54 protein-coding genes, 1 tRNA gene and 2 riboswitches are annotated in these 51,997 nt (G+C 48.5%); of the genes, 22 read left to right on the forward strand and 33 right to left on the reverse strand.

What is annotated here, in order from left to right; all coding sequences use genetic code 11:
* Positions 1–197: 197 nt before the first annotated feature.
* From EKM89_RS09120 to EKM89_RS09135, 4 genes are all read right to left on the reverse strand, one after another.
* Positions 198–467 carry a hypothetical protein gene (locus EKM89_RS09120; protein WP_125687845.1) on the reverse strand — a complete coding sequence of 90 codons (270 nt, stop codon included), beginning with the start codon at positions 465–467 and terminating at the stop codon, positions 198–200.
* 146 nt (positions 468–613) lie between these two features.
* Entirely contained in the window at positions 614–1,531 is a 918-nt protein-coding gene (locus tag EKM89_RS09125) for a sce7725 family protein (protein WP_125687847.1), read from the reverse strand.
* Positions 1,528–2,220 carry a hypothetical protein gene (locus EKM89_RS09130; RefSeq protein ID WP_125687849.1) on the reverse strand — a complete coding sequence of 231 codons (693 nt, stop codon included), beginning with the start codon at positions 2,218–2,220 and terminating at the stop codon, positions 1,528–1,530. Before EKM89_RS09130 ends, EKM89_RS09125 begins: the two co-directional genes overlap by 4 nt.
* On the reverse strand, positions 2,217–4,580 hold the full coding sequence (locus EKM89_RS09135) for an ATP-dependent DNA helicase (RefSeq protein ID WP_125687941.1): 2,364 nt from the start codon (positions 4,578–4,580) through the stop codon (positions 2,217–2,219). Before EKM89_RS09135 ends, EKM89_RS09130 begins: the two co-directional genes overlap by 4 nt.
* A 409-nt stretch (positions 4,581–4,989) precedes the next feature.
* On the opposite strand from EKM89_RS09135, the gene EKM89_RS09140 reads away from it, so the two are divergent.
* Positions 4,990–5,253, forward strand: coding sequence for an HPr family phosphocarrier protein (locus tag EKM89_RS09140; RefSeq protein ID WP_125687851.1), 264 nt, complete (start codon positions 4,990–4,992; stop codon positions 5,251–5,253).
* A gap of 87 nt (positions 5,254–5,340) precedes the next feature.
* Here EKM89_RS09140 and EKM89_RS09145 read toward each other — a convergent pair whose 3' ends face one another.
* A complete protein-coding gene (locus tag EKM89_RS09145; protein WP_125687852.1) occupies positions 5,341–5,700 on the reverse strand; it encodes a hypothetical protein in 360 nt (119 codons plus the stop codon).
* Positions 5,693–5,992 carry an AbrB/MazE/SpoVT family DNA-binding domain-containing protein gene (locus EKM89_RS09150; RefSeq protein ID WP_225421862.1) on the reverse strand — a complete coding sequence of 100 codons (300 nt, stop codon included), beginning with the start codon at positions 5,990–5,992 and terminating at the stop codon, positions 5,693–5,695. The genes EKM89_RS09145 and EKM89_RS09150 overlap by 8 nt, the downstream gene beginning before the upstream one ends.
* 817 nt (positions 5,993–6,809) lie before the next feature.
* Here EKM89_RS09150 and EKM89_RS09155 point away from each other — a divergent pair.
* On the forward strand, positions 6,810–7,013 hold the full coding sequence (locus tag EKM89_RS09155) for a hypothetical protein (protein ID WP_125687854.1): 204 nt from the start codon (positions 6,810–6,812) through the stop codon (positions 7,011–7,013).
* Positions 7,014–7,156: 143 nt separating this feature from the next.
* Here the strand turns inward: EKM89_RS09155 and EKM89_RS09160 are convergent, their stop codons facing one another.
* Positions 7,157–7,507, reverse strand: a complete 351-nt coding sequence (locus EKM89_RS09160) for a hypothetical protein (protein WP_125687856.1) — start codon at positions 7,505–7,507, stop codon at positions 7,157–7,159.
* Positions 7,508–7,788: 281 nt separating this feature from the next.
* Here EKM89_RS09160 and EKM89_RS09165 point away from each other — a divergent pair, with 281 nt between their 5' ends.
* The 4 genes from EKM89_RS09165 to pstB all read left to right on the forward strand — a co-directional run bounded on the left by EKM89_RS09165 (position 7,789) and on the right by pstB (position 11,411).
* The gene (locus EKM89_RS09165; protein ID WP_125687858.1) at positions 7,789–8,682 is read left to right on the forward strand and encodes a phosphate ABC transporter substrate-binding protein PstS family protein; all 894 of its coding nucleotides are present in this window, start codon (positions 7,789–7,791) and stop codon (positions 8,680–8,682) included.
* Positions 8,683–8,863: 181 nt separating this feature from the next.
* The gene (pstC, locus tag EKM89_RS09170) at positions 8,864–9,718 is read left to right on the forward strand and encodes a phosphate ABC transporter permease subunit PstC (protein WP_318530998.1); all 855 of its coding nucleotides are present in this window, start codon (positions 8,864–8,866) and stop codon (positions 9,716–9,718) included.
* Positions 9,708–10,595, forward strand: coding sequence for a phosphate ABC transporter permease PstA (gene pstA / locus EKM89_RS09175; protein ID WP_125687862.1), 888 nt, complete (start codon positions 9,708–9,710; stop codon positions 10,593–10,595). The genes pstC and pstA overlap by 11 nt, the downstream gene beginning before the upstream one ends.
* A gap of 12 nt (positions 10,596–10,607) precedes the next feature.
* Entirely contained in the window at positions 10,608–11,411 is an 804-nt protein-coding gene (gene pstB, locus EKM89_RS09180) for a phosphate ABC transporter ATP-binding protein PstB (RefSeq protein WP_125687864.1), read from the forward strand.
* Between the two features lie 348 nt (positions 11,412–11,759).
* Here the strand turns inward: pstB and EKM89_RS09185 are convergent, their stop codons facing one another.
* Genes EKM89_RS09185 through EKM89_RS09200 form a run of 4 tightly spaced genes read right to left on the reverse strand, consistent with a single transcriptional unit; the run spans position 11,760 to position 15,541 of the window.
* Positions 11,760–12,830 carry an ABC transporter substrate-binding protein gene (locus EKM89_RS09185; RefSeq protein WP_125687866.1) on the reverse strand — a complete coding sequence of 357 codons (1,071 nt, stop codon included), beginning with the start codon at positions 12,828–12,830 and terminating at the stop codon, positions 11,760–11,762.
* Entirely contained in the window at positions 12,827–13,630 is an 804-nt protein-coding gene (locus EKM89_RS09190; protein ID WP_125687868.1) for an ABC transporter permease, read from the reverse strand. The genes EKM89_RS09185 and EKM89_RS09190 overlap by 4 nt, the downstream gene beginning before the upstream one ends.
* Entirely contained in the window at positions 13,627–14,451 is an 825-nt protein-coding gene (locus EKM89_RS09195) for an ABC transporter permease (RefSeq protein ID WP_125687870.1), read from the reverse strand. The genes EKM89_RS09190 and EKM89_RS09195 overlap by 4 nt, the downstream gene beginning before the upstream one ends.
* Positions 14,429–15,541, reverse strand: a complete 1,113-nt coding sequence (locus tag EKM89_RS09200) for an ABC transporter ATP-binding protein (protein WP_125687872.1) — start codon at positions 15,539–15,541, stop codon at positions 14,429–14,431. Before EKM89_RS09200 ends, EKM89_RS09195 begins: the two co-directional genes overlap by 23 nt.
* 835 nt (positions 15,542–16,376) lie before the next feature.
* Here EKM89_RS09200 and EKM89_RS09205 point away from each other — a divergent pair.
* Positions 16,377–16,706, forward strand: coding sequence for an ASCH domain-containing protein (locus EKM89_RS09205; protein ID WP_164510561.1), 330 nt, complete (start codon positions 16,377–16,379; stop codon positions 16,704–16,706).
* A gap of 58 nt (positions 16,707–16,764) precedes the next feature.
* Here the strand turns inward: EKM89_RS09205 and EKM89_RS09210 are convergent, their stop codons facing one another.
* The 9 genes from EKM89_RS09210 to EKM89_RS14090 form a co-directional block, all read right to left on the reverse strand.
* On the reverse strand, positions 16,765–17,487 hold the full coding sequence (locus tag EKM89_RS09210; RefSeq protein WP_125687874.1) for an MIP/aquaporin family protein: 723 nt from the start codon (positions 17,485–17,487) through the stop codon (positions 16,765–16,767).
* 220 nt (positions 17,488–17,707) lie between these two features.
* Positions 17,708–18,127: a GNAT family N-acetyltransferase gene (locus EKM89_RS09215; protein ID WP_125687876.1), complete on the reverse strand. Its 420-nt coding sequence runs from the start codon at positions 18,125–18,127 to the stop codon at positions 17,708–17,710.
* A gap of 507 nt (positions 18,128–18,634) precedes the next feature.
* Positions 18,635–18,823, reverse strand: a complete 189-nt coding sequence (locus EKM89_RS09220; RefSeq protein WP_125687878.1) for an NUDIX domain-containing protein — start codon at positions 18,821–18,823, stop codon at positions 18,635–18,637.
* A 288-nt stretch (positions 18,824–19,111) separates the two neighbouring features.
* Positions 19,112–19,456 carry a hypothetical protein gene (locus EKM89_RS09225; RefSeq protein WP_125687880.1) on the reverse strand — a complete coding sequence of 115 codons (345 nt, stop codon included), beginning with the start codon at positions 19,454–19,456 and terminating at the stop codon, positions 19,112–19,114.
* A 598-nt stretch (positions 19,457–20,054) separates the two neighbouring features.
* Positions 20,055–20,127 (reverse strand) — tRNA-Ala (locus tag EKM89_RS09230).
* Between the two features lie 60 nt (positions 20,128–20,187).
* Positions 20,188–21,408, reverse strand: coding sequence for an ABC transporter permease (locus EKM89_RS09235; protein ID WP_125687882.1), 1,221 nt, complete (start codon positions 21,406–21,408; stop codon positions 20,188–20,190).
* Positions 21,401–22,297 (reverse strand): ABC transporter ATP-binding protein, encoded by an 897-nt coding sequence (locus EKM89_RS09240; protein ID WP_125687884.1) that lies wholly within the window; start codon positions 22,295–22,297, stop codon positions 21,401–21,403. The genes EKM89_RS09235 and EKM89_RS09240 overlap by 8 nt, the downstream gene beginning before the upstream one ends.
* Before the next feature lie 296 nt (positions 22,298–22,593).
* The gene (locus EKM89_RS09245; RefSeq protein WP_125687947.1) at positions 22,594–23,910 is read right to left on the reverse strand and encodes a nucleobase:cation symporter-2 family protein; all 1,317 of its coding nucleotides are present in this window, start codon (positions 23,908–23,910) and stop codon (positions 22,594–22,596) included.
* Between the two features lie 187 nt (positions 23,911–24,097).
* A riboswitch (purine riboswitch) is annotated at positions 24,098–24,196 on the reverse strand.
* 52 nt (positions 24,197–24,248) lie between these two features.
* Entirely contained in the window at positions 24,249–24,404 is a 156-nt protein-coding gene (locus tag EKM89_RS14090; RefSeq protein WP_164510562.1) for a hypothetical protein, read from the reverse strand.
* 447 nt (positions 24,405–24,851) lie between these two features.
* On the opposite strand from EKM89_RS14090, the gene EKM89_RS09250 reads away from it, so the two are divergent.
* The 5 genes from EKM89_RS09250 (at position 24,852) to EKM89_RS09270 (ending at position 28,252) form a co-directional block, all read left to right on the forward strand.
* Entirely contained in the window at positions 24,852–25,829 is a 978-nt protein-coding gene (locus EKM89_RS09250; RefSeq protein WP_318530999.1) for an asparaginase, read from the forward strand.
* Between the two features lie 78 nt (positions 25,830–25,907).
* Positions 25,908–27,071, forward strand: coding sequence for a hypothetical protein (locus EKM89_RS09255; RefSeq protein ID WP_125687889.1), 1,164 nt, complete (start codon positions 25,908–25,910; stop codon positions 27,069–27,071).
* Positions 27,072–27,126: 55 nt separating this feature from the next.
* Positions 27,127–27,468 (forward strand): hypothetical protein, encoded by a 342-nt coding sequence (locus EKM89_RS09260; RefSeq protein WP_125687891.1) that lies wholly within the window; start codon positions 27,127–27,129, stop codon positions 27,466–27,468.
* A gap of 12 nt (positions 27,469–27,480) precedes the next feature.
* Complete coding sequence (locus EKM89_RS09265) at positions 27,481–27,732, forward strand: zinc ribbon domain-containing protein (RefSeq protein ID WP_125687893.1); 252 nt, start codon at positions 27,481–27,483, stop codon at positions 27,730–27,732.
* A gap of 4 nt (positions 27,733–27,736) precedes the next feature.
* Complete coding sequence (locus EKM89_RS09270; protein ID WP_125687895.1) at positions 27,737–28,252, forward strand: O-acetyl-ADP-ribose deacetylase; 516 nt, start codon at positions 27,737–27,739, stop codon at positions 28,250–28,252.
* Positions 28,253–28,355: 103 nt separating this feature from the next.
* On the opposite strand, the gene EKM89_RS09275 is transcribed toward EKM89_RS09270, so the two are convergent.
* The 6 genes from EKM89_RS09275 to EKM89_RS09300 form a co-directional block, all read right to left on the reverse strand.
* Positions 28,356–28,547 carry an LBP_cg2779 family protein gene (locus tag EKM89_RS09275; protein WP_125687897.1) on the reverse strand — a complete coding sequence of 64 codons (192 nt, stop codon included), beginning with the start codon at positions 28,545–28,547 and terminating at the stop codon, positions 28,356–28,358.
* 1,300 nt (positions 28,548–29,847) lie between these two features.
* A complete protein-coding gene (locus EKM89_RS09280; RefSeq protein WP_125687899.1) occupies positions 29,848–30,210 on the reverse strand; it encodes a hypothetical protein in 363 nt (120 codons plus the stop codon).
* A 44-nt stretch (positions 30,211–30,254) separates the two neighbouring features.
* Positions 30,255–30,944, reverse strand: a complete 690-nt coding sequence (tenA, locus tag EKM89_RS09285; protein ID WP_125687901.1) for a thiaminase II — start codon at positions 30,942–30,944, stop codon at positions 30,255–30,257.
* A gap of 41 nt (positions 30,945–30,985) precedes the next feature.
* Positions 30,986–31,639: an energy-coupling factor transporter transmembrane component T family protein gene (locus EKM89_RS09290; RefSeq protein WP_125687903.1), complete on the reverse strand. Its 654-nt coding sequence runs from the start codon at positions 31,637–31,639 to the stop codon at positions 30,986–30,988.
* Complete coding sequence (locus EKM89_RS09295) at positions 31,636–33,048, reverse strand: ABC transporter ATP-binding protein (RefSeq protein WP_125687905.1); 1,413 nt, start codon at positions 33,046–33,048, stop codon at positions 31,636–31,638. The genes EKM89_RS09290 and EKM89_RS09295 overlap by 4 nt, the downstream gene beginning before the upstream one ends.
* A gap of 14 nt (positions 33,049–33,062) precedes the next feature.
* Positions 33,063–33,626 carry an ECF transporter S component gene (locus EKM89_RS09300; protein ID WP_125687907.1) on the reverse strand — a complete coding sequence of 188 codons (564 nt, stop codon included), beginning with the start codon at positions 33,624–33,626 and terminating at the stop codon, positions 33,063–33,065.
* Between the two features lie 82 nt (positions 33,627–33,708).
* Positions 33,709–33,800, reverse strand: a riboswitch (TPP riboswitch).
* Between the two features lie 350 nt (positions 33,801–34,150).
* On the opposite strand from EKM89_RS09300, the gene EKM89_RS09305 reads away from it, so the two are divergent.
* Entirely contained in the window at positions 34,151–35,320 is a 1,170-nt protein-coding gene (locus EKM89_RS09305) for a serine hydrolase (RefSeq protein ID WP_125687909.1), read from the forward strand.
* 400 nt (positions 35,321–35,720) lie between these two features.
* Here the strand turns inward: EKM89_RS09305 and EKM89_RS09310 are convergent, their stop codons facing one another.
* Genes EKM89_RS09310 through EKM89_RS09320 form a run of 3 tightly spaced genes read right to left on the reverse strand, consistent with a single transcriptional unit; the run spans position 35,721 to position 37,477 of the window.
* Positions 35,721–36,386 carry a chloramphenicol acetyltransferase gene (locus EKM89_RS09310; RefSeq protein ID WP_125687911.1) on the reverse strand — a complete coding sequence of 222 codons (666 nt, stop codon included), beginning with the start codon at positions 36,384–36,386 and terminating at the stop codon, positions 35,721–35,723.
* A 9-nt stretch (positions 36,387–36,395) separates the two neighbouring features.
* Positions 36,396–36,719, reverse strand: coding sequence for a GIY-YIG nuclease family protein (locus EKM89_RS09315; protein WP_125687913.1), 324 nt, complete (start codon positions 36,717–36,719; stop codon positions 36,396–36,398).
* Positions 36,720–36,721: 2 nt separating this feature from the next.
* Positions 36,722–37,477, reverse strand: coding sequence for a DUF2087 domain-containing protein (locus EKM89_RS09320; protein WP_125687915.1), 756 nt, complete (start codon positions 37,475–37,477; stop codon positions 36,722–36,724).
* Positions 37,478–37,763: 286 nt separating this feature from the next.
* Here EKM89_RS09320 and EKM89_RS09325 point away from each other — a divergent pair, with 286 nt between their 5' ends.
* From EKM89_RS09325 to EKM89_RS09345, 5 genes are all read left to right on the forward strand, one after another.
* Complete coding sequence (locus tag EKM89_RS09325; protein ID WP_125687917.1) at positions 37,764–38,582, forward strand: HAD-IIB family hydrolase; 819 nt, start codon at positions 37,764–37,766, stop codon at positions 38,580–38,582.
* Positions 38,583–38,662: 80 nt separating this feature from the next.
* Positions 38,663–39,931: a PTS transporter subunit EIIC gene (locus EKM89_RS09330; protein WP_125687919.1), complete on the forward strand. Its 1,269-nt coding sequence runs from the start codon at positions 38,663–38,665 to the stop codon at positions 39,929–39,931.
* A gap of 2 nt (positions 39,932–39,933) precedes the next feature.
* Positions 39,934–40,746 (forward strand): alpha/beta hydrolase, encoded by an 813-nt coding sequence (locus tag EKM89_RS09335; RefSeq protein WP_125687920.1) that lies wholly within the window; start codon positions 39,934–39,936, stop codon positions 40,744–40,746.
* 121 nt (positions 40,747–40,867) lie between these two features.
* Positions 40,868–41,683, forward strand: a complete 816-nt coding sequence (locus tag EKM89_RS09340; RefSeq protein ID WP_125687922.1) for a Cof-type HAD-IIB family hydrolase — start codon at positions 40,868–40,870, stop codon at positions 41,681–41,683.
* 95 nt (positions 41,684–41,778) lie between these two features.
* On the forward strand, positions 41,779–42,441 hold the full coding sequence (locus tag EKM89_RS09345) for a hypothetical protein (RefSeq protein ID WP_125687924.1): 663 nt from the start codon (positions 41,779–41,781) through the stop codon (positions 42,439–42,441).
* A gap of 263 nt (positions 42,442–42,704) precedes the next feature.
* Here EKM89_RS09345 and EKM89_RS09350 read toward each other — a convergent pair whose 3' ends face one another.
* Both EKM89_RS09350 and EKM89_RS09355 read right to left on the reverse strand, forming a co-directional pair.
* On the reverse strand, positions 42,705–43,052 hold the full coding sequence (locus EKM89_RS09350; protein WP_125687926.1) for a hypothetical protein: 348 nt from the start codon (positions 43,050–43,052) through the stop codon (positions 42,705–42,707).
* Positions 43,053–43,264: 212 nt separating this feature from the next.
* The gene (locus tag EKM89_RS09355) at positions 43,265–44,224 is read right to left on the reverse strand and encodes a nucleoside hydrolase (protein WP_125687928.1); all 960 of its coding nucleotides are present in this window, start codon (positions 44,222–44,224) and stop codon (positions 43,265–43,267) included.
* A gap of 588 nt (positions 44,225–44,812) precedes the next feature.
* Here EKM89_RS09355 and EKM89_RS09360 point away from each other — a divergent pair.
* Entirely contained in the window at positions 44,813–45,856 is a 1,044-nt protein-coding gene (locus EKM89_RS09360) for a PrsW family intramembrane metalloprotease (protein WP_125687930.1), read from the forward strand.
* Here the strand turns inward: EKM89_RS09360 and EKM89_RS09365 are convergent.
* Positions 45,841–46,596: an alpha/beta hydrolase gene (locus EKM89_RS09365; RefSeq protein ID WP_125687932.1), complete on the reverse strand. Its 756-nt coding sequence runs from the start codon at positions 46,594–46,596 to the stop codon at positions 45,841–45,843. The genes EKM89_RS09360 and EKM89_RS09365 overlap by 16 nt on opposite strands.
* Positions 46,597–46,635: 39 nt before the next feature.
* Between EKM89_RS09365 and EKM89_RS09370 the strand changes: the two genes are divergently transcribed.
* Positions 46,636–47,628, forward strand: a complete 993-nt coding sequence (locus tag EKM89_RS09370) for an NAD(P)/FAD-dependent oxidoreductase (RefSeq protein WP_125687934.1) — start codon at positions 46,636–46,638, stop codon at positions 47,626–47,628.
* A 439-nt stretch (positions 47,629–48,067) separates the two neighbouring features.
* Here EKM89_RS09370 and EKM89_RS09375 read toward each other — a convergent pair whose 3' ends face one another.
* Entirely contained in the window at positions 48,068–50,158 is a 2,091-nt protein-coding gene (locus EKM89_RS09375; protein ID WP_318531000.1) for an LTA synthase family protein, read from the reverse strand.
* 375 nt (positions 50,159–50,533) lie between these two features.
* Here EKM89_RS09375 and EKM89_RS09380 point away from each other — a divergent pair, with 375 nt between their 5' ends.
* Together EKM89_RS09380 and EKM89_RS09385 are read left to right on the forward strand one after the other, a co-directional pair.
* Positions 50,534–51,199 carry a histidine phosphatase family protein gene (locus EKM89_RS09380; RefSeq protein ID WP_125687937.1) on the forward strand — a complete coding sequence of 222 codons (666 nt, stop codon included), beginning with the start codon at positions 50,534–50,536 and terminating at the stop codon, positions 51,197–51,199.
* A 16-nt stretch (positions 51,200–51,215) separates the two neighbouring features.
* Positions 51,216–51,650: a GNAT family N-acetyltransferase gene (locus EKM89_RS09385; protein WP_125687939.1), complete on the forward strand. Its 435-nt coding sequence runs from the start codon at positions 51,216–51,218 to the stop codon at positions 51,648–51,650.
* Positions 51,651–51,997: the final 347 nt, after the last annotated feature.

Below are 51,997 nucleotides of genomic sequence, written 5' to 3' on the forward strand. Positions count from 1 at the left end.
TGGGGCAGTGTGCCCCTTTTATTATACAGAAAATGGCGTCGACAGATTTCTCTATCAACACCAAATATCATAGAACCCTTTTATTTACGTCACTATGGTGCGCCATAAGGCAGTTTGTGCGCTTAACCTGACAGCAAAATGCGGCCAGTACCAGGCACAGTCCCTGCTATCATGTTAATGTTTGCAAACCAACCACCTTATGCGCCACGCTGACCTTTTTTATCCTCATGATAAGCGATCCGAATGGTGTCGACGACAAATGATGGGAGGCTAATTAAAAGATAAATAGCCGCTAGTCCATTGACTAGAATTGTCCACCAAAGGTTGCCCCCAACGAACCATGCAATGGCTTCCAGTGCGGCAATCGGCCAGAATAAGTAAGTCAAAAAGCGGCACCACTTCGAGTAATGCTTGGTGACACGGTTATAGCCCAACCAGTGAAAAATGAGCTTGCGATTAAGTTTCATGCTGTGGTTCCCCTTCCCCCAATGAATTTCAGTATAGCACAAGGGGTAGGCGAAGTGTATGAAGCCTGCACCTTAGCCAAAACGGTCCCACAACGAGCATAATTGCCGGCAGTTAGGGTGTGGGAATCTCTTGCTGTATCTAGGTTTTAACAAGGATAATGTTCTTTAAAGTAAGCCGCCATTGTCAGCAAATGGTGCTCCAGGCTGAGCCGTTTGACGATGCCTAGCCCCGGAAAGTGCTGTGTGTCGTGGTATGCGGCCAAAGCCAGTGCTGCTGGTGTCTGAATCGCCGCTGACTGTTCTGGCAACCACGCCGCTAATTTTGCCACTGCTTGGAAGAATTTTTCCTTGGGATGACGATAATCGTCACGGTCATCGGACACAAAGCGGTGAATCCGCAACTGATCACCGGCAAAGTAAGTCAGGTGCAGGGTGACTGCACGGGACGGGTAGCCGTGTTCGCTGTAGTGGGCGCCGCCAATTGTGTAATCGCTGACACTGGAATAGCCGTCAAGGATGGCGGCTTGCCAGTCCTCACTGAAAAAACCATCTTCAATGTCAGCATAGCTGCGGTCGTGCTCAGGAATCCAGGCGTGGTCGAAAAGACTACCGGTTGGTCGCGTGAGTAGCTGACGAATCCGAGCCTCCGGTGGCACTAAAAGGTAGGTCGGATCGGCCAGCCAGCCAGCGTGCTTGGCGGCGACAAGTTCGTCGTACTGTCGGGCTATCAGCAGTGTTTGTTGCGTGGGCGAAGGCTGCAAGTCACTAGGAATGGTAGTCGGCGTCAAAATGTGACCAATGATGAGGTTAGAATTTTTCACATACGGTTGCCAGTCATAGAGTTTCTGCTGCGTCAGTGCATAATCACTGACGGTCGGATTAGCAATAATGACAAGTGGCTGGTTGTATTCCACGAAGGCCGCTACGGTTTGGGGGAGCGTGCGAATGTCGCGAACGGGCTCAATAATCGGAATAATATTTCGAGGAAGAATGTGTTGTTGGGCAATGTTTTTCAGTGCCAGCAGGTCATATTGGCGACCACGAAAGTAAGGAAAATAGATCATGGGCGGCGCTCCTTAAGTTGGTCTTGAAGCTCGTGGCGTTCTAGGTTGAGTGCATCGATTTCGCTCTGAAGGGCCGTGACCGCCGCAGATTGGGTGTCATCGATGAATTGGTCGTAGAAATTAGCATCAGGGTCGTAGACATCATAGTGTTGATGGCGTTTCTTCAACTCTTGATACAAGCGTTCGGTACTGTACTGTTTGAGACCGGTCGCCATTTGCTTAGCTTTACCGACTTCTCTGGCCTGCGAAGCGATGAAGCGGGTGGTTAGTTCCGATTCGGGAACCTGTAAGTCTTGGCGGCGTGGGGGTCGCGTGACTGTCAAATACCCCGGCGTAGTGGGCGCCTCAGTCGCCGTGGCCAACATCTCTGGGTCAAATGGACGGTAGATCAACACGCCGATATGTGCAGGAATCTCGGCGGCAACCGCTTGATATAACTTTAGGGGTAGGACAAAGTAGTTGTAGTGACCGACAAAGGAGAGCTTGGCCTTGGAGTGAAAGTCGCTCTTGGTGACCTTTAATTCGTAGCAGCGCCATTCAATCGTCTTATCTGCTAATTCCTGGTAGCTTAAAGTGTCGACGATGCCAGCGTCATCTGGCATGGTGACCTCCTCGACGGCAAAAGCTCCGGCTTCGCGGCAGTAGGCATAGAGGGTGGCTTCCATGGCCAATGTTAATTTTGTCTTCATTGTGAGACCTCCTGGTGCCAAAAGTTCTGAACGGCAGTCGGCAGCTGTTCCGGCCGGTAGATGCGGCGGAAGTGCTGCCAGTGACGGGGATAGAGCTGTGTGTAACGCGGACTAGCGAAGCGTTGATCCATCAGTAAAATGATGCCCACATCGTGAGAGCCACGAATCAACCGGCCGGCTGCCTGAAAGACATTGTTCAGTCCCGGTAGTTGGTAGGCATACGCGAAGCCGTTGTGTGCGTCTTGGTCAAAATAATCGCGAATCAGATCAGTCTCGGGATTGATGCCTGGCAGACCGACGCTGACGATGCCAACACCAATCAGTCTGTCGGCCTTCAAGTCGATGCCTTCAGCGAAGATGCCACCAAGCAGGGCGAACCCCACCAGTGTTGTGTCCGGGTTAGACTGAAAGTTGGCTAGAAATGCTGTCCGGTCCGCTTCGGCCATTTGTGCTTGCTGGCTAACGGTCTGAATGTACGGATAGGCCATGGCAAAGGCCTGACTGACATCGAGAAGGTAGTGGTAGGACGGCAGAAAAATTAGGTAGTTCCCGGTTTTGCCGTCGACCAACGTCTTAATGGCCAGCAGAATGTTGGCGAGGTTGGCATCGCGCTGCTTATAAGTCGTTTGGATATAGGTCGTGACTAGAATCTCTTGATGGCGCGGTTCAAAGGGAGAATCGAGGCGGTAGGCCAGACTCTCCTGATCGCCACCCAACACCGTTTGGTAGTAGTCCATGGGAGAGAGGGTCGCTGAGAACAGAACGGCACCATGGCCGAGGGCCAGACTGTCGGCGAGAAAGGCGCTGGGGTCCAAGCAGAGTTCCTTTATCATGATATTACCGTCGTCGATTTCTAAGCGCATACGATAGGTGTCGTCGTAATATTCTCCGATCCGCTGATAGCTGATGGCGGTGAAATAGTAATCGAGAATGGCCTGGGTAAAAGGTGTCTGCGGTTGGTCGACCAGCCAATCATGAATGGCTTCGACCAGGCGACCGAGGTCATGTTCAAAGTTTTCGGGTGGCGTGAGAAATGTGCTGTCCGTGCGACCGTCCGCAAGCAGTGGCGCACAGACATCGTCAAAGGTGGCGCGTAGGTCGGTCAGGCGGCGATGTAATTTTTTACTAGCCTGTGGTAGGTCGCGACTCACTTCAACCAAATGGTCGAGTGGTTGGCTGCTGATGGCTGCAGAATACATATCTCGCGAGCGACTGACCAGGTTGTGGGCTTCGTCGATCAGGAAGAAGTTGTCTGGGTCCTCGGTCGCAAAGAAGCGTTGCAAGTGGACTTGCGGGTCGAACAGGTAGTTGTAATCGCCAATGATGACATCACAAAAAAGACTAGCGTCGAGTTGAAATTCAAACGGATCCAGCGTGTGTTTGCGCGCGTAGTCTTCGATAACTGGTCGCGTGAGTTGGTCGTTGTTTTCAATTAAGTCCAGCAACGCCGGTTTGAGCCGGTCGTAATAGCCAAGCATATAAGGGTTCTCTTCGGGTAACAGGTCGGCCTCTTCGGGAAAGACGATTTTTGCCTTGGCGGTGAGCGTGATACTCTTAAGCTTGAGTCCCTGACCGGCCATGAGGGTAATGGCTTCCTCGGCGACACGGCGGGTACTTTGCTTGGCAGTTAGGTAGAAAATTCGTTGAATGACACCTTCACCGACAGCCTTAATGGTAGGAAAAAGGGTGGAAATCGTCTTCCCAGTTCCGGTCGGTGCCTCGGCAAAGAGCCGTTTACTGGTAAGAATGGTCTTGTAGACGGCCACTGCCAGCTCCCGTTGGCCGGGGCGGTAGTGGTCGAAGGGAAAGGTGAGTTGCTTAATCGTTGGATCACGTCGGTCGCGGAGGTCGGAACGAAATTTAAGCCAAGTGACGTACTCGGTAATGACCTTGTCGAAGAAATCTTTCGCTTCGGTACGGGTAATAGTTTGATTGGTTTGCGTGGTGGTTTCGGTGTTGGTCTGGAAGTAGGTCAGTGTGAGGGTCACGGCGTCGAAATCAGCTTCTTTCGCCATTAAAAGATAAGCGTAAATTTTGACCTGCCCCCAGTACAGGGTTAGGGTGTTGTCGCTAAGCTGGTCGAAGACGGTCTCTGAAGTCTTGATCTCTTCGATGCTAGCACCGTCCGCGGTCAGTGTGACCCCATCGGCGCGGCCATGAAGGAGATAGTCGTTGTTATTTAGTGTGAGCGCTTTGTCGAGATAGTATTCCTTTTGATAGTCGGCACCGCGTTGCTTCTGTAGGCGACGGTGAATCTGCGCACCGAGTAGTGCCGTGTTTTGACTACCGGATGTGCTGCTGAGGTCCCCAGTTCGTAAGGTGAACTCCACCAACTCCCGGACACCTAATTTAATGGTCATCATGCGTCGCCTCACTTTCTAAGTTCTGTTGTTTGCAAATGGCCGCCTCCGGCTATGATTGTGCGCTGCTACGATAAAGGTTATGACAGAGATGATGTCAATTGTGTCATGTGGTGGCCCAAATATTGCGGTAGAAGGTAGGTTGATTCAGTAACCGGTTAGTTTTCGGCGTAGGTAGCGTTTGAATAACACTTACTGATAAACAACAGGTGCCAACTATGAGGAAGACTGCGGGTGTCCCCACGGTGTGGTATCTGATACACACCGTTTGTTTCGCACAATCGGTATCATACCATAGATTGGGCGAAGTTTGAACGCGCGTTCGGCTCGAATTATTTCTTGTGAATTTTTTAGAAAAGTATTGGCACCAGCCATGTAATCGCTTACAATAGAACCAGAGGTGATCACGATGAAAACGATTGGCTTTCCTTTATATGAAGTAACGCCCCCAGTTGACGAAGCAGCCGCTCTAAAGCAAATCTGTTCGCGCTACACAAGTACGGCAACGATCAAGGTTCGCGACGTCGAGCTCAACCCGCAACTCCAACATGAAGTGGCCCAGCTATCTAAGTATGGCGGTAAATTCATTCAAGTGGTTGCGGATGGCCCAGATGAAGCACAATTAGCAGCCGCGATTCATCAGCAGTTGGCAAAGGATCAATTTTGTTATTAAAGAGAAATGATAGAGGGCTAGGTCAATTCCTAACTCTTTTTTTATTAAAAAAAATCCCCCTAAAGTTATAAACTAAAGGGGAACTAGTTAGTCCTGGTTATTTCGAACGCGCTTAACAAATTTAAATAATTCGATCTGATCGGGCTTGGAGAATTTACCGATAGGTGAGTTTTGAAGCATATACTCAGTTGCTAATGCATATGCTGTGTGTACATCTACATATGACATTTTATCTAGACCCGCTTCGCGCCAAAACTTGATAGGGTAATAAAACCGTTTGATGTCTTCTGACTTATTCTCGTACTTAGACGTAATCTTGTAGACAGTCGACTGCTGCCTATCAATCATTACCAGAAGTGCTGGTCGTGTTTTAAAAGTCTTCCCATCATCATAGGGAACAGCAGCAACCACTATATCCATGAGATGAAACTGGGTATCGTTATTCATCGTCATCCATCCAGGATGCAAAGGTTGGTGACTTAGTGGAATTGATAGTGCCGTCATTGTTGAATACTACTTGCTCGATGGGGCCTTCGGTAACTAAGTTGGCCCAATCCAGTGCAGTAGGTGCTTTTTGAATCTTGATTTCGTCATTTTCGTTTAGGGACAGTTGGAGAGTGCTGCCTTCTGATAAATCAATTTTTTTCCGAATATCAGCCGGAATAACGATTTGTCCTTTAGTAGATATTTTAACTTCAAACGTTTTTCCGGTAAGATTTTGACTCTTTTTTTCCATCATGACAATTACCTCCTTTATTTAATACCGCGTTTAAAAGGTAATGATATCTTACGTCTTACTGTTTTACCTTAAGACATTATAATCTATGTTAGTGGAACATGCTAGTTTTGTGCATCGTCCCCCTCCTTGAGTACGTAATCTGTACGGTGTTATTAGTGGATGCTGGCAGTTTTGGTAAGTGTAATTGGAAGGGTAGTTTGAAAGGATATATAGCTGAACTTGTGGTAATAAGTGAAGTTAAATGAACATCTTGACCAGCACGTGTTCAAGGGAATAGGCTAGCGTGTTATTAACAATGGCTTCAATATAGCTTTCGTGACGATTAGCATGTCTACTCCATTTAGCCCGTAGTTGCAGAAACTCATTAGTGTATTCCATCAGAGACCAGACTAAAACGGCCGAATCATTAGCTGACTTGGGATTTTTCAGTTCTCCCGGGGTAAACTGCGATGCCGGTCCTATTCTGACTGATATCAATTCCAATAATTATACGATTGTTCCTATCACTACACCAATTCTTCCGAAGTTTTCACAATAATTTTAATAAACTAGTTTTCAAAATTCGGTTTCAAGAACCTAAATATTTTGAATGCATTAATTAAAACCAGGGAAGCGGCTATTTTTTAGTTCGGCCTCAAGGACCTCAAGAGCCCACAGCCTGTCTTTACTACCACTGTAGTAAATAGAGGGCACAAGAGCATCCCGCCGGACAACTGTTATGTCTCTAAGCTTAGTATTTCTTTAGTTGGGTCTCACTTGACGAACGGTAAGGGATTCGCTAAGCTCGGTTTAGATTGTGTGAAGGGAGTCACCACATTTGGACGAAGCGAAAGTAGCACGACTGTGTCAGATTGCCCCCAAGTACGGTCTGACGTTGGCACACGAGGGATTGATCATCACCGAGGTCAATGGCAAGGCCACAAGCTTGGATACGACCAAGTATATGCCGGACCAATTTATCGATCTGTTGGCGCAAATCATTGCGACAAATATGAAAGCCGATTTATGGCAGTGGCAGTAACGACAAGCGGGGTTCATTTTAACATGGCAAGTTATGATGGCCCACAGCTAAAAATACGAGAGAAGATTTCGGGTCACCGCAATGGCGATTGGAAATTTTCTCTCGTATTTATTTTGGTTTCAATTAGAGTAATGCTAACGAGGTTAGGATTCTTCCCAACGATCGAAGTCCTGCGTGTGGCTAGCCAGATAGGCGATGGCTTCAGATCCCAGCGCTTCGCTGTCAGCTGTGAAGTCGTGCTTCTGGTCGCCTTCGTCAGCATCTGCTTCGTCGCGTAAAAAACCTGCCGCTAAGTCGAGATACTTGGTCCGACGCCCAGCACCGTCGTCCTTAAATAAGCGATCTAGGCCTGTCAAATCGGTTTTAGCTGCCGTTGCAACCTTCTGGGCCAAATTTGGTTGTTTCCCCAATTTTTCGGCTGCATAATCCATGAGAAAATCATTCATATCAACGATAATAGCGTGTCGTTCTGCGCGTTCATTCTTATTTGCCACTTCTGGTCACCTCTCAATCTTAATTCTAGTCATTTACTGGGTAAGACGCAATTAATCCCCCATAGTTGTTGGAACAATCGTGTTTGGGGGTTAACTACCTGGAATATCAAAAATAAATCAGAAATCCGGCAACATTTACCGAAAATTTACACGAATGCGACGAAGAATATATATTCATCGCTTAGAATCAAGGTTGTAAGTTAAGGGGAGGCACCACGAAGATGCTTAGCTTACGAAGTGGTGGTTCTACTATACTTAAAAAAAGACATGGAGTGACAGAGATGAATAAGGGATCAAAGTTAGCAATGGGGATTGCAGCACTTAGTTTACTATTAGTGGGTTGTGGCAAGGCCACGAGCTCATCCAGTAGCAAAGGCAGTAGTAGCGAAGCACTATCCGGCAAGGTGACAGCGGTTGGCTCGACTGCCTTACAACCATTGGCAGCAAAGGCCGGCGCCAACTTCACCGCTAAGAACAGCAAGGTGACTTTAACGGTTCAAGGTGGCGGTTCCGGGACTGGGTTGAGTCAAGTTCAAGCTGGTGCCGTTTCTATCGGGGACTCTGACATTTTCGCTGAAGAAAAAGACGGTATCAAGGCTGACAAGTTAACGGATCACAAGGTAGCCGTTGTGGGAATGGCCCCAGTTGTCAACAAGGATACCGGTATCAAGAACCTGAAGATGGCGCAATTAAAGCAAATCTTTACGGGTAAGATCACTAACTGGAAAGAAGTCGGTGGTAAGGACCAGAAGATCGTCATCATCAACCGGGCCCAAGGTAGTGGGACACGGGCAACATTTGAAAACGCCGTACTGAAAGGTACTGACGCTGTGAAGTCTCAAGAACAAGATTCTAACGGTGCTGTTCAAAAGATTGTGGGTTCTACACCAGGTGCAGTAAGTTACTTAGCTTTCTCTTACTTCACGAACAAGCTCCAAGCCGTTTCCATCGATAATGTAACGCCAACGGACAACAACGTTGAAACGAACAAGTGGAAGATCTGGTCTTACGAACACATGTACACTAAGGGCACGCCTGACAAGGCAACGACTGCCTTCCTGAAGTACATGGACTCCAAGACGGTTCAAGACAGCTTGGTTAAGGACATGGGTTACATCAGTATTCACGACATGAAGGTCGCTAAGGATGCTAAAGGTACCGTTACGCAAAACTAATTTTTAAAAATAGTCGTTTGTCACATGGGTGGAGGTGCGGTTGTAGCGCCTTCATCTTTTTTTAAGGGGGAGTCAACTTATGGAACAAACCAATTTTCAACTGAAAAAGCAAGACGCCCAATCCCACGACGAATGGGATGCCCGCCTGCACCGGGCAACTCGCGCAACCCGTGAAGATTGGATGGGGCGCGGCATCAGTTATCTCTGTATCGGCGTGATTATCTTGGTGGTGGCGTCTATGCTCTGGTTCATTACATCAAAGGGGATTGCCACATTCACCCAGAACCATGTGAGTCTGTGGAAGTTCCTATCTGGGACTAACTGGGCACCTGATCAAGGCCAAATCGGTGCTTTACCGATGATTGTTGGATCGTTTGCTGTTACCTTCGCCGCTGCTATTGTGGCGACACCGTTTGCGGTTGGAACTGCCATCTTTATGACGGAAATTTCACCCAACAAAGGGCGTAAACTGCTACAACCCGTCATTGAACTGCTGGTGGGGATTCCTTCAGTCGTTTACGGATTTATCGGTCTAGCCGTAGTTGTACCATTTATGCGGCATTTAGTTGGGGGTTCTGGATTCGGAATTATTTCCGCAACCTTCGTCCTTTTCGTCATGGTTTTACCAACGATTACCACGATGACGGTCGATAGTTTACGCGCCGTTCCGCGGCATTATAAGGAAGCTTCATTAGCTTTAGGAGCAACACGGTGGCAAACCGTTTCACGAGTGATCTTACGTTCTGCGACACCCGGGATCTTGACCGCTGTTATCTTTGGGATGGCGCGAGCTTTCGGTGAAGCCTTGGCCGTACAAATGGTCATTGGAAACGCGGCAATTATGCCTAAAAACCTGATCTCACCAGCCTCAACTCTGACTAGTCAGTTAACGACTGGCATTGGGGATACCATTGATGGTACGTTGCCAAACAACGCCCTGTGGTCCTTAGCGTTGATTCTGTTACTCATGTCATTATTCTTCAACGCACTAGTTCGATTCATCGCTAAGAGGGGGCAATTAAAGAATGGGCGCTAAACGTACAGATTTTATCGCGACGGTCATCATTGATTTGATTGTGGCCGCGGTGGTTGGTATCCTGGTCTTCTTATTGGCCTACATCTTAATTTCGGGATTACCTCACGTGAGCTGGTCATTCCTAACGGGAACGACCGATGCTTTTAGTGGTGCTGGTGGTATTGGGGTGCAACTGTTTAATTCCTTTTACCTATTAGTTCTGACAATGTTGATTTCCATTCCCATTTCCTTGGGTGCGGGAATCTATTTGGCAGAGTACGCCAAGGACAACTGGCGGACGAGCTTGATTCGTTCTGCTATTGAAGTTCTGAGTTCATTGCCATCCGTGGTGGTGGGACTATTTGGGTTCCTGCTGTTCGTGGTGAAGTTCAAAATTGGTTTCTCTGTTATCTCTGGAGCGATTGCGTTGACGTTCTTCAACTTACCACTGTTGACGCGGAATATTGAAGAGTCGCTGAGTGCTGTTCCCCGTGACCAACGGGAAGCCGGACTGTCACTGGGTTTGTCCAAGTGGAAGACTGAAATCGGAATTATCCTGCCGGTCGCGTTACCAGGAATTGTGACGGGAATCGTGTTGAGTGCTGGTCGGGTCTTTGGTGAAGCGGCTGCCTTAATCTACACGGCCGGTCAAAGTGCCCCAGTCACGAACTTCTCAGACTGGAATCCGATGGATCCGGCGAGTCCGCTGAATCCCTTCCGGCCTGCTGAAACGTTGGCTGTTCATATTTGGAAGGTCAACACGGAAGGATTGGCGAGCAATGCGGCGCAGTTGTCTGCCGCTGCCTCAGCCGTACTGATTATTGCTGTGTTGTTATTCAACTTAGGTGCCCGAGTATTGGGAAACTTTCTCTATCGGCGCGTCACGGCCAGCAAGTAAGGAGGAGCTGCTATGTTAAAACAATATTCATTTGAAAAAACTGCCGTGCAGACCTTCCCCGACAACGTATCTTTAGCGATGCGAACGGAAAACTTGCAGGTCTTTTATGGCGCGAACCATGCGATGCACGATGCTGACCTAGGTTTTCCTAAGAATCAGATTACCGCATTGATCGGCGCGTCTGGTTCCGGGAAGTCGACCTATCTGCGTTCTTTGAATCGGATGAATGACAATATCGCTACCGTGACTGGGAAAATCTGGTATCACGGTGTCGATATCAATGAGCCCAATGTGAACATTTACGAGATTCGACGCCACATCGGAATGGTTTTTCAACGACCAAACCCATTTGCCAAGTCGATTCGCGAAAACATTGTGTACGCATTGAAGGCAAATGGTTTTAAGGGCAAAGCGGAATTAGAAGAACGGGTCGAAACGAGTTTAAAGGGGGCGGCCCTATGGGATGAGGTCAAGGATAGCTTGGATAAGAGTGCCTTGGCGTTATCTGGGGGGCAACAACAGCGTCTATGCATTGCGCGTTCGATTGCCATGGAACCTGACGTTTTACTTCTAGACGAACCTTGTAGCGCGTTAGACCCCATTTCAACGGTGAAGGTTGAAGAAACACTGTTGGAATTACAAAAGAAGTATTCAATTATCATCGTGACTCACAACATGCAACAAGCCGCACGGGTCAGCAGCCAGTGTGCGTTCTTCCATCTCGGTCACGTGATGGAGTACACGCCAACTGCGACAATGTTCAGTAATCCTCAAATCCCGGCAACTCAGGATTACATTTCCGGGAGCTTTGGATAGGCGTTTGAAAATCAAGTGATACGAAGGAGTCGCGGCGTAACGCTCGGCTCCTTTTTACTTACAACTGAAGATTGAAATTGACGTACACAATCAGAGCCGGAGCGCGATCAGTATCACTAGTTACACTTAAAAATGGCACTGACAATCTCTGAAAATCAGATGATGTCAGTGCCATTTTATTTTACAATGATTAGTGATATGACTGCAGGCTGAATTGAAAGCATACGGTACACGAGAAATTCAACGTGTGCTAGGGTAATGCACAATCATAGCCGGCGGTGTTAGGATGAACCGCCCCTGTAGCAGGCGTAGTCCGCAGAAGCCGTAGGCATACAGATTTCCGCTAGCCTAGTGGTGCATCTTGAATTCCAGATAGCGGTCGTTGTACAGTTCGACGATATTCGGTGACAAGTCACGATAGACCTGCAAGTGATCGATGGTCTTCTGATCCGGATAGAATTCTCGGTCATCACGAATCGATTTAGGTAGCAGCGCCTTAGCTTTCTTGTTTGGTGTCGCGTAACCGATGTATTCCGCATTTTGGGCGGCGTTCTTCGGTTCGCTCATAAAGTTTAAGAAGGCATAGATGGCGTTGTAGTGTTGGGCCGTCTTGGGGATGACCAGATTGTCGAACCACAAGTTACTGCCCTCGCTTGGCACGACGTAGTGGAGGTGGCTGTTGTTGGCCAGCATTTCTGCTGCTTCCCCCGACCAATCCACGGCTAATGGTGCCTCATCTTGGATCATGTACATCTTAATTTCGTCAGCAACCACGGCTTTTACGTTGGGAGCTAGTTTGTTCAGACGTTTTTCGGCGGCCAGTAAGGTCTGGGGATTGGTTGTGTTCATTGACTTGTGCAACGTGACCAGTGACATGCCCATGATATCTCGGGCCGAGTCAATCAGCATGACCTTGTCACGGAACTTCGGTGACCATAAGTCGTCCCAGTGCTGGACCTCACTGGCTTTGACCATCTTATCGTTGTACACGATTCCCAGCGTGCCCCAGAAGTAAGGCATGGAATAACGGTTGCCACGGTCGAACGATTGATTGAGAAATTGTTGGTCAAAATTCCCCCAACCGGTCAGCCGGCTCTTATCTAGTGGCTGTAACAGGTGGGCACGTTTCATTTTCGAGACCATGTATTCACTTGGTACGGCTAAATCGTAGTGGGTCCCCCCCTGATTGATTTTGGTGTACATGGCTTCGTTGCTGTCGAAGGTCTCGACGTTCACGTGGTAGCCCGTTTCCTTTTGAAATTTGGTCAGGAGGTTGGGGTCAATGTAGTCGCCCCAGTTGTACAGGTTGAGAACCTTACTGCCAGTGCTCCCACTGGACTTTTCCAGCGACTGACTGGCGTAGGCCAAGAGTCCACAGACGGTGAGTAGGCCCAAGATTAAGCTAAGCAAACGTTTCATGAGGCCACCTCCCGTTTACGGTGTTTACGTTTCTGGCTGGCCTGTTGTATCCAATAGTAGCCGCCGACCAGTAATAGAGAGAAGAGGAACATGACACCGGACAGCGCGTTGATCTCCAGGTTGATGCCTTGGCGTGCCCGCGAATAAATTTCAACGGACAGCGTAGAAAAGCCGTTCCCGGTGACGAAGAAGGTGACTGCGAAATCATCTAGTGAGTAGGTCAGTGCCATGAAAAAGCCCGCGAAAATTCCGGGCGAGATAAAAGGAATAATGACCTGCGTCAGGAGCTGACGGGTCGTCGCCCCCAGATCTTCCGCGGCGTCTAGCATGGCGGATGACATCTCCCGCAGACGGGGGAGCACCATCAGTACCACGATGGGAATTTCGAAGGCAATGTGGCTCATCAGAACCGATCCAAATCCCAGCGGAATTTTGAGCATCGTGAAGAAAATCAGGAAGCTAGCCCCAATGATGACGTCGGGTGAGACCATCAGCACGTTGTTAAGCGTCAGGAGAGACTCGCGCGTGACGCGTTTAGTCGTGCGGTTGATTCCCAGCGCTCCCAACGTGCCAATCAAGGTGGCAATCAATGATGACAATAAGGCGACTAGCAGCGTGTTAGCAACGATGGCCAGCATCCGCGCGTCACTGAACAGCGTCTGGTAATGCCGCCACGTGAAACCGTGATAGTTGGTCATCGTCTCCCCCTGACTAAAGGAGTAGACAATTAGAAAGACGATGGGGGCGTACAGCACGGCAAAGACTAAAATCAGATAAAGGTTAGCTAATTTTTTACTCATCGTGGGGCGCCTCCCTTCGGTTTCTGGTCACCAGTCAGCGTCATGACGATGATCATTGCGACAATCAGGATGACGCCAATCGTGGAGCCCATCCCCCAGTTCATGGTAGTCAAGAAGTGTTCCTCAATCGCGGTCCCCAGGGTGATGACCTTATTGCCGCCAATCAGGCGGGTCAACATGAAGAGAGAGAGCGAGGGGATGAAGACGGCTTGCACACCGGCCTTGACCCCGGGGAGCGTTAAGGGAAAAATAACCCGACGGAATGTCTGCCAGTTGCTGGCACCAAGGTCGCGACTAGCATTGACAAAGGCCGGATTCAAATCGTCGATCGCGTTGTAGATTGGCAGAATCATAAAGGGAATCTGAATGTAAGTCGCTACAAAAATGAAGCTGGCGTTAGTGAACAGAATCTGTTGTGGGCCAATGCCAATGAAGGTCAAGAATTGGTTGGCGAGACCGGCCTGACTGAAAATACCGATGAAGGCGTAGGCCTTGAGCAAAATGTTGATCCAAGTGGGCAAAATGACCAGTAGTAACCAGAATTGGCGGTGTTTGAGCTGATGCAAGAAATAGGCGGTGGGGTAGCTGATGAGCCCGGTGAAGAGGGTGATTAAAAACGCGTACCACACGGAATTCAGCGTCATTTTAAGATAGGTTGCTGATTGAAAATAAGTGCTGTAGTTCCCCAACGTGAAATGGTGACCGAGGTCAAAGAATGATTGGTAAATGATCAACGCGACCGGGGCGATGACAAATAGTGCCAGCCACAGGCCATAGGGGATGAAATACAGCCAAGTTTTACGTTTCGTCACTGCTCTCATCCTCCTCCCCCTCGTAGGTTTCTAGGCGGGCATCGAATTCGGCTTCTTTTTCGCCGAAACGCATGACGTGGAGGTCCTGTGGCCGGAAGGTGATGCCGACACTCTGACCGTCTTCGGCCGGGTTGACGGAATGAATCAGCCAGTCGTTACCGAGGTCGTCGGTCGCCGCAATTTCGTAATAGTCACCACGGAAAAGCTGAGTGTCGATGGTCACAATCAGCTTAGCGTTAGTTGGCTCGGTCAGTGTCAGGTCCTCAGGGCGAATCACGATTTCTACGGCCTCGTTCGCTGGAATTCCGGCATCGGCACATTCGAATTGGCGACCACCAAAGGTCACTTGGAAGTCGTCTAGCATTTTACCGGGCAAAATATTGCTCTCACCAATGAAGTCCGCAACAAAATGATTGATAGGCTCATCGTAAATGTCGACGGGCGTGCCACTCTGAAGGACCTCCCCCTGGTTCATGACGAAAATCTCGTCGCTCATAGCGAGGGCTTCTTCCTGGTCATGGGTCACGAACAGGAAGGTAATCCCGAGTCGTTGCTGCAGGTCACGCAATTCATATTGCATTTCACGGCGCAACTTGGCGTCCAACGCGGAAAGGGGTTCATCGAGTAGCAAGACTTTTGGCTGCATGACAATGGCCCTGGCAATGGCAATTCGCTGTTGTTGCCCCCCAGACAACGCACTGATCTCCCGGTCGCCATAGTCAGCGAGTCGGACCAGTTTGAGGGCGTTGGCGACGCGGGTGGTGATTTCTTTTTTTGGTGTCTTTTTAAGGGTCAGGCCAAAGGCAACGTTTTCCGCTACGGTTAAGTGCGGGAAGAGTGCATAGTCTTGGAAGACGGTGTTGACGTTGCGCTTGTTGGCGGGGACGTCGTTGATGCGCTTACCAGCGAACAGAACGTCCCCCGTGGTTGCATCGGTAAAGCCAGCGATAGTCCGTAAAATGGTCGTTTTACCGCAGCCTGACGGTCCGAGTAGTGTGTAAAATTTGCCGGACTCTAGCGTAAGGTCAATATTCTTTAAAATAGTCGCGTCACCGTAACGCTTGGTGACGTGGTGAAGCGCAATGATGGGTTGTGTCATCAGGCTACCTCCTCTGGGTAATAGATTTAGGTGTAAATTGATGGAGATGGTCACTTGCGGCTAAGAAGAAACTCGTTACTAGCGGGTAGTGACTAACCATAACTGTAATTTTTCTAGCAATAGTTTGGTAATTTTTGCGACGGACTGATTTGTCTTAAGAGACGATGATTTCCGCTGAGCAGAAACGAACAGATTATGCTGCCCGTTCGTTCTAAAAAAGGGTGGACACAACCTGAAATGTAAGTATATTTGGCGGTTGAAATCCAAAAATTAGTCGACAACTTTTGCGTTTTAAAAATGTGACAGAACTTGTTGCAACTCCATTGATTATAGCGGGTTTAGCGGCAAAAAGAAATGGAAAAAGAAGGGGAACATCACAGATGGTTGTGGTAGAAAAACGGCTGTGAAAAATTAGCAAATTAACCAGGTGCAAGATGCTCACTTTAGACAATAAACTATTGACCTCTTCGAACCGTAGCATTAAAATTAAATTAGATTTTCACCTTATTTTAATGCAAAACAGAACTTAATTCTGGATTGAAGGGCGACAACGATGGGCGAGTGTTTTCTACCCGCTAGACGTGTTTCTCTTTCACGCGGCCAATTGGCCAGAGGCGCTTTATGTGTTGGTGGCGGGGCCAGTGTTCGTGTGGTTGGCGTACCGGTTTGTTTGACTACGTGGTTTGAAGCACTACACGAGTTCAGCAGGATAAGGAGCGGTCAACTCAGGATATCTTGAAATGGGCACGAACATACCTTGATTTTTCCCGACCAATCTTTGTGGATTACGAACGAGTCATGAGTGCCAAAGGCTTGATAGAAGTGGGGGATTAGCTTGAAAATGGGATTGAATCCGGATCAATTTGAGTTGATCCGGATAGGAAGCAAGACAATTGAAATTCGGTTAAATGATGAGAAACGGCGCAGCCTGCAGGTGGGTGATGCCATTTGCTTCTGCAACGTGGCGGATGAGACACAGCGGGTCGTCAAGCGCGTGAAGAGTCTGCGACAATTTGCGACCTTTGTCGACCTCTACAGTCACTATTCACCGGTCAGTGTAGGCAGCTCGGCGACGGATGATATCGCCCAGATGGTGGCCGATACGTATACCATTTACACGCCGGAACAAGAACATCGGTGGGGCGTGGTGGCGATTGGAATTTAGAAGAAATAGGGACGAAAAAAGCCATGTTCGCACTGAACATGGCTTTTACTGGTTTAAGTTAGCTGAAAACGTATTTCCAAAGAACAGTTGCCGCAATTGCTCCCGCTATCGGGGCCACGATAGGTACCCAGGCGTAGCCGAACTGCGAGCTTCCTTTGTGTTCAAAGGGCCAAATGGCATGGAGAATCCGGGGCGCGATGTCACGTGCAGGGTTCAGGGCCGGTCCAGTGGCGCCACCGAGGGAGACCACTAAACACATCACCAGAAAACCCAAACCGATAAAGTCGGCACGAGAGTCGACCTTGTCGGCAGTCATGGCAACGGCACCCAGGACTAGTAAGAAGGTCCCCAGAAATTCGTTGACGAATCCGTTAAGGCTACTGCCAGCAGCGTCAATCGTGGAAAAGGTTCCCAAGATGGCTTCGGCGTCGGTCGTCCGGTCGTAGTATGGCTTGTAGGCGATAACGACGGCTAATTGACCGACAAAGGCACCCAGTAATTGGGCAATTATGTAAGGCAGAACCTCTTGCCAAGGAAAATTACCGACGACGGCCGCACCAATCGTCATGGCAGGATTAATTTGCGCACCGGAAATGGTGGCAAACATTAGGGCTGGAATCATGACCCCAATCCCATATCCAAAGCCAATGAGGACCCAGCCACCTTGATACCCCTTAGTTCCTTTTAATTCGACGTTGGCAACGGAACCGTTACCTAGCCCGACCATGATGGCCGTCCCAACAAATTCGGCGATACACCGAATGAATAACGAATAATGCATAATTTCAACTCCACTATAATTTCTGTCATTGTTAGTTTAGCCGCCAGACAACTGGCAGGTCCAAAAAACAACAGTATTACAATCATACGCCACTAGTAGCGTGTTTTCAGTAGTATTTTCAATTTAAGACATAATTGATGGAAACTATCAGAAAATGATTGGTAAACGGCGTAAATTAAAAGAGTCCAGGAAAACTACCGGACTCTCGACAGAGTTGAGTTTAGAAGCGGCGTTCCAAAACGAACGCGCGGCCATAGGTTTGCGGCGTAATTTTCAGAAAGTCTAGGGACTCGTAAAACTTGAGGGTGCGGGCCTCAGGGTCGGTGATGAGGACGGTTTGGCCGACATTTTGATAACGATCCAGCATCTTTTTCATGAGAGTGGTTCCGACGTGTTGTTTTTGATAGGTCGGATTCACGAGCAGGTCTTGGATGTACAAGATGGTATGACCATCCGTCACGCCACGAATCAAGCCGATGAGGTGGTCGTCCACAGTGGCCCAAAGGACGGTGGAGTTCGTGAGAGCAGCCAAGGTATTTTGGGGATGTTGCAGGTAGGCCGTCCAGTCGACGCTACGGTAGAGGCCTAGAATTTCTTGATCGGTCACTTGTGGGGTACGGGTGAAGGTGTAAGCTACCATGATGTGTGTCCTCCCAACTTATTTACAATTCGCTAATTATAGGCGTATTGGTTGGTGGTTACAAGCGGCATACAAGAATTTGGCGGGGGCCCCTGAAATGGAGGATATTTGTAACTGGGGTGAGGATCAGGGGTTAAATGAGACGGCTAACTCATGTAGTCATAGATATTGACTACATGAGTTAGTAGCCTTGGTAAGGTTTTAGGGGGAGGAAAAATAGGATCGGTAACTGGTTCAAATAACATGTGAAGCTTTTCAGTGGCCAAAATAAGGAGTGGGCCGACTTTAAGGTTCAGTTCAAGGGTTTTCCCTTTTCACATACGCCAATAATTTCAACGCTAATAGTACCTTTTCAGTTTGTCAAAACCTTGGATACTGCATCACTTACATAGGGGACGATTTTTAGATTTTTCTTTAAACATTTTAATGAATTAAGGAATAATATTTTATCGTGTTCCGCTAAGTTTAATTGGATCTCTTGTTCATTTTCCAATTCAATTTCATTCGCTAAATAAACAAGCCGTGTATACATAGTCTTCTTCGAGCGGTCTTCTTCGAGTTATCAAAATTGGAATCCTCACCAATAATTTTATTTATAGTGACTTCTAATTCGATTTCTTCTTTGCACTCTCTAATTGCCGCATCTTTAGGAAGTTCCTCACTTTCGGCAAGTATCCCACCAATGGGGAAAAACATTTGCCGTTCCTCTTTCCTTCTTTGTTCTTCGAATTAAAATAATTCCCTTGTTAGTGGGAACAACAATGTGTGAAATAATCTTATTCAAGCTATATTTCTCCCAAATTTAGATCAAGTTTGTTAATCATATAGCAGTAAAACGTTATTTGGGAAAAGTAATCAATTATTGCCAGATCTTTTTAAACGCAAATTGCAATAAATGCAGAGGGTGAAGGACCTGACGAAATCTGATGTTTTGCTAGCCAGTATTGCTTAATTGTGATGCAAGGCGTGTGTAGAAACGTAACGTTATGGTATTTCCTGCCAGTCTTCTTTAGAGATGAAATCCTGTGGCTTAAGTGATTTTTTATTGGTACCAGCTAAGAAGGTTAGTTCTTGAGTGAATTGCGTAATTTGTTTTTTAGTTAGCTCTGGATGCGTGACATGAAAGTAGAGTTTGTATTTGTTTGGGTTATCAATTGGATGCCAACCCCCCTGCCAAAAGCTCAAAAAGGCGATTAAGTCATGGTCGATATTTTCTGCAAAAAAGAGAATGGTTTTGGGCATGGATTGGCGATAAGGTGAGTCGTTAGCAGCAGCAATCAGATCTGCTGAGAATACTTTGAATCCATATTTATGTGCAATCCTTTTCATGGAATGTGCCAGATACGTGATGTCTTTGATTTCAGATTTCATCTTAATGCGGGAGTAGCCAGATTAGGCTCCCACGTTCCCTCCCCCTTTTTCTATGATAAATATTTAACATACACTCAGTCTAATAGGATTAGTTAAAATTTAACAATATTTGGGGTATGTTCGTGTTGGTAATTAACATTTGTACTACCTGTACGTTTAGGGGAGATGCTAACAAGTGATAAAGTTTCACAAGTGCCATGCGGGCATTTGCGAACATTTTAAATGCAGCGTTCTGCTTGAACCTACTAAGGAACTAAAGTGTTTCTGAGTTATAGTGGCAGTAGACGTAGTTCCTTATCAGGTGAGCGATTAGTAAGGTGAACCCGGGGCGTGTCAATGGTAACGGCGTTGCATACATTCTGGACAACAAAAGATAGGTCAAAATAAAAACTGCTAGTCAATTGACTAACAGTCATCATTTTTACCACCACTGGTTTATTAACTTTTGTGATAACCCTGGCTACCATTTCATGATTCTATATGTGATGCTTCAAAAACTGAAAGCCTATAACGACGGTGTTAAAACGACACTTGATTCTCTAAAATAACCTATCAATGGACCCTACCGGATTTGAACCGACGACCTCCTGCATGCGAAGCAGGCGCTCTCCCAACTGAGCTAAGGGCCCAAAACTTACCCATTAATTATAGCACGTTCACACAGAATGTTAATGGGTAAGTTGACTAGATTATGAACGACGGTGACTGTGAATCAAGTGTTGCCAAATATTTTTACTGTCGGTCTGAAGCATGAGACGCTGATACCGGCGGCCAATGTAGAGGGCGAACAGACCAATGGCGGCTAACAGAATCACCAATGAGCCAATCTGTTCACCAAGTCCCGCTGTACCGTTGATGATGCGCATCGGCATAAAGTATGACGAGAAGAAGGGCACGTAAGACAGAATCTTCACGAGCACCGCGTCCAAATTGTTTTGGAAGGGCAGAGCAATGAAGAAACCGGCCATGCTTAACATGACGACCGGTTGTGCGGCTTTAGAAGCATCCTCGGCCTTCGCAACCAACGCACCGCTGTAGGCGGCGAGAATGGTGTAAATAACCACGCCTAACAGCACATAGAGCAAATTTAGATTAAACAAATTATGGAAGACGCCCTTCACCAAGGATTGGTTGGCCAGCACTAGCTTCTTGATCCCCGAATTTTGCATGGCAATCGTGTAACCCAACCAGCCCCCGCAAATGTAGATAACAATTTGCGTCACGATGACTAGTAGGATTCCCGTGATTTTACCAATGAAGTAACTGGTGGCTGTGGTACTCGAGAAAATGATTTCCATAATCTTGGTTCCTTTATCCGACGCAATTTCTTGTGCCGCAATGGAGGAGTAGGTGATTAAGATGATGTAGATCATGGTGATCAGCACCCAAAAGGAGAGGGTCTTGACTAAGTTAGATGTTCCAGTCTTAGCCGAGATGTGTTGCTTGAGGACCGGTGTCTGGGCGAGTGCTCGTTGTTGCTTGGGCGTTAATTTGGCCGTCTGGTAATTTTTAAGCTGCTGATATTGCATCAAAAAGTTTTGGACCTGTGCCTTGAAACCATTGTCCATGGCCGTGCTTCCATGATAGTCTCCGTGGAGTTGGGAGCCACTGGCATCCAATGTGAGGTAGCCAGCAAGATGATTCGCTTTCATGGCTTTTTTGGCCTTAGTAGTCGTGGTGATCTTGGTATTGATTCCCGAATTATGTTGCTGAAGATAACTCTTACGAAGCACTACGGAATCGCTAATAACGGCGACTTGCCGACTACTACTACTGCTGTTAGCACTGACGTAGCTGATGCCAACCGTTAGTGCAATTAACAGAAATGGTCCCAGAATCATGAACAGAAAGCTCCAGGATTTGATCTGGCGTAAGTAGGTCTCAAATGTGACAATCCAAGTTTTAGACATGGTCTTCACCCACTTTCAAACGGAAAATCTCATCTAGAGTTGGCGGCTGTTGGCTGAATTCTTCGATATAGTGACCCTGCGTGAGGGTATCGAAAATGGCTGGACCAGCATTGGCATCAGTCAAATGAAGGACGTAACGGCGGTTATGGCGGTCAGTCACGCTGCCAACACCGGAAAGTGTCTGGAGTTGTTCGGCCGTCCAATCGGTCGTGACGAAGAGTTCTGTCTTGCCAAATTGGTCGCGCACATCGTCGAGGGTCCCGTGCAGGACCACGTCGCCCTTGCGCAGCATGACGAGTTGGTCGCACAACGCTGTGACGTGTTCCATGTCGTGGCTGGAGAAAATAATGGCGGCGCCGCGGTCCCTGGCCGCGAGCACGGCTTGCTTTAAGAGGTCGGCGTTGACTGGGTCGAGACCGCTAAATGGCTCATCCAAAATTAAGAGGTCGGGTTGATGAATCAGGGTGCAGATGAGTTGGACCTTTTGCTGGTTCCCCTTAGAAAGGTCATTGATCTTACTTTTCCGGGTGCCCTTAACGGCGAATCGTTCCAGCCAGTCGTCAATCTGTGGCCGAATGACCTTAGCCGGTTGGCCCTTCAGGCGTGCTAAGTAAATAATTTGTTGTTCAATGGTCAATTTCGTCATCAGACTACGTTCTTCAGGCAGGTAACCGATGTGGTCAAAATCACTGGCTGAAAGGGTGTGGCCTTGCCACTGAATGCTACCACCGTAGTCAATAAAATTTAAAATACTGTGGAAGGTCGTGGACTTCCCGGCCCCATTTTGACCGATCAATCCCATAATCTGGCCATTGGGGACGTCAAAACTCACGTCGTTTAGCGCTTTAACGGAGCCAAATTCCTTACTGATATGCTGAATGCTTAGCATGGCAAATCTCCTATCACGTTAATATCCTTATTATACGCGAACCTGGTAGGGAAACTAAAGACAGCTCGGTACTTTGTAAGGTTAATGTCATGTTGCGGATTAGGTTTGTTCTAAAGAAAGCGGAAGGTTGAACGTCAAGATGTTCACCTTACGCTTGCGATAGTGGGGATTATCACGACTAAATGAGTGGAAAACAGCCGCACGCCGGTTGACAGAGATTTCGCCTGTTGTGGGAAATCCAGAGACAAAAACTGCCGGTCAAGGCAAAGGGCCTGATCGGTAGTTTGATTTATTTTTTAATTTTTAGATTGTGGTTGCGCATCGCTGTTGACCTGTGCCTGCGCGCGCGTTGAGATGTGACTGGGCCGCATGTTGAAGATGATGTTGAGGAATACAGCGGAGAAGCTCCCAATGACCACACCATTGTTCATAATGATCTGAATGGATTGGGGCAGGGCCTGGAAAATCTGTGGGTAGACCGTCACGCCTAAGCCAAGGCCAATTGAAATCGCGGAAACCAATAGATTGTTGTTGTCTTTGAAATCAACCTGCTGGAGCATCCGAATCCCTTGGACGCCGACCATTCCAAACATGACGATCATGGCACCACCCAAGACAGCATCGGGGATGACCGTTGCCAGGGCCCCAATTTTTGGTAAGAGTCCCAGTAACATCAAAAATAACGCTGAAAAATAGAGGGGTTTGCGTGTTTTCACGCCGGAAAGTTGCACGACCCCAACGTTTTCAGAGAAGGTGGAATAGGGAAACGTGTTGAAGAGCCCACCGAGGATAACGGCGATACCTTCCGCACGGTAGCCACGCTTCAAATCTTGAGCCTCGATCTTATGGCCGGTGATTTCGCCCAAAGCGAAGAAAACGCCGGTCGATTCCACCATGGTGGTCAGTGAGACCAGAATCATGGTCAGGATGGACGACCATTCGAACTTGGGTGTGCCAAAGTAGAAAAATTGGGGCAAATGGAACCAACTGGCCTGACCCACGGCCTTTAGCGATACCATCCCCAGCGCACTGGCAATCAGTGTGCCAATCAGAATTCCCGCTAGAATTGCCAGTGACTTCAAGAAGCCTTTGGCAAAGGCATTGAGACCGAGAATGATACCCATGGTCAGGAAGCCAACCAGTAACATTTTGGGATCACCGAAGTTTTTGGCCGTCGCGTCGCCGCCGCCGAGGTCCTGAAAGCCAACGGGAATCAGTGTAAAACCAATAATCGTGATGAGCGAACCAGTCACCACTGGCGGGAAGAAATTCTTAATCTTCGAGAACCAGCCGGAGATGAGGAAAACGAAGATTCCGGCACTAATGATAGCCCCATACATGACGCCAACACCGTATTGGTTGCCAATGGCACTCAAGGGCGTCACGGCTTGGACCGCACAACCGAGGACTACGGGAAGACCGATTCCAGTCAATGGCGTCCGTTTCAACTGTAGAAGGGTTGCAACCCCACACATGAAGATATCCGCGCTGATCAAGTAGGCCATCTGCATGGCATTAAAATGAAGCGCGCCCCCGATCAGTAAGGGGACGATGACGTCACCGGAATACATTGCTAATAAATGCTGAAAACCAAGAATGGCCGCCCGCCACATGGGAAGGGCCTGGCTGCTATCTGATGACGAAACTGGTGTTGCGGACTTTGTGGACTGCAAGAAAAGTTCCTCCTTCTCGTGATGTCCATACGCCGCCAAGGTAATTTATGAAAACAAAAAAGCTCCCTTTGCAAAAAGAGAGCTACTGAAACCTTTACCGACGAACTCTTTTCATCGGCAAAAAGAGTTTCGTCCTCAATTTGCTTATAGTCCAGAGTTTACGGCTCTGGGTAGAAACTCGCCAACCTTATCTTGGCATTATATAGGCAATCACTTATTTTTTTAATTGGAATGTCACTTACTTTACCACTGTGAAATGAAAATGACAACTCGGTCAGTCATTTTTTGATTTTGTGCCAAAGTTGTTTGAAAAGACCGTTGAACCAGGTCAGTAACGGGCCCCAGTCGGCCAAACCACCCGATGAACTATACTTCTTGGGATGGACGTGCGGCCCGGGAATGTAGACTTTACCGGAATCTTCCTTTTTTGACATTTCGTTTCATCCTCTCCGAATTCTAACTAAATTGTACCGCAACTTAGGGTACAATGTGGGTACCCAATTATTTTTTAGTATCTGTGCTAGGCAGCATACGGGATGCCATCGACCTTACTGGCCGGCAGATATGGGTTGGAACGGAGCGGACGTAGCTTGAAGCCTCGTAAGTGCGGTGGTCTCAAGAGCATTTTTTTGCCTAGTCGGTATTTTGAGTCAACTGAGCAGAATGCCGTACTTGAGCCCATATTTACCGACCTCTCGGCTTACGCGGATTTTGATGACAGCGGTAGGTTGGATGCCATAGTGACTATTTAGTTGGCTAGAATAGTGGTCAGTTCAATGATGTGTCATGGAAGCGTACAATCTAAGCCGCAGTGCGACCAGGTTTAGCCAATCCAATAACTATTGCAGAGAGTAAATTAAACCATGAAAGAAGCTGGATAAATCGTGAAGAAAATTTTAGCCATTCATACAGGTGGCACCATTTCCATGTCACAAAATGCCCAAGGAGAAGTTGTGCCGAACGCCAAGAATCCGATTGCCCAAGAAGAAACTATTTTAGCTGGCCGGGTGCAGTTGATCACGGACGAGATGTTTAACCTGCCCTCACCGCACATGACGCCCGTGGAAATGTTGAAGATCAAGCAGCGTATCGACCAGGCTGAGAAAGAGGGAATCGATGGTGTGGTGATCACCCATGGGACGGATACACTGGAAGAAACGGCCTATTTCTTGGACCTGACCCTACCGAATACCATTCCGGTTGTCGTGACGGGGGCTATGCGCTCGTCTAACGAGGTTGGAACCGATGGCCTGTATAACTTCCGTTCCGCCATTGAGGTGGCCGCAGATGACGCTTCTCGCGGTAATGGGGCCATGGTCGTCATGAACGATGAAATTCACACGGCACGTTACGTGACCAAGACCCATACGACCAACGTGGCTACATTCCGGACACCGACGTTTGGTCCCATCGGCATCGTGGCGAAGAATCATGCCATTTATTTCCAGAAATTAATTGATCAGGACACTTGTGATATTGACCACGTCGTCGACCATGTTTACTTGATCAAAGCGTACGCGGGGATGGATGGAAGTTTGTTCGATTTCCTCGATAACGACCAGACGGCAGGTGTCGTCATTGAAGGCTTGGGCGCGGGCAATTTACCGCCACAAACTTTGCCAGCTATTCAACGACTTTTAGACCGGCAGATTCCTTTAGTTCTGGTGTCGCGGTGTTATAATGGCGTCGCCGAAGATATTTATGACTATCAGGGTGGTGGTATCGAACTGCGCAAGATGGGACTGATGCTGTGCCAAGGCTTGAATGGGCAAAAGGCCCGAATTAAGTTGCTGGTCGGTCTCAGTGCCGGTCTGCAGGGCGATGACTTGAAACAGTTCTTAAGCACCGCGGTTTCTTAATGGGATGACAACTGCCTTGACGGGCTATTTCGGTCAATATATGGTAAGATTTTTAGATAAGATAAAGGGGGTCGTCATGTGAATTCAATTGTGAATGATTTAAACCGGGCATTGGCCCAGCAGTTACTGGTCAACGTTTACCAAACGAACCAAGAGGTCGTGTACACCGGCTACGTGACGACGGTCAGCGATACTGGCATTATCCTTGCCACGTACGACGACTATGGATTGCCAGATGGTGCGGTTTTTCTAGCGCTAGACGTGATCGATGAAGTCGAGTTCTCTAGCGATGATCTCGACAACATGGCGTTTCGAATTCAGACTGCCAAAGACGAGGCCTTTGTCAAAGCGGGCGGGTTAACCCTGCACTTTGATGAACGGCGGGACTTACGGCGGCAGGTATTGAGTCACGCCTGGGTCGATCATTTAGTCGTGATGCTGGTCATTGCCAACGACGAACATTTTTACGAAGGTTTGGTCACGGCGGTCGCTGCCGACCAGATTACGGTGCAATTGTTAAATAAGTTTGATTACAGCGACCAGCCTGAGCTCAAATTGAAGCCAGACGATATTCAAGTCTTAGAATTTCAAGGACAAGAGTTAACTCTCCAAGGGATTGCTGCAACACGACTACAACGGCTCAAACACGTTGAACCAGTCAACGTTGAGGACCAGGAGCAGATTCCGGATACATTGCGGCAGTTGGCGGGTAAAGATCCGCTCGTTGCTTTGGTTCCCGAAGAAGATCAAGATTTGTTCTTCGTCGGTCGTATCAATGTGGTCACGGACGATGCCGTGATCATGAACCTGATCGACATGACCGGTCAATTCGGCGGTTATACCGTGATGCGGTTGTCCGAGTTGCACGCTGTGGTGATCGAGTCGGATTACCTGCAAACGATGCGGCTGTTTTCACTGCTTAACCGGTCGCGCCAGCATCAAATTCAACCCGTCTTAAACGATGAGCGCCTGTTTGACCCGACGGTGGACCAATTTACCGCTCGGTTGACACAAGCAGCAGCATTTCGAACGATTATTCGGCTGAAATTTCACGACGGCAGCAATCAGTTGGGTTATCCCAGCCAGGTCGGCGGTGAACGTTTCATTTTTCATGAGGTCGAAGACAACCAGTTAGATCAAGTTGGCCAGGTTTATCGAATCACTGATGTCGATGAAATTGCATTTGGCTACCTGGATGCCTACCTCGTTGAACGACAATTACGAGTTGAGGGCGATTTATAGTCGTTAAATTGGGATCCGGAAATTTTCCGGGTCCCCTACATAAGGAGCTGACAAGATGCAGTGGCGCAAGCTTCCGCGCTGGGTACGCGACACACTTTCTGTCGTGGGCGCGATGTCCGTTTTGTTGATCGTCTATGATGGATTCTTTGCTAAGCATCCCAACTGGGCCTTGGTACCACTTCAAATCGTGTTGGCGTTGGTGGCCGTAGGAGTGTGGAGCTACTTTAGCTACCGTAGTCAGGCTAAACGAAAATTAGCCGAGCAAAAAAAGGCGGCGGCTGCAAAACAACGCGCCGTCGATCAAGAACAACAGCGCGTTGCCGCTGAAAAGCAGGCGGCAATAACGCGTGAAAAAAACTTAGAGCGGAATCAAACGCACCAACAACGGCGCAGATAGGAGGGCCAATGCATGGCGACGAGTGAGTTGAAATTTTGTCCACACTGTGGTGCGGCAGTCACACCGAGCGACGATGTTTGTCCTCAGTGTCAGACGGACTTGGCGCCCTATCGGCAACCCGGTACACCAGCTAAGTCTGCACAGAAATTGAACTTATCCTCGTTGTACGCCAATCCGTACCGCGAGGGGATGAAACGGCTACATGACCGTGACGGGGACTCAGCACCCAAGAAGCGGTGGCATTGGCCGTGGTCAAAGGAGTAAGCACATGGCAGAATTTACAGTTTTGCGGGGTGACATCACCCTGAGTCAGGTCGATGCGATTGTTAACGCGGCTAACACGACGCTTTTAGGTGGCGGCGGTGTCGACGGTGCGATTCATCGCGCGGCAGGGCCTGAGCTATTTGAGGCTTGCGTGCCTTTTAACGGTTGTCCAACAGGTGAGGCACGAATTACGCCGGGGTTTAAATTACCCGCTAAATGGGTAATTCATACGCCGGGGCCCATTTGGCATGGTGGTCAGGAACATGAGGCTGAACTGTTGGCAGACTGTTATCGCAATAGTTTAAAGGTCGCGATGGCACATGATTGCCGAACGGTCGATTTTCCGTCGATCAGTACTGGCGTATACGGTTATCCGCTGGACGAAGCAGCAGCCGTAGCGACACAGACGATTGCGACGGTTCTGGGCCACACAACGACATTAGAACAAGTTCGGTTAGTGGCGTTTGACGATTTAACGGCAACGGCTTATAGAACGGCGTGGGCGAACTTGGTGGATTGAACAAAGTGCGTCTAGCCTAAACTTAAAAACATAAAAGAGGCCACAACAAGTGTTGTGGCCTCCCCAAAGGGCCTGAGGCATTGTTCTCAGGTCCCGTTGTTCGTTAAGGCTTGGTGGAGATGTAACTCTTCAGGGAACTCTGTTCATCACTGGTGGGATCTAACTCACCAGTTTTGATTGCGTGGAACCGCTCAACAGAAATCCGCGACCCAAACGCCATTTCACCGTCAGTTTTGTCGTATTTCTTTTGGTAGGCGATGATTGCTTCAGCCAAATCACTTAATTCTTGACTCATTTAATATCCCTCCAAATGGTAAATCCTAATGACTGCTTAAGTTCATTATACTAAACTTTTTAAAAAGCGGTGAAATTAGTCCCGATATCTGGAACTTTTTTCCGATTTTACTTGATGAACGGCGGAAAATTGCGTAAACTAATATCCAATATGATAATTGGCGCGCTGACTGTTAAATTTCTTTCTCGTAATTGTTAATACAATTTCTTATTTCTGTCACCGTTTTGTGATAGTAAACGATTAAGCTAATTGTTAGATTTAATCGTTATACTAATTAGTGAGGTGACAGGATGAATTTGAAGCGCGTTATTGGGACTCTGACGACCGCCGTGATATTATTAGCAGTGATTAGTGGCCTGTCATGGTTTACAATGGGAAAGAGAACCGTCACCCAATCAAACACACAGCCACGATTCGTGAAATCAGTGAGGCGTGTGCATCCGCACCCAGCACCAGCGGAATAACTTGCGGAATAAATTTCCGCCCCGAAGTCGGGCAACCGGCTGTTTCACTTAAACGATGGTAATCATAATGATTACATGACTACAGTCACTTGTAGTTTATCAAGCAGGAAGTCAGGTCAACCTTCGGGTTGGCCTGATTTTCTTTGTAGAGAGAGTGTGGAACGGGGCGGTTAACTCCTGAGCATTAACGTCATTAAGTGCCCGTTCGGTGGAACCGAGTCGGTGCTTAATGGAGTTAAGCGGAGGGAGTTGCCCCGTGGAACACGTTTCAAAAGTCGCCAGGACAGGGATAAAATAAGCGAAGAACTAGGCTTAACGATCTACGATAATATAAAGTCAAGGATGGCATTACTAAGCGGAGGGAGTTGCCTCGTAGAACACGTTTCAAAAGCCGCCAGGATAGAGAAGTAATCAGCGAAGGACCAGGCTTAACGGTCGATAATAGAAGTTTAAAGACGGCATTCACTAAGTAGAGGGCCATCCCTAGCCATGTCGACGGTGGTGGGCGGCGACAAAAAACATTCTTTGGCTGACGACGTTCCTCGCGGCAAACGAAATTCCTCCTGGCAGTCGGCATGCGACCCTTCCTACAAGTTTAGTGGTGACAATTCATACGGTCGCAAAAGTCAGGTGACTATTTCAGCTTGCAGTCCTTAGCCTAACTAAATATCATCGCAAACAACCGCTGTTAGCCAGGCCAGTCAAGCTGGTTTGCTAACAGCGGTTGTTATTATTTCAGCAAAAAGCCAAATGGAATAGCGCAATCTGACTGGTTTTGTTCTGAAAAAAGGCGTCAACCGACCAAAAGTCGTTCAACGCCAAACAAAAACTGTCAGTTAAAAATGAAACCACTCACTCTGATTCTTACGAATGTCACTGCGAATGCCAAAGAAGTAGATGAGAAACGCCGCCACGGCAATGGCAATAATAATCGTCCACAACCAACCATGCGTGTGAATGAACGTGAAATAGGCGAACCCCAACGTGCTCAAACCAATCATGCCGAGTGTGAACGGGAGGTGCTCACTGTGAATGAAGGCCACGGCCAGTCCTAAGATGACCGCACCACCAAACATGTCATCACCACTGCCATGGGTTCCCAACCCATTGAATAGTGCGTACAGCTCAATCAACACGCCCAGAACTAAGGCTAAGTAGCCGAAAAACTGTACGAAAGTCAATCGTCGTAAAGTTTTCATCAACGACACCACCTTCTCTTTTACAGTGTCTCAATTATAGCGCATTAATGTGACGTTGAGAAATCGGACGCTGAGGCTGCGGTGGGTAATGACCAATCTTCGTGGTCCAAGGCCATTTGCCAAAAATTGAGCTCGTACCAACTACTTTTTTCAAAGGCTGCCAGTAGTTGTGGTGTATTCTCTGGCGTTGCTACGTGGTTCGCTAACGCGAGTTGGTCAGTCATACTACCAGTGTAGTCGTCAGCGTTATAAGTATCGATCCAAGCCTGATAAATGGGGACAGGGGATCCTTGATTCGCTAACGACCGTCCAATTTCAGCATACAGCCAGTAACAAGGGAGGAGTCCAGCCACTGCACCAGCCGGGCCATGGGTTAAGAGTTCGCGGTAGAGGTGGCTCGTGTAGGCATAACCGGTGGGGGCTACCGGAGTTGCGGCAATCTCCGCCGGTGTGATTTTCAAGCGGTCAAAGAACTCCTGGCGAATGGCGACTTCACCCTGACGCAGATGTTCTGCACCGGCATGAAGCTGTTGGGCGACCAAGGCGTCATCGCTTTGGTCAGCGGCGAGGTCATGAATGGCGCCGAATTCTTTTAAGTAGTAGTGGTCTTGAATCAAATAGTAACGGAATGTGGCTAGGGGCAGCGTGCCGGCCTGCAATTGTTGAATAAAGGGATGGCGTTTGGAAGCCTCCCAGCAGGACTTAGTTGCGGTGTGCGCTTGGTCAGTAAACATTGAAATATCTCCTTTATAAATGGACATCAACTTAATTAAGTCTAGGGTAAACCACAGAAGAGGGCAACCTGAACGAGTAGTAAACTGCCACCAAAAAGCCACCAATCACGGGCGACTAATGGAACCGTCTGTGCGTGCGTTCGGGGTGCACCCTCAATAAAACCGTGTGAGGTCATGGCTGCAGCGAGTTGGTCAGACCAATTCATGGCTGCCAAGATGACCTTGAAGTACAACTGTGGTGACCAGAAATGGAGGACTTGGCCGCGCATCATGGCCGCAGCCTTGATGGTAGCAACCTCTGTCTTGATCTTAGGCATCAGATTAAAGGCCGCCAGAAAACCGTAAGCAAATTTAGACGGTAACTTAGCGTTTTGTTCTAGTGATCGGGTCAGCGTCAGCGGTTCCGTGGTCTGGGTGAAGAGACCACCCATGTAGACGTAAACGAATAGCCGTGTGAAGATGACCAGCAGAAAATGTGGTGAGGCACTCCCCCGCAAGGACAGCGACCAGACCAAGGTACTGGAGAAGAAGAGGGGAACCAACGTCAGGTATAACAAGCGTTTGAACGAGACGTGGTTGATCAACATCAGCATGAGACTGACGACAATCAATGCTACGTTAGCCGTCCACACCTGAGCGAAGGAGACTTCCAGCGCGATGAAGACGATCAGTCCTAATTTCAAACTAGGATTCATTTTGCCGCCCCCTCATACGTTAAATGTTGCTGGTCCAAGCGGAGGTGCAGCGTGATCAGTTCATCTAGTCCGCTCAATTGATGACTGATCATGATCAGTGTTAGATTGAGGTCGCGTTGAACCGTGGTCAGAATGTGCATGACAACTTGAATAGACGCAAAGTCGAGTCCCTTTAAAGGTTCATCCAATAAGAGAACATCTGGCGCCATGATCAGCATGCAGAGCAATTGAAGCTTCTTTTGTTGGCCACTACTCAGTGAATAAATCACCTGTTCAGCGTGGTCGGCTAGATTCAGCTGCGTTAGTAAGTCCTGTACCCGTTGTGCAGTGAAGTAATCAGTATTGCCGAAACGACGGGACAAGTCCAATTCTTCGGTCACAGTGACGTTTAAAAATTGAGCCGTTGCCGACTGAAACATCAGACCAACCTCGCGGGCGTACCGTTTGCGTGACAATTTTTGAATGTTGGTGCCGGCATAGGTGAGGTTACCCTGGTACTTGCCTAGGCGAACCAACGCGCGAAATAGCGTGGATTTGCCACTCCCGTTTGGACCGGTGATCAGCGTTGCTTGATGGGCAAATAGTTTGAGGTCTTGCGGCTGAATCAGTTGGCGTTTGCCCTGAGCGATTCCTAGGTGTTCGCCTTGTAAGCGGACAGTTAGGTCGCCATTCGGTTGCGTGACGTGGGTCAAGCGTAGCTGCTCCGGTGTGAAGGCGGCGAAGCGACGTTGGGTCTGCTCAGTCGACAGTAGGCGCAACTTTCCTGTGTCCAGAACCGCCAAGTGATCGACCCACTGCGCGTAGCCACTTAAGTCGTGGTCAGCTAAAATAATTGTTTTTCCACGTTGTGTGCATAGCGCCACTAACTTTTGTAAGAGCGTTAGCCGAGTTGGCGGATCGATGCTAGCAAAGGGTTCGTCAAGCAAAATGACGTCGCTGTCCATGGCAACGATGATAGCTAAGGCGACCTTTTGTTGTTCGCCGCCAGACAAGGCCATTAAAGAGCGCTCCTTGAGAGGCATAATTCCGATAAAGTTCAGCGCCGCGTCGATTTTAGCGGGCATGGCGGCCGGGTTGATGCGTTGATTTTCCAGCGCGAACCGCAGCTCGTTGATCACGGTATCCATGGTGAATTGCGTGCTGGGTTCTTGAAAGAGCATGGCGACGGTCGCTGCCCGTTTTTCGGGAGCAATCTCTGTGAGCGGTTCGCCATTAAAAGTAATCGTGTTCGGTGCTGGTAGGGGCGTCAGACCGGCAATCAGGCGTAGTAGCGTTGATTTACCACCACCGGAAACACCGGTCAACAGGGAAAACTTACCCCCGGGGAAGGTCACGGATAAGTCGTCAAGGACGGACCGTTTCCGCTGGGGGTAAGTGAATGTGAGTGAATTTACAGTTACGGTGGCCAAATAGGTTCCTCCAATTAATGAGTTGCGTTAGGTAAAACGTGGGCCCGGACCAGTAAGTTGTTGATCAACTTAGTTAAGACGCCACCAAAGACGAAGACGGATGCGAAACGAACGGCAAACAACAAGAGTAAGAATGGCAAGTGGTAGGCTGCGTATCCGCTACGGAATAGGTCCCAAGTGAAGGTCACAATCGTCGTGGTCAAAGCGGTGAGTACCAGAGTTGGCCAGTTGTAGCGCTTATAACCGGTGAAGATGAAGCCCAATTCGGAACCAAACCCTTGAACAACCCCGGAGATCAGCGTGCTGGCCCCCCAGATACCACCAAGAAACATTTCAACAACGGCTCCTAGCAGTTCACCTAATGTGGCGGCGCCGGGAATCCGAATGATAAATCCGGCCAATGGCCCCGCCATGACCCAGATACCTAATAAGAGTTCATTTGCTAGTGGTGACAGGCCAAATGGTGCTAATGCCGCGGATAGAACCGTGTAGAGGGGCCCGATGACCCAGAAAATGACCCCCATAAAGATTGCTAAAATTGTGACCAAAATAATATCTCGGATATGCCAACGTTTCATGAATAATGCCTCCTAAAATTTTAGTGACTGGGGTCACCAAAACGAAAAAAATCCCCACTAAATCGATAGTGGGGTTCATTGATAGCTTAAAAGTACGCGTTCCCTTCGCTGGTATTAACCAGAGCAGGTTCAATGGGTTTGATCTCAGCCGCGATGGCACCCCAGTCGTATTTGATTACCCCTAGCGTAACCAATTTACAGGTGAAATGCAACCGCCAACGGGGACAATCGAATCGAGTCCCCAATAGATTCAGCTGCAAAAAGATGGTTTCCCAAAACATTATCAGCACAGATTAGTCGTTTTAATGACTGGGTGTTAGTAGGGGGGGCACAGGTGTCGATTATCGGCAAAATGGTTTTTGAGCACTGGTTTTCAAGCTCGCCTAGCGATGGATTACGGCCAGGTTACGAGCCCAACAAGCAGATTACAAAGTGTGGATTCCCCTTGTTTGGCGGCCAACTGACGTGGTAGTGTAATCTGTAGACATTTCAAGACTAGGGTTTAAGAAGAGAGGATACCTATTATGGGATTATCAAAATTTAAGGGTGTGCTAGTTACCCTGTTAGTGACCACAACGCTCGGTTCTGCCGTGGAAACGCAGGTGACGGCACAGGCCGCGACGTACACCACGGATTCCAGTAAGTCGGTGACCAAGATGGCTTACCACAAGAAGAGCACGACGGGGGCCATTTACAACCAGTCGCACAGCAAGAAAGTGGCGAACTTGAAGACGTATCCCTATACGACTTGGTATGTGACCAAACACGCCACGCTGCGGCATGGCAATTCCAAGGGAATTTACTACTACGTCCAAAATACGGCTGGGAGCGTGAAGGGCTGGGTTTGGCACGGCTATCTGAAGAAGGGTAAGTCGCCATTTGGCCTGAAGTACGCCAAGAGTGCAATTGCCATGAATTACACGACCGGGAAGACGGTTTGGTCTAAGAATGCGAATACGGCTCGACCAATCGCGTCTGTTTCTAAAATTATGACGCTCTACTTGGTCCTGAAGAAGGTCGATGGGAGTGCTTCTAATTGGAACCAAGTTGTAGATACCAGCAGTCAGGGCCTTATTTCGATGAGTCAAAATTCGTCAGTTGGCGGCTTCGTCTTCCATACCGGGCATAAGTACACGGTCAAGGAACTGTACGATGCCGCGTTACTGGACTCGTCGAATAACGCTGCCATTGCGTTGGGCAAGTGGGTCGCAGGTAGCAACGCCAAATTTATTCAGCAGATGAACGCGCAAGCTAAGAGTTGGAACTTGGGCAAGGCCAACTTTGTTTCTGCTTCTGGGTTGGAAAATAGTGACCTGCGTACTTACGGCTATGCCTATGGGAGTGCCAACGCCAATATGGTTTCGGCTAAAGATGTTGCGTTGATTGCCCGGCACCTGATCAAGGATTATCCGCGTATCTTGACCGATGGCGCCGTTGGCTCGAAGACCATCGATGGTCAGTTATGCTACAACTACAATAACTTGCTGTCCGGTCGGAAGTATGCACAAGCGTCCTTGAACGTTGATGGCCTAAAGACCGGCTACACGCCGCTGGCTGGATACTGTTTCGTTGGGACCGGGAAAATGACCGGTAAGCAGCGGGTAATCACGGTTGTCTTACACGATGAGAACGAGTTTACTGAAACCCGTTCCTTGATGAATCACGCTTACGAAAGTAGCAGTATGGCGGAGTAACGCTGGACTTGTGTCAGTTGGGCGCGCTCCGATTGGGGACGTCTAGTTCAGGTCTTGAGGTACCTATGAAAAATTAAAAATGTCGTTATCGTCTGAAATCGTCAGATGATAGCGACATTTTTTGCTGTTTAATTGAAGGTTGAAAGGTCCCAAATGCCCATTATGACTGTTGGCATAACGATACTGAGACTAAAATTGGGCAACATTGTTCGACCATCGCCTTACCGGCCGGCAGATAGGGGCTGAATTGGTGCGAACACAACTTGAAGCCTCGAAAGAATCGAGTCTCCAAGCTTGGTTTTCTACTAAGCCAGCGGAATTCCTGACAACTGGAGTGCGACCATTACCAGTATTGCGTACCTTTTCAAGAACAGTACTGTTAGCGCCAGGGTGCCGCAAACTAGGCCCCCAGCCACTCCGTGGGATCATGAAAGGCCGTTTGGATCATAGCCAACAGCTGGCTAACGTGGTAGCCGTCCGCGACCGCATGGTGGATGGTCACCGAGAGTGGCATGGTCCAGTTATCAGCGTGCTCGGTAAATTTGCCGGCCTGAATGATGGGGAAAAACGTTTGGAGCGGTGTGAACGGTAGCGGTACATAACTGGTGAAGTTAGTCCACGGAAGACTACCGATCATATACAGGTTAGCGCTCTGGGATTGTTTGGGTGCGGGGGTGTGCTGATTGCCGTACGTGGAGATGTCGTCGAGATAGTTTTGATAGAATGTTGCAAAGTCTGGGTCGTAGGCAGTCCACAGGTTAGAAATGGTATGGTCGTCCTCATGAAAAATAGTGTAGGACGGGTGGAGTACCTCATAACGGACAAGCTGGTCATTCTCTCGGCCGATGCGAAATTCGGGAAATCTTGCCATTACTTTCGAAACCAAGTAGAGATAAGTCGGATTGAACTTGTAGTCATGTTTTCGTAGCCAGTCCTGGGTCGCTGTGATATCAAGGTCAACGTTCACCGTAAAGCCAGTTGGCATCATTTTCGTAAAGTAGTAAAAGTATTCGCGCCGTGACCAGGTTGTCAGATCGATTGGCGTCGTAGTTGTATTTAGTGACATAGTAACTCCTTAATGGTATTCGGGCTGACACTTGGCAAGCCACGTTTGTTTGAGTTCCTTTAGCGTCTGACGAAGATTGTCGATGCCAGCCGTGTCCTTCTTCCAGAGAACGCTGTAACTAAAGGCGTCGGCGCCTAGTCGGTTCCAATCTTGTTGCAGGTCGGTATTGTGGTAAAAATTACCGTTCAAATTGGTCTGGTAGTAGCCCCAACGGTTGTGGATGTTAGGGACTACGTCGATGAAGGTTTTGCCAGATTGCTTATTTTTGATTTGGATGACGCCATAAAATGTAGGCGTCGCTTTATATTTTTGAATAATTTCTTTATGATTCATGCTTAGCTCCTTGTGCTGATACGCCAGTAGTCGGTTCCATCAGCGGTACGATCGAGGTAGCCATATTCGATCAATGAACGACGGAGGATGGCGTAGTCAGCGAAAATTGGTTTGAGGATGGCTGTGATTTCGGCTTCCGTAAAGTGTTGGTCGCGGGGAATCTCCTGAACGATTCGCGATAGAATAGCAACGACGGCCTTCTGCTTCTTCGGCCAACGTTTGAGCTGGATACCGACGCTAGATGTTGTCAGGTAGCGTTGCAGATTTTGCTGGTACTCGGCCTGGGTGATAATGAAGCGGTCATCCAGACTACCCGTTTGTTCGGGGACGGATAGCAGCTGATCTTCCGGTGCGTTTGGGTGATCAAAAACGTTATCGTAAATTGCCAGATAGAGTCGTGCCTGTTTCGCCTTTTCACGAAATGTGAATTTCTGATGACGAATCGTGGCAGCAGCTACCTGATTTTGTTTGGCAATATCGGCATCTTTGAGACCGCTGTGAAAGGATTCGAGCAGTGCCCGTTGCTTGGCAGTTAGGGTGTTGTACTTACTGTCGTCGTTGATCAAGTCGGTCACCCGATGAGGATGTTCAGCGTGCACGTGGCGACGAATCATCTGGTCAGCGGGATAAAATTTATCGTTGGCCGCAAATACTTCGTCCGTTGCAAACGTTGCTTGGCAGATGTTGCAGATAAAAGCGGTCGGCGTTTGGTGCCAGCCCTGCTTTAATTCGGTTAGTGTGAGGTCAGATTGTGTCATGTGAAGGTTACTCCTTTTAGCTAGTCGGTAATTGTGGTTGATTGACGACTATCAATAGTCCTAGTGTACAAATGTTTATTATAACTGTCAACAAATATTTTATAGTTTATTTTAATAACCAACACAAAGCCGGGGAATCAGCCAGTTTCACCGCCTTCGAGTTTTCATTGAACAGAAAGCGTGACCAATCGCGTTCAAGCGCGGCATAACAATATTTGTAAGCAGTTTTCGTTGCTTCCTAATTAGGCGTCAGGTACTATGGAAATACTTTGAAGGGGGTACAGTCATGACGATACCACGGGTAATTGCGACGGATTTAGACGGAACGTTTCTGAACGACAGGGGTCGCTATGACCACCGCCGCTTTGAGCGACTCTTAGTGGAAATGAAACAACGTGGGATACGCTTCGTGATTGCAACCGGGGATCCACTAGATCACGCCAGAAGCTTATTTTCAGGCTTGGCGAATGCAACTGAACTAACTTACATTGTGGAAGATGGGGCGTTACTGGCGTTATCGGACGGAACGATTTTAACGTCTTATCCAATGCCCACGGCGACTTGGCGCGCGGCAGTACGATGGATTCAGACGGCGCCCGTTATGGCCGATAACTTTCTGATTGCTTGTGGGGCGGCGACTGCGTATACTGAACTGCCCAGTGATAGTAGTCGATTTCAGGCCTCACGGACGTTTTATCCGAGTCTTACCAGTGTTGCGCGGCTTAGTGCCGTTCAAGATGAGATTCTCAAATTAGATGTGACGTGGCTGAGAGATGATGTTGCCCAGCAAGAAGCAGACTTTAACCGGGTGTTTACCGGAGAGCTACGGGCCACTAGTAGCGGACTGGGTGGACTTAATGTAAGTTTACCGACCGTCAGTAAGGCGGCTGCACTCAGTCAATTGGGGAGTTTGTGGCAGATTGATCCGCTTGAAATGGCGGCGTTTGGTGATTCAGGGAACGATTTAGCCCTGCTACAACTGGTTGGTCAGGGGCTAGCCGTGGCCAATGCTGCCCCTGAACTCTTGGCCAGTTCCAACTCGGTATCGTTGCTAACAAATGATCAAGGAGCGGTCATGGACCAGATAGAGTCGTGGCTAGTTTGAGGTACTTCCGAACCAATTATTTTTTGACCCCCAACACTGTCGTTATCACGTAAAATCATTGGTAATGGGGGTGAGAGGTTATGGCACAAATTAGTCCATTGGGGAAGTATCTCATTGGCTTAGAAATCAGGTGGCATCGCAGTCGGCAAATAAACGCAATTTACCGATCACTGAAGTTGGTTTTCCCAGTCATTCTCCTTGGGAGCTTAGCGGATTTTTTTGATAGCGCATGGCTACAGAAGACAGGCTACTACTACCAAACCTTGGACGTTGGTCATTGGAGCTGGCCACTTAAGGTGTTGCGCGCATACTTTCGGTTAGTTAGTGCCGGAACACTTGGCTTTGCGGCAATCCTCCTCGCGTTTGCGGTGAGCTTCTATTTAGTTGCGTCCGTCACGCCGCATACGACCGACCGGCTGATTGCCGGTATGACGGCCGTAATCAGTTTGAAATTCTTTAACGTGGACCGGTCTTCAGTCCTCGCGTTGAAGCCCGTTCAGTGGCTCTCGACAAACTTAGGCATTCAGGGTGTCTGCATCGGTATCCTAATGGGACTCCTAGTCGGTAATGGCTATCGGTGGTGGCTTCAACGTGAATCAACAGTCGAGGAGAATTTACCCCGGACACTCACGATCACCAGTGGGTGGTTACTGCTCATGGCGGCCTTAGGCTTACTGTGGATCAGTACACAGACGGTGGGGCTCAATGTGGCCTTTGCCAGTATCGTGCGCTGGCCTTTTAAGCTACCACATTTCATCATGGGATTACTGGGATTCAGTACACTGAGTAGTTTATTACAGTGGATGGGTGCACTGGGCCCTTTGACGGCTGGGAGTGGTCAGACGATTGAAACGGCGCAGAATTTGGCCGCCGTTTTGACGCATAGCGGGTGGCAATTGCCACATCCAGTGACGCTCCACACGATTGTGACCGTTTATACGACAATGGGGGGAACCGGGATGGCGTTGGCCCTGTTGTTGGCCATCTTCTTGAGCAAACCAGATGCTTTGCAACGGCGTGTTGGGTGGTTAAGCGCGTTGCCGACATTGGGGAATCTGAATACACCGTTGTTGGTAGGGTTACCAGTAATATTTAGTCCAATCTTAGCAGTGCCTTTTTTACTCGCACCATTGACTTGCACCCTCATTAGTTGGGCTTGTGTGCGCCTCCAGCTAGTGCCGGCCGTTGCTTACCCTTTGGCAAATGGAACCCCGGGTCCGTTGATCGCTTATTTGGGAACTGGTGGTAGTTGGTCGGCTCTGATACTGGCAATTATTAATCTTGGCATTAGCACGGCAATCTATTATCCGTTTGTGAAATGGTTCCAGTTAGCGCGAAGGGGTGAGTGAATATGAGAAGCAAGCGCACGTTTCGAAGCTTTTGGTTGATTTTAGGGGCTATCTTCTTACTTTGCTTGCCCGGATTTATTTGGCGTCCCCATCAGGAAGCCCATGTCCGCGCGAATTATCGTAGTATGTTTGCGCCGGTATTTCTGGTGCCGGGGTCTAGTGCGACGCAGAATCGTTTCAACGCACTGGTCAAAGAACTGAATAAGGAGTCGGGGACGAAGCATAGTCTCTTACGTGTTGAAGTGATGACGGATGGTACGCTGAAATATTCGGGAACCGTCCGCCAAGATGATATGCGTCCGTATATCGTTGTGGGCTTTGAGAACCGTCACGATGGCACTGAGAATATTGAGAATCAGGCCAAATGGTTTGGCATTGCCTTTCGTGCACTACAGAAGACGTATGGATTTAATCACTTTTCGGCGATGGGGCATTCAAATGGCGGTTTGGTTTTGACACTGTTCATGGAAGACGAGTTGGCCGCAACCCACGTCCATGCTGACCGGTTGTTAACGATTGCTTCACCGTTTAATTTGGAGGAGCAGAATCCAACGGTGAATACGCCATTATTCAATCGGCTGCGTGCCAACCGTAAGCACTTGCCCAAGCAGTTGGTCGTATACTCGATTGCGGGCAGTAAGACTTACACGGGAGATGGCATCGTGCCATTTGACAGTGTCAATCGGGGCAAGTATATTTTCCAAAAGCAGGTGAAGAGTTTTACGCAGATGACGGTCACGGGGGCGAATGCTAATCACGCCAACCTTCCGGAAAATCAGCAGATCGTCAGCTTGATTCAACAGTATTTACTTTGAAACAAGGGCGTGGTGTCCGTCTAAATTGATGCCGTAAACTTGGCATAACTATCCCGGAAACACTGTTTATTTCGGTAGCAGTTACGTGTAAACTAGACAGTGAAACGGAGGTCAATGACGAATGATTAAGATGATTGCGCTCGACCTAGATGAAACTTTGCTCAACACGGACAAGACTATCAGTGAGGCCAACGCAGCTGCACTACGACAGTTGCACACAGCGGGGATTAAAGTGGTGCTGTGTACTGGACGACCAATCAACGCCATCTGGGGGTATCTAGAGCAGCTGGGACTAACGACCACGGAGGATTACACGATTACGTTTAACGGGGCGTTAGTGATTCAAAATACGACCAAGGAAGCCTTAGCTCAGAGCGGCTTGAGCCGTAACGATTTCAAGCCACTCCATGCATTCGCGACGGCGCATAGCTATCCGCTAGATGTACTGGATTTCGATCAGGTTTACCCAGTTGCGGATCTCGCTAAGTCGGAGTATCAACAAATGTTGAAGGCCCCAATGACGTTTACGCCAACGGCCTTTAATGACTTACCGGATCACTTGTTCAGTAAGGCTGTTATGGCGACAACACCGGCAGTCTTGGACGATGTGGTGGCAAACTTAACGCCGGCGCTACGTGAGCAGTATCACGTGGTACGCTCGCAGCCCAAGATTTTGGAATTCTTGGCCGCTGATATGGATAAGGCGGTTGGGTTAGGCCAACTGTTAACACACTTCGGCTGGGATTTTAGTAATCTAATGGCTTTTGGCGATGCGGAAAATGATTTGGGGATGATCAAGGCCGCTGGTGATGGGGTTGCCATGTTAAATGGGCAACCAGAAGTTAAGCAGGCAGCCAATCACATTACCCCGAAGAGTAATAATGAGGCCGGTATCGCGGCTTATCTGGAACAGGTGTTTACGGAACTTAAAGATTAACCTGTGCATGTTGCTTGTGTTTGGAAGAACGCTATGGCAGTATGTAAACAGATGAGTGGATGAATTAAGGAAAGATTTGAAGGAGGATTTTTGGTATGAAGCGTTTTTGGATTAAGTTAGGGTTAGTGGTCATGGCTGTAGGAACTTTAGGTGGCGTGGTATCACCAAGTGTTGCCAGTGCCAAGACGAAAGCAAAGCCAACTTTTACGAATACCGATTTAAAGCGTTATTACAAGAGTGATAAATCAAAGACAGCCTTTTATTTTAAGACCTACAAGACGACTGGTAAGAAGACCGGTCAGATGTTGATTCTTGGCGACTTTGGCGCAACGCCTAACGTGAAGTACGGGGTACCAACGTCCATCAAGCTCAGCAAGAACAAGCGCACGTTAACCACCAAGTACAAGCTGATCAAGTTTACGACGACCGATGGCAAGACAACGACGTCATTGACCAAGACCGTTTACACGTTCAAACTAACCAAGAAGACCAGCACGACCTTTACGACCAAACTTACGGGGAGCAAGGCTAGTCGGCGTTTAGGCACGACCGGAACGACTTACACGTATACTAAGGTTAAGAAGAGTCCAGCCGCAGCTTACGCTAAGAAGTACGTTAAGCCAACGTTGTACAAACAATACTTGAAGGCCTTTGAAGATTCTGGTGCCTTAACTGTAGAACAACAAGAAGAATACGCAACGAAGTACGCAGACCAAGGTGTCACCACCATGGTCAACAACTTCAACTACAAATCTTAATGAGACAATCGAAAAAAGTGTCGCCACGGTTATCGTGGCGACGCTTTTTTGCTTGTTCCTAAGGGTTGAAAACCAAAATATTTACCTTGTTCTTGTGACCGTAGAAATTGTCATCACTAAATTAGAGATAACGGCCGTACGCCAGCTGTCAGAGATTCTGCTTGCCGTGGGGACGTCCCCAGTCAAAGAAGAGGTTTTCGGTTTACCGGAAAGCCGCCCAAATCATGCGTCCCCAAGGGCGTTGTAATGCAGTCGAATTTGAACTAACTCGCAAAGATTCGAATGGCACGGTAAATGTTATACAGATAGAGGCCCACACCGATCAAGACGAGTAGGGCAGTGATCAGGAAGCCCCCGCCAACCAATAGCCGACTATTGACGCCGGTGAAGATAGACATGCCTCCTAGTCCCAGCATTAGGACAATAAAGCTGATAAAGGGAAGCAGTTGGAGGACCAGCGCGTGGCGGGCCGATCGTCGAATATCTGGTGCCAGCGGCGTGAAGGCACTAATAATTAGAACTAGCAAAGGGAAGCCAACCGGCATGAAGATAACGCTAAGATAATTAAGACCGTTGATGACGCGGTGTTCGGGTTGAATGATGGGTTGCAAGGCAGCCACCTCCGTTTCGTTTGAGATTGTCCCTATAGTTTAGGGGATTTTCCAATCAGAGTAAAGTCTTTCGACCAGACCATACAAAAAAGACGTCCGCTAGGCGAGCGTCTTTTTGGCAGACATAAATCGTTTTACCACCACGGATTAACCGCTGTCCCATCATCAGGGTGGGGCTAGCGGTCAATCAGGGGATATCATGTCGATCTAGTCTATTTGTTAGCTTTGAACAGAGCAGTTAAGTAGTTCATGAAGACCTTCAGGTAACGGTCCTTGTCAACCATAACGGCAACCTTAACATTTGTAGGTTCGTTCAGACGGTTATCGTCACCGATAGTCCGGCCGTAGGTTTCCTTGTTGTAGTTAACCACCATGTTCAAGTCAATCGTGGTAACGAAGCTAGGGTCCAGAGCAACCCCGACAGCTAGTGGGTCATGCAAAGCACAGCCACCCAAGTTGTCGTTGAATTGCTTGTAAGCTTCAATGTAGTAGTCAACGATGTCGGCAAATTTTTCACCGGCAACCGTGCCTAAGTCACGCCATTGCTGGGTTTCCTTCTTAGTTAAGAGGGTCCGCAGCGTTACATCCAACCCAACCATGGTTGAGTGAAGTGGACTAGTTAAAACGGCGTTAGCAGCTTCGGCATCTTGGTTGATGTTGGCTTCAGCGTAAGCAGTAACGTTACCAGGCATGGTCAAAGCACCACCCATGAAGGTCATATTACCGATCTCTTGGGCAATTTCTGGTGCTTTCTTTAAAGCGGCAGCCAAGTTGGTCATTGGACCAGTTGGTACCAAAGTCAGGTCCTTACCGTACTTATGTGCAGCGTCGATAATGAAATCAACACCGGATTCTTTTTCGATTGCACGGGTTGGGTCTGGTAATTCAACTTCACCGATACCATTTTGGCCGTGAATGTTTGCACTAACTTCCATACGGTCGAAGTGATCTGAAGTTGATGAATGACTTTCACCTAAGTATACTGGAATGTCGGTATGACCCAATAATTCCAAAATCTTCAATGCGTTTTGGCCACCGGCTTCAACGACAACGTTGCCGTAAGAGCCAACGATCCCGATCAAGTCAACATCAGGAGCACCTAATGCGTAAGCGATTGCAAGAGAATCGTCAATACCAGTATCTAAGTCCAAAATCATTTTGCGTTTTGCCATGATATATTGTCTCCCCTTTGATTCTTATTTAAGCTATAAAGCCTACTCTAACTATAATGTAACTGGTTACATTTGGCAAGCTCACTCGCACACCAAGTTGAAGCTGACCCGACTTCAAGGTAAGATAGGGGACAGGTTTAACCGGTTTTAACGGGTATTGTGGGCGTATCATCAATTATAAAAAAATAATTGCTCACGCTGGCTATGCTGAAGGCCAAGCGAAAAAACGGGCTTAATTAGGACTGAAGGGTCAAAAGTAGAGTCACAGTTAGACCACGATGCCAGTGAATCGACTTGTTCATCACTGTACTTGGCGGTGATGTCGCAATTAGGGATGAGAAAGGTTTAGTCGGTAAAGTGGCTAGTTTGGATTGATTCAGGACACGGTCGTTTTGAACTAGATAGAGGATGGAACCGTGTGCGGGCGCTTTGCAACATTGAAAATATAGCAAGCACACCCACTGACTGAGTAGAACGACGTGCCTGAACCCATATCTACCGCACCTCGGCTTACTTGGATATCTTGGGGAGCATAGGTCATGTCGTTAGACCCCTAAAAATTAAGAGACACGAAGGGAGATTAAGGTAATGGCCGAAAAAGAGACCGTGAAGCCGTTCAAACGACGGTTTCAATACCATAATCATTTATTAGATGATGCAACAAAGGAAATGAACGAATGGACCGGGGAGAATAAAGTTGTTGAAATTCACTTGTTCTCCATGTTCACGGAAGTTTTTAAACCGCATGACCGTGACGATGCCGAGGCCTTATTCATTGTTGGCACCAAAGAAACCACGCCCTCGCTGGAAGCCGTTTCGGCGGCCCCGGTGAAGCCCTGGTTGTTTTCGCGCGTCTTTGCGTTGCTGGGAGCTAGTTTTGTTTTACTGGCCATGCTGTTTTTGGTCTTCCGTAGCAACAATGCGGTGCCCGGCATGATTTTTATTGGCTCGTTGACCGTGCCGTTTTCGCTACTGATCATGTTTTTTGAAATCAACGTTTTTCGTAATATCTCAGTCTATCAGTTGATGACGGTCTTTCTGGTCGGGGGAATTCTTTCCCTGGTTGCGACGATGATTCTGTATTCGCTGATTCCATCGGGAAACGGTACGTCGTGGGAGTCAGCCTTGATTGTGGGGTTCATCGAAGAGACCGCTAAGATGTTGGTAATTGCGGCCTTCATTAATCGATTCCATCTCAACTACATTTTTAACGGCCTACTCGTGGGAGCGGCCATCGGCGCTGGGTTTGCGGTCTTTGAGACAGCTGGTTACACGGGGCAGTATGGCCTGGTCACGTTACTGATGCGCAGCTGGCAATCGATTGGGACCCATACCATCTGGTCGGCCATTATGGGAGCGGCCATTATTTTAGCCAAAGAGGGACATCAACCAGTGACCGGGAGCAACATGGTCAAGCCGAAATTTCTGCGCTTCTATTTACTGGCGATTGCCTTGCATGCTATCTGGGACTGGAACGCGCCATTTGCACTATTAAATATTCTCTACTTGCAGCAGTGGCTGCTGATTACTACCGGCTGGGTCGCTATTTTCGTTCTGATCAATGCCGGGTTACGTGAAGCCCGGACGTTACAGGGCCAGCGAATTCTGAAGCGTACTCAGCTGGGCGGATAGAGATACCGAATCACTTTGACGTCGAGTTGCGGATTTTCATGTAATAGCGAGTGTTGTGTTTGCCAAATGGGTCCACGGAACTCTTCATAACGATAACTTCCGACATGACCGGCGACCAAATGACGAAGTGGTGTGACCGTATTGGCGGGAACCTCGCTGTCATTGCCCACCGATCCAATTTCACCGGCTAGATTAAGAATGTGGAGTTGCGGGTAGTGGTACTTTAGCGGCTGACGTCCTGGAAAATCGGCGCCAATGCAGACCAATCGGTTGACCGTTACGGAAGCTTGAGGCCGATGATTCAGATAATCATAGGCAATTGTGCCACCTGAGGAATGGCCGACGAAGTTAACGTGGGTGATGCCGTAGTGGTCGTGAAGTTGATTGAGTACGGTGATCAGTTGACGCGACTGGCGCATGGCGTGCGTGTTATCCTTAAAAATAATCGGAATCAGCGGATTGGTAGTGATGACGTGGTGCTGTTGCCAAGTGACCCGGCCAGTCTGACTGACCCGCGCGGTGAGTGGAAATGAGGCAAGGTGCGGTCGATCTAAGCTCAGCACCATACTGCGCATCGAGAGCCAGGCACCACTATTTCCCGGCAGAAAGAGGGTGGCGGTGTGTGTCTGGGGTACGCGAACCTGATCCAGGACTTGCCAGCGACTGTGCCACCACCAACCGAGGCCACTTAGGACAATTAAAACTGTTATAAAAACGGTGAGGCCGCGGCGATGTTTCACGGTGATCACTTCCTAAAATTTAGAATGGAGTCTTTACTCATGACGGAAAAATACGATATTACCATTGTCGGCGGCGGACCTGCCGGCATGTTTGCGGCTTTTTACGCCGGGATGCACAATGCTAAAACACAGGTCGTAGAAAGTCTGGCGGCGCTTGGCGGTCAGGTTAACGCGCTGTATCCAGAAAAAACGATTCTGGATGTAGCAGGACTGCCCGCCATTAAAGGGCGTGACTTGGTGGCCGCGCAGCAGAAACAGTTGCAGCAATTTCCCTTAACGATTAAGACGGGACAAGCCGTCACCAATATTACACCGAATGCGACTGGTTTCACAGTCACCACGGCCAAAGGAACGACCCAGACGCGTGCCGTCATCGTTGCGGTAGGGAACGGCGCCTTTACACCGCGAAAATTAAATGTGGCTGGCGCGGATGTCTTTACCGGGAAGCAACTCTTTTACAGCGTGCGTGACCTGGAATCGTTTCGTGACCAAGTCGTGATGGTTGCTGGCGGCGGTGACGCGGCCATTGACCAAGCTTTAATGCTGGAACCAGTTGCGAAGTCAGTGACGTTGCTTCACCGGCGGGCGCAGTTCCGTGGGCTAGCGCACATGGTTGACCTCCTACACGCCTCGACGGTCAACGTGAAGACGCCATATCTGATTCGTGATCTGCAGGCTACCGGCGACCAACTCGATGTTACCTTGAAGCCAGTGGGGGTCACGGATGACATGACGCATCAGGTCGTCGACAAATTAGTCGTGAGCTACGGCTTTACCGCCGACCACCACGTCTTGGATGCCTGGGACGTGGATATGGCGGCGGACCAGCGATTAATTTCCGTGGACAGGACTATGGCCACCAGTGTTGACGGCATTTATGCCATTGGCGATGGGGTCATGTATCCTGGTAAACAACCGTTGATTGCGACGGGGTATGGTGAGGCACCAATTGCAGTCCAAGCTATCATGAGTAAGTTTTTCCCCGATCGCCGCGGTCCCGTTCACAGTACCTCCATTACGACTCAACAATAAAACAGTTTCGCCCAAACACCAAAGAAGCTGACCATTCGACTGAAAGATCGAACGGCCAGCTTCTTTAGCTGATACTGAGGTTGAAAGTCTCAAAACACACATTATGACTGTTGTCACAACGATACTGGGCCTAAAATTAGGCAGTGTTGTCCAACCATCGCCATACCGGCTAGCAGATATGGGCTGACGTAGTTGGTCTGAGGCAACATGAATCATGCCGCTAGGAACGCTGCTGAATTATGCTTAAACTTTAGCAGCCACTTGGGATTCAGTGATTGGACTTGACGCGCACAATCAGAGCCGGAGTGCGGCTGTTTTCACTGGTTTAGCCGTGATAAATCCTACTGTCGCAAGAGTAAGATGAATACTTTTGGCTTTCAACCTTCAGTCAGAACTAAAAAATCCGCCCAGCAAACTAGCTAGGCGGATTTTAAACGTGTTATTTACCACTGGTATCATCTTGGTTGGTGATCTTGATCCGGTTGGAATCAGTCGTCTTGTGGCTGAGTTCTGGCGCGTCCGTCTGGTAGAACGGTTGCGTGGACTTATCACCATTTCTGGAGAAGAGACTTGTGGACTTCAGGCCCAGCTTCTTCTCCAACTTTTCTTCCTTTTCGAGCCCGTCTGAGTAATTGTAATCCGATGGGTCGACGGCCGTGAAGCCTTTAGGATGGTAGAAGCGTAGGAGGTTCTTTTGGTTCAGTGAATCGGAGAAGTTCAGTCCTTGATTGACGTGCTTTTGCATCTTTTCAATCTTGGCCTTCAACGCCCCAGTCGGGTGAATCTCCTGTTGTGTCTTATTGCTATAAATGGTACCGTCGACCGATGTGTAGTCTGGGCTGACCCAGTCACGGTTACGGAAGGCGACGACCTGGTTATGTTCCTTTGAGAAGAGGTCGGTCCCAAATTGGATGTACTTCTTGGAACTAAGCCCCATCAAGTGCATAAGCGTCGGCAGGACGTCAATTTCGCCACCATACGTGTGTTCAACCTTACCCTTCTTGTAGCCAGGCATGTTAAACATCAGTGGGACCCGCTGGAGCTGGGCATTGTCGTAATCATCCCAGTCGTCCGGATTGACGCCGAGTAGCTTTGCCAAGCTCTTGTTCGAGGAATTAGAAATACCGTAATGGTCCCCATAGATCATTACCAGCGAATTCTTAGCCAATCCGGATTTCTTCAGATAAGCATAGAATTCTTTGACGGACTGGTCGAGATAGTGGGCCGTCTTGAAGTAGTTGTCGACGGTCTTGTCACCAGTATTTGGCGTCTTAAAGGTCGAATCTTCCTTATCAAGGGTGAACGGGAAGTGGTTCGTGACGGTCAGATACTTCACGTAAAATGGTTGTTGTAAATGTTGCAGGTACTTTACGGAATCGTTGAACAATAGCTTATCCTTTAAGCCATATCCCAGTGATTTATCACCAGAAGTATCGTAATAACTGGCATCGAAGAAGTATTGGTAGCCAAGGTTCTTGTAGGTGTTGCTTCGGTTCCAGAAGCTGGCAACGTTCCCGTGGAAAACGGCGGTCGAATAGCCGGCCTGATCAAAGATGGCAGGTGCGGCCTGGAAAGTATTGTCGTTCCCAAGTTGCGTGAAAAGCGATCCTTGGGGGAGACCAAACGTCCCAGTTTCCAGCATTGTTTCGGCATCAGAAGTCTTTCCTTGACCAACCTCATGGAAGAAATTGTCGAAACTGTAGGTGGACTTACTCTTATAGAGTTTGTTCAGGAAAGGGGTGACTTCCTGACCGTTGATCTTCTTATTGATCAAGAATTGCTGGAAGCTTTCCAGGTGAATGATAATGACGTTTTTCTTTTTGGCGACACCGTAGAGCTTTTTATCTGGAGCAGCGTAATTTTTGTGTACGTATTTCAGGATGCCGGTCAGCTCAGACTTCTTGGCGTGCGACCGTAATTCACTGGTGTGCCCGGACTTGATACCGTCATAAACGGTAAAGGCGTCGAGCCCCAGGTATTTCACCACGTAGGTGCGGTCAAACGTCCGTGTTAGAAGCTGGGGCCGATCCATTTCCCCAAACGTTAGGTTGACGGAGAACGCCAGCAGCGCGGCGGAAGTGACGGCTAAGCCCACTCGCTTGTTGACGGGACGCGGGTCGATGTAGATGCGCCGCGTGGCAATGAGAATTAGGACGACGACTAGGTCGAGCCAAAATAAAATGTCGTGTGGCGAGGTCAGCGCTAGTGAACTACCGGACAGTCCTTGGTCGACCTTCGAGTAGCCCAATACCGTGCTGACGGTCATGAAGTCGGTAAATTCTCGGAAGTAGATGACATTGACGTATAGCAATAGCGTGTTGAGAATGTCAATTAAAAATAAAAAGGGATAAAAGAAACGTGCTCGCTTGAAGTAAAGGGCTAACCCGAAGAGCAGGATGGTCGTTGCGAGGGGGTTCAGTAACAGAATCAAAAACTGAAACGGATCACTTAAATTAAGCTTGAAGTCGACGAAATAGGCGACTAGAGTTTTTAACCAAAACAGGACGACCATTAAGGTCACAAATCCCATCCGGGTCCCTGTCCTAGCCCAGATTCTTTTGAAACGTTCCACGATATTTCGCTCCTTCATTAACACCTGTAATCGTCTTATTTTACCATAGATAGGGTAACTATACTAAAGGCTAAAAGCCTGTGTGGATACCGGCCGAGCTACGGCTGCCAAGAGTTTCGCCTATTGTGAAGGTACTGCGGCCTGAAAGCGCACCAGCCTTCATGGTAAAAAAGACATTTTGTCTATCCTAGCAAAGAACCGCCTCTGCTGGCAACTTTTGGCCGAAGTTTAGGAAAACTTTAAGTCAGATTGTTAAATTGTAACCGCTACCTTGGCATTCTTTGGTACACTAGAGTCAATGGACCTGATGATTTAGGAAAGGTGTGGCGTTGAATGGATAAGCAAGTAACCTTATATGTGGTACGGCATGGTCAAACGTACTTTAACATCTATAATAAGTTGCAGGGATGGAGTAACTCACCGCTAACCGAAGCAGGAATTGCGGACGCCAAGGGTGCCGGTGAACGGCTCAAGGACGTTCAGTTTGCGGCGGCCTACTGTAGTGACACAACCAGGGCGGAACAGACCGCACGAACCATTTTAGCGGCCAATCAGTCCCAACCAGCGGCGCAGCTGACCGCGGCACCATTCTTTAGGGAAGAGTTCTACGGGTATTATGAAGGTACTGATATGGCACAGGCTTGGTACGTGGCAGGGGCACCGCATGGCGTGCCAAGCTTTAAGGCTATCGAGGAGAAGTATTCAATTGGTAAGGCCAAGGACTTTTTAAAGGAAGCCGATCCGTTCCACCAGGCTGAAAACAACGCGGAATATTGGACACGAGTTGACCAGGGATTTGACCTGATTCGGCACAACGAGGCTGTGCATGACGGCGATAATGTCTTGATGATTAGTCATGGCAACACACTGCTGAGTCTGATGGAGCGCTATGGTCAGGGTAAATTTGATCTGAGTGTGCGCCCAGCCAACGGGAGTGTCACCAAGTTACTGTTGACGCCGAATGACATTCAGGTCCTAAGCTACAATCAAAAAGATTAGAAATGAGGTTGGTTTGATGGAATGTAGAATGGCATGGGGAAAATTAAATCCTTGTTATGACGACGCTTTGGCAATTCGCAAGGAGGTCTTCATCGGTGAACAAGGCATCGACCCGAAAATTGAGTTGGATGGGACCGATGAGGATAAGATGCATTACGTGGGTTACGTCGACGACAAACCCGTTACGACCGCACGGATCGACATGCTCGGTGGCAACCGGGTCAAAATTCAACGTGTCGCCACGGTGGCCAGTGCCCGTAAGCAGGGGTACGCGGGAGAATTGATCAAGCAGATTATTAAGGACGCCCGTAGCTCTGATGTCGCCCATATCGAGTTGGACGCCCAACTAACGGCATTAGCGTTCTATGAAGAACTCGGCTTCAAGCCAGTGGGGGACCTCTTCGAAGAAGCCGGAATCCAACACCGGACGGTCGAATATCAGGAAGATTAAATTGTAATTTTGTAACAGGGGTCGGTTGAGAAGTTATCTCGGCCGACTTTTTTTACTAAAGTCTAAAGGTTGAAAGCCAAAATTTTTGCATTACTCTTGCGACAATAGGAATTATCACGGCTAAATTAGTGAAAACAGCCGCACTCCGGCCGTCAGGGATTCCGCTGGCTGTGGGGAACGCTTCCAGCCAAAGGGCGGGCTTCCAGCTCGCCTGAAAGCCGCAAAAATCAGGCGTCTCCCAGGTCGTCCCACGATGTAAGCCGGAAAAGATGAAGTGCCGTAAAATTATTAGACAGAAAGACTAATAATTTTGAGGTGGTTTTATGAAGAAATATACGTTTGAGTTC

The organism is Levilactobacillus fujinensis (assembly GCF_003946335.1).
Taxonomy (GTDB): domain Bacteria; phylum Bacillota; class Bacilli; order Lactobacillales; family Lactobacillaceae; genus Levilactobacillus; species Levilactobacillus fujinensis.

Bases quoted from the DNA above. Each gene is read 5' to 3' on its own strand.
- EKM89_RS09360 (WP_125687930.1), top strand. From the start codon at position 44,813: ATGGCCGAAAAAGAGACCGTGAAGCCGTTCAAACGACGGTTTCAATAC.
- EKM89_RS09290 (WP_125687903.1), bottom strand. From the start codon at position 31,639: ATGAATCCTAGTTTGAAATTAGGACTGATCGTCTTCATCGCGCTGGAA.
- EKM89_RS09385 (WP_125687939.1), top strand. From the start codon at position 51,216: ATGGAATGTAGAATGGCATGGGGAAAATTAAATCCTTGTTATGACGAC.
- EKM89_RS09240 (WP_125687884.1), bottom strand. From the start codon at position 22,297: ATGCTAAGCATTCAGCATATCAGTAAGGAATTTGGCTCCGTTAAAGCG.
- EKM89_RS09375 (WP_318531000.1), bottom strand. From the start codon at position 50,158: ATGGGATTTGTGACCTTAATGGTCGTCCTGTTTTGGTTAAAAACTCTA.
- EKM89_RS09220 (WP_125687878.1), bottom strand. From the start codon at position 18,823: ATGTTTTTCCCCATTGGTGGGATACTTGCCGAAAGTGAGGAACTTCCT.
- EKM89_RS09305 (WP_125687909.1), top strand. From the start codon at position 34,151: ATGGGATTATCAAAATTTAAGGGTGTGCTAGTTACCCTGTTAGTGACC.
- EKM89_RS09235 (WP_125687882.1), bottom strand. From the start codon at position 21,408: ATGTCTAAAACTTGGATTGTCACATTTGAGACCTACTTACGCCAGATC.
- EKM89_RS09320 (WP_125687915.1), bottom strand. From the start codon at position 37,477: ATGACACAATCTGACCTCACACTAACCGAATTAAAGCAGGGCTGGCAC.
- EKM89_RS09340 (WP_125687922.1), top strand. From the start codon at position 40,868: ATGATTAAGATGATTGCGCTCGACCTAGATGAAACTTTGCTCAACACG.
- pstC (WP_318530998.1), top strand. From the start codon at position 8,864: ATGGGGCGCGGCATCAGTTATCTCTGTATCGGCGTGATTATCTTGGTG.
- EKM89_RS09270 (WP_125687895.1), top strand. From the start codon at position 27,737: ATGGCAGAATTTACAGTTTTGCGGGGTGACATCACCCTGAGTCAGGTC.
- EKM89_RS09140 (WP_125687851.1), top strand. From the start codon at position 4,990: ATGAAAACGATTGGCTTTCCTTTATATGAAGTAACGCCCCCAGTTGAC.
- EKM89_RS09215 (WP_125687876.1), bottom strand. From the start codon at position 18,127: ATGGTAGCTTACACCTTCACCCGTACCCCACAAGTGACCGATCAAGAA.
- EKM89_RS09225 (WP_125687880.1), bottom strand. From the start codon at position 19,456: ATGAAAAGGATTGCACATAAATATGGATTCAAAGTATTCTCAGCAGAT.
- EKM89_RS09280 (WP_125687899.1), bottom strand. From the start codon at position 30,210: ATGAAAACTTTACGACGATTGACTTTCGTACAGTTTTTCGGCTACTTA.
- EKM89_RS09245 (WP_125687947.1), bottom strand. From the start codon at position 23,910: ATGTGGCGGGCGGCCATTCTTGGTTTTCAGCATTTATTAGCAATGTAT.
- pstA (WP_125687862.1), top strand. From the start codon at position 9,708: ATGGGCGCTAAACGTACAGATTTTATCGCGACGGTCATCATTGATTTG.
- EKM89_RS09135 (WP_125687941.1), bottom strand. From the start codon at position 4,580: ATGACCATTAAATTAGGTGTCCGGGAGTTGGTGGAGTTCACCTTACGA.
- EKM89_RS09130 (WP_125687849.1), bottom strand. From the start codon at position 2,220: ATGAAGACAAAATTAACATTGGCCATGGAAGCCACCCTCTATGCCTAC.
- EKM89_RS09310 (WP_125687911.1), bottom strand. From the start codon at position 36,386: ATGTCACTAAATACAACTACGACGCCAATCGATCTGACAACCTGGTCA.
- EKM89_RS09265 (WP_125687893.1), top strand. From the start codon at position 27,481: ATGGCGACGAGTGAGTTGAAATTTTGTCCACACTGTGGTGCGGCAGTC.
- EKM89_RS14090 (WP_164510562.1), bottom strand. From the start codon at position 24,404: ATGTCAAAAAAGGAAGATTCCGGTAAAGTCTACATTCCCGGGCCGCAC.
- EKM89_RS09335 (WP_125687920.1), top strand. From the start codon at position 39,934: ATGAGAAGCAAGCGCACGTTTCGAAGCTTTTGGTTGATTTTAGGGGCT.
- EKM89_RS09355 (WP_125687928.1), bottom strand. From the start codon at position 44,224: ATGGCAAAACGCAAAATGATTTTGGACTTAGATACTGGTATTGACGAT.
- EKM89_RS09380 (WP_125687937.1), top strand. From the start codon at position 50,534: ATGGATAAGCAAGTAACCTTATATGTGGTACGGCATGGTCAAACGTAC.
- EKM89_RS09185 (WP_125687866.1), bottom strand. From the start codon at position 12,830: ATGAAACGTTTGCTTAGCTTAATCTTGGGCCTACTCACCGTCTGTGGA.
- tenA (WP_125687901.1), bottom strand. From the start codon at position 30,944: ATGTTTACTGACCAAGCGCACACCGCAACTAAGTCCTGCTGGGAGGCT.
- EKM89_RS09275 (WP_125687897.1), bottom strand. From the start codon at position 28,547: ATGAGTCAAGAATTAAGTGATTTGGCTGAAGCAATCATCGCCTACCAA.
- EKM89_RS09330 (WP_125687919.1), top strand. From the start codon at position 38,663: ATGGCACAAATTAGTCCATTGGGGAAGTATCTCATTGGCTTAGAAATC.
- EKM89_RS09315 (WP_125687913.1), bottom strand. From the start codon at position 36,719: ATGAATCATAAAGAAATTATTCAAAAATATAAAGCGACGCCTACATTT.
- EKM89_RS09195 (WP_125687870.1), bottom strand. From the start codon at position 14,451: ATGAGAGCAGTGACGAAACGTAAAACTTGGCTGTATTTCATCCCCTAT.
- EKM89_RS09325 (WP_125687917.1), top strand. From the start codon at position 37,764: ATGACGATACCACGGGTAATTGCGACGGATTTAGACGGAACGTTTCTG.
- EKM89_RS09150 (WP_225421862.1), bottom strand. From the start codon at position 5,992: ATGATGGAAAAAAAGAGTCAAAATCTTACCGGAAAAACGTTTGAAGTT.
- pstB (WP_125687864.1), top strand. From the start codon at position 10,608: ATGTTAAAACAATATTCATTTGAAAAAACTGCCGTGCAGACCTTCCCC.
- EKM89_RS09200 (WP_125687872.1), bottom strand. From the start codon at position 15,541: ATGACACAACCCATCATTGCGCTTCACCACGTCACCAAGCGTTACGGT.
- EKM89_RS09145 (WP_125687852.1), bottom strand. From the start codon at position 5,700: ATGAATAACGATACCCAGTTTCATCTCATGGATATAGTGGTTGCTGCT.
- EKM89_RS09125 (WP_125687847.1), bottom strand. From the start codon at position 1,531: ATGATCTATTTTCCTTACTTTCGTGGTCGCCAATATGACCTGCTGGCA.
- EKM89_RS09370 (WP_125687934.1), top strand. From the start codon at position 46,636: ATGACGGAAAAATACGATATTACCATTGTCGGCGGCGGACCTGCCGGC.
- EKM89_RS09345 (WP_125687924.1), top strand. From the start codon at position 41,779: ATGAAGCGTTTTTGGATTAAGTTAGGGTTAGTGGTCATGGCTGTAGGA.
- EKM89_RS09190 (WP_125687868.1), bottom strand. From the start codon at position 13,630: ATGAGTAAAAAATTAGCTAACCTTTATCTGATTTTAGTCTTTGCCGTG.
- EKM89_RS09165 (WP_125687858.1), top strand. From the start codon at position 7,789: ATGAATAAGGGATCAAAGTTAGCAATGGGGATTGCAGCACTTAGTTTA.
- EKM89_RS09260 (WP_125687891.1), top strand. From the start codon at position 27,127: ATGCAGTGGCGCAAGCTTCCGCGCTGGGTACGCGACACACTTTCTGTC.
- EKM89_RS09300 (WP_125687907.1), bottom strand. From the start codon at position 33,626: ATGAAACGTTGGCATATCCGAGATATTATTTTGGTCACAATTTTAGCA.
- EKM89_RS09120 (WP_125687845.1), bottom strand. From the start codon at position 467: ATGAAACTTAATCGCAAGCTCATTTTTCACTGGTTGGGCTATAACCGT.
- EKM89_RS09210 (WP_125687874.1), bottom strand. From the start codon at position 17,487: ATGCATTATTCGTTATTCATTCGGTGTATCGCCGAATTTGTTGGGACG.